General features: G+C 46.7%; 53 protein-coding genes (1 of these 53 running past the window's edge). 49 read left to right on the forward strand and 4 right to left on the reverse strand.

All coding sequences use genetic code 11. From position 1 onward, the window contains the following. Nucleotides 1-371: 371 nt before the first annotated feature. From ACFQ1X_RS10085 to ACFQ1X_RS10140, 12 genes are all read left to right on the forward strand, one after another. A complete protein-coding gene (locus ACFQ1X_RS10085; protein WP_379082400.1) occupies nucleotides 372-1,379 on the forward strand; it encodes an ABC transporter substrate-binding protein in 1,008 nt (335 codons plus the stop codon). Then, the gene (locus ACFQ1X_RS10090) at nucleotides 1,372-2,364 is read left to right on the forward strand and encodes a FecCD family ABC transporter permease (protein ID WP_144841222.1); all 993 of its coding nucleotides are present in this window, start codon (nucleotides 1,372-1,374) and stop codon (nucleotides 2,362-2,364) included. Before ACFQ1X_RS10085 ends, ACFQ1X_RS10090 begins: the two co-directional genes overlap by 8 nt. 1 nt (nucleotide 2,365) lies before the next feature. Then, nucleotides 2,366-3,832, forward strand: a complete 1,467-nt coding sequence (locus ACFQ1X_RS10095; RefSeq protein ID WP_379082404.1) for an adenosylcobinamide amidohydrolase — start codon at nucleotides 2,366-2,368, stop codon at nucleotides 3,830-3,832. 186 nt (nucleotides 3,833-4,018) lie between these two features. Continuing rightward, nucleotides 4,019-6,163, forward strand: a complete 2,145-nt coding sequence (locus ACFQ1X_RS10100; protein ID WP_144841220.1) for a (Fe-S)-binding protein — start codon at nucleotides 4,019-4,021, stop codon at nucleotides 6,161-6,163. Nucleotides 6,164-6,632: 469 nt separating this feature from the next. Continuing rightward, a complete protein-coding gene (locus tag ACFQ1X_RS10105) occupies nucleotides 6,633-7,826 on the forward strand; it encodes an acetyl-CoA C-acetyltransferase (RefSeq protein WP_144841219.1) in 1,194 nt (397 codons plus the stop codon). Nucleotides 7,827-7,828: 2 nt separating this feature from the next. Next, entirely contained in the window at nucleotides 7,829-8,680 is an 852-nt protein-coding gene (locus ACFQ1X_RS10110) for a 3-hydroxybutyryl-CoA dehydrogenase (RefSeq protein ID WP_144841218.1), read from the forward strand. Nucleotides 8,681-8,697: 17 nt separating this feature from the next. Continuing rightward, nucleotides 8,698-9,834 carry an acyl-CoA dehydrogenase gene (locus tag ACFQ1X_RS10115; protein WP_144841217.1) on the forward strand — a complete coding sequence of 379 codons (1,137 nt, stop codon included), beginning with the start codon at nucleotides 8,698-8,700 and terminating at the stop codon, nucleotides 9,832-9,834. A gap of 16 nt (nucleotides 9,835-9,850) precedes the next feature. Further along, nucleotides 9,851-10,990 (forward strand): acyl-CoA dehydrogenase, encoded by a 1,140-nt coding sequence (locus ACFQ1X_RS10120; RefSeq protein WP_144841216.1) that lies wholly within the window; start codon nucleotides 9,851-9,853, stop codon nucleotides 10,988-10,990. A 14-nt stretch (nucleotides 10,991-11,004) separates the two neighbouring features. Continuing rightward, on the forward strand, nucleotides 11,005-11,649 hold the full coding sequence (locus ACFQ1X_RS10125) for a TetR/AcrR family transcriptional regulator (protein ID WP_144841215.1): 645 nt from the start codon (nucleotides 11,005-11,007) through the stop codon (nucleotides 11,647-11,649). Nucleotides 11,650-11,652: 3 nt separating this feature from the next. Continuing rightward, nucleotides 11,653-14,904, forward strand: coding sequence for a fused isobutyryl-CoA mutase/GTPase IcmF (gene icmF / locus ACFQ1X_RS10130; RefSeq protein ID WP_144841214.1), 3,252 nt, complete (start codon nucleotides 11,653-11,655; stop codon nucleotides 14,902-14,904). A 506-nt stretch (nucleotides 14,905-15,410) separates the two neighbouring features. Beyond that, nucleotides 15,411-15,980 (forward strand): DNA-directed RNA polymerase subunit delta, encoded by a 570-nt coding sequence (gene rpoE / locus ACFQ1X_RS10135; RefSeq protein ID WP_144841213.1) that lies wholly within the window; start codon nucleotides 15,411-15,413, stop codon nucleotides 15,978-15,980. Between the two features lie 513 nt (nucleotides 15,981-16,493). Continuing rightward, nucleotides 16,494-18,092: a CTP synthase gene (locus ACFQ1X_RS10140; RefSeq protein ID WP_144841211.1), complete on the forward strand. Its 1,599-nt coding sequence runs from the start codon at nucleotides 16,494-16,496 to the stop codon at nucleotides 18,090-18,092. Nucleotides 18,093-18,139: 47 nt separating this feature from the next. Here ACFQ1X_RS10140 and ACFQ1X_RS10145 read toward each other — a convergent pair whose 3' ends face one another. After that, entirely contained in the window at nucleotides 18,140-18,631 is a 492-nt protein-coding gene (locus ACFQ1X_RS10145; protein WP_144841210.1) for a DUF2529 family protein, read from the reverse strand. Nucleotides 18,632-18,695: 64 nt separating this feature from the next. Here ACFQ1X_RS10145 and ACFQ1X_RS10150 point away from each other — a divergent pair, with 64 nt between their 5' ends. The 34 genes from ACFQ1X_RS10150 to ACFQ1X_RS10315 all read left to right on the forward strand — a co-directional run bounded on the left by ACFQ1X_RS10150 (nucleotide 18,696) and on the right by ACFQ1X_RS10315 (nucleotide 50,757). Then, entirely contained in the window at nucleotides 18,696-19,058 is a 363-nt protein-coding gene (locus ACFQ1X_RS10150; protein WP_379082511.1) for a response regulator, read from the forward strand. A gap of 86 nt (nucleotides 19,059-19,144) precedes the next feature. After that, a complete protein-coding gene (locus tag ACFQ1X_RS10155) occupies nucleotides 19,145-20,002 on the forward strand; it encodes a class II fructose-bisphosphate aldolase (RefSeq protein ID WP_379082412.1) in 858 nt (285 codons plus the stop codon). A 212-nt stretch (nucleotides 20,003-20,214) separates the two neighbouring features. Further along, the gene (gene fsa, locus ACFQ1X_RS10160; protein WP_144841207.1) at nucleotides 20,215-20,865 is read left to right on the forward strand and encodes a fructose-6-phosphate aldolase; all 651 of its coding nucleotides are present in this window, start codon (nucleotides 20,215-20,217) and stop codon (nucleotides 20,863-20,865) included. Nucleotides 20,866-20,996: 131 nt separating this feature from the next. After that, nucleotides 20,997-22,295, forward strand: a complete 1,299-nt coding sequence (locus tag ACFQ1X_RS10165; protein ID WP_144841206.1) for a UDP-N-acetylglucosamine 1-carboxyvinyltransferase — start codon at nucleotides 20,997-20,999, stop codon at nucleotides 22,293-22,295. A 79-nt stretch (nucleotides 22,296-22,374) separates the two neighbouring features. Beyond that, a complete protein-coding gene (glpX, locus tag ACFQ1X_RS10170) occupies nucleotides 22,375-23,340 on the forward strand; it encodes a class II fructose-bisphosphatase (RefSeq protein WP_144841205.1) in 966 nt (321 codons plus the stop codon). Between the two features lie 491 nt (nucleotides 23,341-23,831). Beyond that, a complete protein-coding gene (rho, locus tag ACFQ1X_RS10175) occupies nucleotides 23,832-25,115 on the forward strand; it encodes a transcription termination factor Rho (RefSeq protein ID WP_144841204.1) in 1,284 nt (427 codons plus the stop codon). A gap of 149 nt (nucleotides 25,116-25,264) precedes the next feature. Further along, a complete protein-coding gene (gene rpmE, locus ACFQ1X_RS10180) occupies nucleotides 25,265-25,489 on the forward strand; it encodes a 50S ribosomal protein L31 (protein ID WP_144841203.1) in 225 nt (74 codons plus the stop codon). 273 nt (nucleotides 25,490-25,762) lie between these two features. After that, entirely contained in the window at nucleotides 25,763-26,356 is a 594-nt protein-coding gene (locus ACFQ1X_RS10185) for a thymidine kinase (RefSeq protein WP_144841202.1), read from the forward strand. 413 nt (nucleotides 26,357-26,769) lie between these two features. Then, nucleotides 26,770-27,843 (forward strand): peptide chain release factor 1, encoded by a 1,074-nt coding sequence (gene prfA / locus ACFQ1X_RS10190; protein WP_144841201.1) that lies wholly within the window; start codon nucleotides 26,770-26,772, stop codon nucleotides 27,841-27,843. Then, nucleotides 27,836-28,693 carry a peptide chain release factor N(5)-glutamine methyltransferase gene (prmC, locus tag ACFQ1X_RS10195; protein WP_144841200.1) on the forward strand — a complete coding sequence of 286 codons (858 nt, stop codon included), beginning with the start codon at nucleotides 27,836-27,838 and terminating at the stop codon, nucleotides 28,691-28,693. The genes prfA and prmC overlap by 8 nt, the downstream gene beginning before the upstream one ends. A gap of 88 nt (nucleotides 28,694-28,781) precedes the next feature. After that, nucleotides 28,782-29,774 carry an L-threonylcarbamoyladenylate synthase gene (locus ACFQ1X_RS10200; RefSeq protein WP_144841199.1) on the forward strand — a complete coding sequence of 331 codons (993 nt, stop codon included), beginning with the start codon at nucleotides 28,782-28,784 and terminating at the stop codon, nucleotides 29,772-29,774. Between the two features lie 25 nt (nucleotides 29,775-29,799). After that, nucleotides 29,800-30,237 carry a low molecular weight protein arginine phosphatase gene (locus ACFQ1X_RS10205; protein WP_144841198.1) on the forward strand — a complete coding sequence of 146 codons (438 nt, stop codon included), beginning with the start codon at nucleotides 29,800-29,802 and terminating at the stop codon, nucleotides 30,235-30,237. 553 nt (nucleotides 30,238-30,790) lie between these two features. Next, nucleotides 30,791-31,228, forward strand: a complete 438-nt coding sequence (gene rpiB / locus ACFQ1X_RS10210; protein WP_144841197.1) for a ribose 5-phosphate isomerase B — start codon at nucleotides 30,791-30,793, stop codon at nucleotides 31,226-31,228. A gap of 12 nt (nucleotides 31,229-31,240) precedes the next feature. Beyond that, a complete protein-coding gene (locus ACFQ1X_RS10215) occupies nucleotides 31,241-31,825 on the forward strand; it encodes a TIGR01440 family protein (RefSeq protein ID WP_144841196.1) in 585 nt (194 codons plus the stop codon). Beyond that, nucleotides 31,812-33,047, forward strand: a complete 1,236-nt coding sequence (locus ACFQ1X_RS10220) for a serine hydroxymethyltransferase (protein ID WP_144841195.1) — start codon at nucleotides 31,812-31,814, stop codon at nucleotides 33,045-33,047. The genes ACFQ1X_RS10215 and ACFQ1X_RS10220 overlap by 14 nt, the downstream gene beginning before the upstream one ends. 76 nt (nucleotides 33,048-33,123) lie before the next feature. Continuing rightward, the gene (locus ACFQ1X_RS10225; RefSeq protein WP_144841194.1) at nucleotides 33,124-35,298 is read left to right on the forward strand and encodes a bifunctional diguanylate cyclase/phosphodiesterase; all 2,175 of its coding nucleotides are present in this window, start codon (nucleotides 33,124-33,126) and stop codon (nucleotides 35,296-35,298) included. 147 nt (nucleotides 35,299-35,445) lie between these two features. After that, nucleotides 35,446-36,075 carry a uracil phosphoribosyltransferase gene (gene upp / locus ACFQ1X_RS10230; protein WP_144841193.1) on the forward strand — a complete coding sequence of 210 codons (630 nt, stop codon included), beginning with the start codon at nucleotides 35,446-35,448 and terminating at the stop codon, nucleotides 36,073-36,075. A gap of 186 nt (nucleotides 36,076-36,261) precedes the next feature. Next, nucleotides 36,262-37,380 carry a non-hydrolyzing UDP-N-acetylglucosamine 2-epimerase gene (gene wecB, locus ACFQ1X_RS10235; protein ID WP_144841192.1) on the forward strand — a complete coding sequence of 373 codons (1,119 nt, stop codon included), beginning with the start codon at nucleotides 36,262-36,264 and terminating at the stop codon, nucleotides 37,378-37,380. A 455-nt stretch (nucleotides 37,381-37,835) separates the two neighbouring features. After that, entirely contained in the window at nucleotides 37,836-38,057 is a 222-nt protein-coding gene (locus tag ACFQ1X_RS10240) for an AtpZ/AtpI family protein (RefSeq protein ID WP_144841191.1), read from the forward strand. Nucleotides 38,058-38,060: 3 nt separating this feature from the next. Then, the gene (locus ACFQ1X_RS10245; protein ID WP_144841190.1) at nucleotides 38,061-38,432 is read left to right on the forward strand and encodes an ATP synthase subunit I; all 372 of its coding nucleotides are present in this window, start codon (nucleotides 38,061-38,063) and stop codon (nucleotides 38,430-38,432) included. A 27-nt stretch (nucleotides 38,433-38,459) separates the two neighbouring features. Beyond that, nucleotides 38,460-39,176 (forward strand): F0F1 ATP synthase subunit A, encoded by a 717-nt coding sequence (gene atpB, locus ACFQ1X_RS10250; RefSeq protein WP_144841189.1) that lies wholly within the window; start codon nucleotides 38,460-38,462, stop codon nucleotides 39,174-39,176. A gap of 65 nt (nucleotides 39,177-39,241) precedes the next feature. Further along, complete coding sequence (gene atpE / locus ACFQ1X_RS10255) at nucleotides 39,242-39,454, forward strand: F0F1 ATP synthase subunit C (protein ID WP_117300165.1); 213 nt, start codon at nucleotides 39,242-39,244, stop codon at nucleotides 39,452-39,454. A gap of 469 nt (nucleotides 39,455-39,923) precedes the next feature. Then, nucleotides 39,924-40,445, forward strand: coding sequence for a F0F1 ATP synthase subunit B (gene atpF / locus ACFQ1X_RS10260; RefSeq protein WP_144841188.1), 522 nt, complete (start codon nucleotides 39,924-39,926; stop codon nucleotides 40,443-40,445). Beyond that, on the forward strand, nucleotides 40,442-40,972 hold the full coding sequence (locus tag ACFQ1X_RS10265; protein ID WP_144841187.1) for a F0F1 ATP synthase subunit delta: 531 nt from the start codon (nucleotides 40,442-40,444) through the stop codon (nucleotides 40,970-40,972). The genes atpF and ACFQ1X_RS10265 overlap by 4 nt, the downstream gene beginning before the upstream one ends. Before the next feature lie 28 nt (nucleotides 40,973-41,000). Beyond that, on the forward strand, nucleotides 41,001-42,509 hold the full coding sequence (gene atpA / locus ACFQ1X_RS10270) for a F0F1 ATP synthase subunit alpha (protein WP_144841186.1): 1,509 nt from the start codon (nucleotides 41,001-41,003) through the stop codon (nucleotides 42,507-42,509). Between the two features lie 48 nt (nucleotides 42,510-42,557). Continuing rightward, complete coding sequence (gene atpG, locus ACFQ1X_RS10275; protein ID WP_144841185.1) at nucleotides 42,558-43,415, forward strand: ATP synthase F1 subunit gamma; 858 nt, start codon at nucleotides 42,558-42,560, stop codon at nucleotides 43,413-43,415. A 203-nt stretch (nucleotides 43,416-43,618) separates the two neighbouring features. After that, the gene (gene atpD / locus ACFQ1X_RS10280; RefSeq protein ID WP_144841184.1) at nucleotides 43,619-45,034 is read left to right on the forward strand and encodes a F0F1 ATP synthase subunit beta; all 1,416 of its coding nucleotides are present in this window, start codon (nucleotides 43,619-43,621) and stop codon (nucleotides 45,032-45,034) included. A gap of 24 nt (nucleotides 45,035-45,058) precedes the next feature. Then, entirely contained in the window at nucleotides 45,059-45,463 is a 405-nt protein-coding gene (locus tag ACFQ1X_RS10285) for a F0F1 ATP synthase subunit epsilon (RefSeq protein ID WP_144841183.1), read from the forward strand. Nucleotides 45,464-45,981: 518 nt separating this feature from the next. After that, entirely contained in the window at nucleotides 45,982-46,215 is a 234-nt protein-coding gene (locus ACFQ1X_RS10290) for a DUF1146 family protein (protein ID WP_144841182.1), read from the forward strand. 362 nt (nucleotides 46,216-46,577) lie between these two features. Next, complete coding sequence (gene murA, locus ACFQ1X_RS10295; protein ID WP_144841181.1) at nucleotides 46,578-47,876, forward strand: UDP-N-acetylglucosamine 1-carboxyvinyltransferase; 1,299 nt, start codon at nucleotides 46,578-46,580, stop codon at nucleotides 47,874-47,876. A 534-nt stretch (nucleotides 47,877-48,410) separates the two neighbouring features. Next, on the forward strand, nucleotides 48,411-49,403 hold the full coding sequence (gene mreB, locus ACFQ1X_RS10300) for a rod shape-determining protein (RefSeq protein WP_144841180.1): 993 nt from the start codon (nucleotides 48,411-48,413) through the stop codon (nucleotides 49,401-49,403). A gap of 162 nt (nucleotides 49,404-49,565) precedes the next feature. Further along, nucleotides 49,566-49,835 carry a DNA-directed RNA polymerase subunit beta gene (locus ACFQ1X_RS10305; protein WP_144841179.1) on the forward strand — a complete coding sequence of 90 codons (270 nt, stop codon included), beginning with the start codon at nucleotides 49,566-49,568 and terminating at the stop codon, nucleotides 49,833-49,835. A 44-nt stretch (nucleotides 49,836-49,879) separates the two neighbouring features. After that, complete coding sequence (fabZ, locus tag ACFQ1X_RS10310; RefSeq protein ID WP_144841178.1) at nucleotides 49,880-50,323, forward strand: 3-hydroxyacyl-ACP dehydratase FabZ; 444 nt, start codon at nucleotides 49,880-49,882, stop codon at nucleotides 50,321-50,323. Between the two features lie 53 nt (nucleotides 50,324-50,376). Further along, nucleotides 50,377-50,757 carry a hypothetical protein gene (locus tag ACFQ1X_RS10315; protein ID WP_144841177.1) on the forward strand — a complete coding sequence of 127 codons (381 nt, stop codon included), beginning with the start codon at nucleotides 50,377-50,379 and terminating at the stop codon, nucleotides 50,755-50,757. Between the two features lie 41 nt (nucleotides 50,758-50,798). Here the strand turns inward: ACFQ1X_RS10315 and ACFQ1X_RS10320 are convergent, their stop codons facing one another. Next, the gene (locus ACFQ1X_RS10320; protein ID WP_144841176.1) at nucleotides 50,799-51,236 is read right to left on the reverse strand and encodes a YwpF family protein; all 438 of its coding nucleotides are present in this window, start codon (nucleotides 51,234-51,236) and stop codon (nucleotides 50,799-50,801) included. A 282-nt stretch (nucleotides 51,237-51,518) separates the two neighbouring features. Between ACFQ1X_RS10320 and ACFQ1X_RS10325 the strand changes: the two genes are divergently transcribed. Next, on the forward strand, nucleotides 51,519-51,929 hold the full coding sequence (locus tag ACFQ1X_RS10325; RefSeq protein WP_144841175.1) for a single-stranded DNA-binding protein: 411 nt from the start codon (nucleotides 51,519-51,521) through the stop codon (nucleotides 51,927-51,929). Nucleotides 51,930-51,955: 26 nt separating this feature from the next. Continuing rightward, nucleotides 51,956-52,099, forward strand: a complete 144-nt coding sequence (locus ACFQ1X_RS10330; RefSeq protein WP_379082433.1) for a hypothetical protein — start codon at nucleotides 51,956-51,958, stop codon at nucleotides 52,097-52,099. Nucleotides 52,100-52,695: 596 nt separating this feature from the next. Here the strand turns inward: ACFQ1X_RS10330 and ACFQ1X_RS10335 are convergent. Beyond that, nucleotides 52,696-55,419, reverse strand: coding sequence for a DEAD/DEAH box helicase (locus ACFQ1X_RS10335; RefSeq protein WP_144841174.1), 2,724 nt, complete (start codon nucleotides 55,417-55,419; stop codon nucleotides 52,696-52,698). Continuing rightward, complete coding sequence (locus tag ACFQ1X_RS10340; RefSeq protein ID WP_144841173.1) at nucleotides 55,416-56,948, reverse strand: hypothetical protein; 1,533 nt, start codon at nucleotides 56,946-56,948, stop codon at nucleotides 55,416-55,418. The genes ACFQ1X_RS10335 and ACFQ1X_RS10340 overlap by 4 nt, the downstream gene beginning before the upstream one ends. Before the next feature lie 270 nt (nucleotides 56,949-57,218). On the opposite strand from ACFQ1X_RS10340, the gene ACFQ1X_RS10345 reads away from it, so the two are divergent. Next, on the forward strand, nucleotides 57,219-57,671 hold the 5' portion of the coding sequence (locus ACFQ1X_RS10345; protein WP_144841172.1) for a transcriptional regulator. 18 nt of this gene lie beyond the right edge of the window; only the first 453 of its 471 coding nucleotides appear in the window; it begins with the start codon at nucleotides 57,219-57,221; the stop codon falls past the right edge of the window.

A 57,671-nucleotide genomic window follows, 5' to 3' on the forward strand; every position in this document is an offset into this window, starting at 1 on the left:
CATAGAAAAGCGACCGCGCCCGTTAAGCTCTGAAAGGCATAAGACGATCTGGCGAAGCGGCGTCTTTCCAGCCGCACAGCCAGAATGGCTTATGACCCGAAGAGCGGGGCCGCGGGGGTCTGGACATAGAAAAGCGACCGCGCCCGTTAAGCTCTGAAAGGCATAAGACGATCTGGCGAAGTGGCGTCTTTCCAGCCGCACAGCCAGAATGGCTTATGACCCGAAGAGCTGGGCCGCGGGAGTCTGGACACCGGTTGCTTGGAGAAAGTGCATTACCTTTATAAAAGATAAGAGGTTCAACCCCGAATCAGCGGCCCCCCTCCGCTGATTCGGTGCTGAACCGCAAACAAAACATATTGGAGGAAAACAACATGAAGAAATTTTGGAAATTTGGTTTGAACGCTGGATTGGCAGCAGTATTGCTCGCAGGATGCGGCGGAGAAGACGCGGTAAATGAAGAACAGGAAACACCGGAAGAAACACCGGAAGAAACACCGGAAGAAACACCGGAAGAAACACCGGCAGAAGTTGCGGAAGCGGAATTTCCCGTGACTTTGACGGATGCTCTCGGTGATGAAGTCGTAATCGAAGAAGAGCCGCAATCAATCGTATCGATGGTTCCATCGACCACAGAGATTTCTTATGAATTGGGTCTTGGAGACAAAATGGTCGGTTTGTCCGATTTTGATAATTATCCGGAAGAAACGGCCGATGTGGAAAAGATCGGCGGCCAGGAATTTAACGTTGAAAAAGTCATCAGCCTTGAACCGGACCTCGTCATTTCCCATGAATCCGGCATCAGCACGTGGGAAGGCGGCTTGCAGCAATTGCGCGATGCCGGAATAACGGTCTACGTTGTTAATAATGAGACAAGTTTCGAAGAAGTCTATGATTCCATTACCGTAATCGGTCAGGCCACAGGTGCTGTCGAAGAAGCGGATGAACTGGTTGCTGAAATGCAGGCACAGGTGGATGAAATTGTCGAACAGGCTGAAGCTGTGGAAGATGAAAAGACGGTCTTTGTGGAAGTTGGCAGCGAGCCTGATATCTATACAACCGGCAGCGGAACTTTCATCGATGAGATGCTGTCGATGATCAATGCAGAAAATTTGGCCGGTGATCAGGAAGGATGGGTCATCATGGATCCGGAAGCAATCGTCAGCGGCAATCCGGAAGTAATCGTTACAACAGAAGGCGCTTATAACCCGGAAGCAGTCGATCAGATCAAACAACGCGGCGGTTTTGCGGAAGTCACTGCGGTGCAGGAAGACGCAGTCTTTAATTTGGACTCCGATGCTGTCACCCGTTCCGGCCCGCGCTTGACTGAAGGCTTACTGGAATTGGCACAGGCAGTTTATCCTGAGGTTTTCAGTGAGTAAAAACTGGTTGGCCTATACTGTTTCTTTCCTGTTACTGGGAGGGGCAATATTGCTGGGGCTGACAGTCGGCACGGTGTCCATATCACCAGTGGCTCTGTGGAATCCCTCTTCGGATGAAACAGCCGCCAACATCCTATGGAACATCCGCATGCCCCGCGTCGTTCTTGCAGGTCTGGTGGGGGCGGCGCTGGCGATTGCCGGCGCCGCTTTTCAGGGTCTATTGAAGAATCCGCTTGCAGACCCCTATACACTGGGTGTTTCTTCCGGGGCATCGGTGGGGGCGGTCATGACCTTGTTTTTCGGAATCTCCATACCGTTTTTAGGCAGTTTCACTTTGCCGGTCATGAGTATGCTCGGTGCATTGCTGACTATGCTTGCGGTTATCTCATTTGCCAAAATGGTGGACCGCTCGATGAAGATGGAAACAGTCATTTTAACAGGAATCATCTTCAGTTCATTTCTCGGCTCGATCATCTCCCTGATGATTGCGTTAACCGGGGAGGAGCTTCGCCAAATTATCGGCTGGCTGCTCGGCAGTGTATCAATGCGGGGCTGGCCATATGTGCAGATGTCTCTGCCTTTCATATTAATCGGTTCTTTCCTGTTATGGCTGAACCGGCGCGAGTTAAACGCAATGCTGTTCGGCGAAGAGCGGGCACGGCATTTGGGGGTTGACGTCAAAAGAAGAAAAATGGTTATTCTGATCGGTGGATCTGTTTTGACCGGAGCGGCCGTTGCCGTTTCCGGAACCATCGGCTTTGTCGGCTTGGTGGTGCCCCATATCACCCGTCTGCTGTGGGGTTCGGACCACCGGCATCTGCTGCCGCTGTCGTTCATTAACGGAGCAGCGTTATTGATCGTCTGCGACCTGGTGTCACGGACCATCATTTCCCCGACGGAATTGCCGATCGGAGTCATCACCGCATTTATCGGTGCACCGGTATTTGCCTACGTGTTTTTCCGCCAGCGAAAAGGAGTGGCTTGATATGCTGAAAGTGAATCATTTGAGCGGCGGCTACGGTGATAAGAAAATTGTGAACGACGCCACCTTTACGGTGAATGAAGGCAAGATCCTTGGAATTTTAGGCCCGAACGGCAGCGGCAAATCAACGCTGATGAAGTTGATGAGCGGAATCCTTGAACCCGTTTCCGGGTCGGTCGAGATTGATGGAAAAGATTTAAACGATTACGCAACGAAAGAGTTGGCCAAAAAAATGGCTGTTCTGCCACAGTTGCATGCTCATGCTTTTTCACATACGGTCAGGGAAACTGTCTCGCTCGGCAGGTATCCGCATCAGCGAGGCTGGTTTTCTTCCTGGTCAGCAGAAGATGAAAGAGCCGTGGTTGAAGCGATGGAATTGATGGATATCAGCCGCTACGAACATACGCCGATCGACCAGATGTCCGGTGGAGAGCAGCAACGCGTCTTTGTCGCACAGGCTTTGTCTCAGGATGCGTCGATCCTGCTATTGGATGAGCCGACGAATCACTTGGACATTAATCACCAAAAGGAATTGCTGGACACCATCAAACGGCAGGCGATTGAAAAAGAGCTCACCATCGTGTCGATTTTCCATGATATTAATTTGGCTTCAATGTATTGCGACAAATTACTGCTGCTCGATAGAGGCAGTATTGCCGCCATAGGTGAACCGCATGAAGTGGTTAAGGAAAAAGAAATCAAAGCCGTCTATGGAACAAGAGTCGCGACTCATCCACATCCCGAACTGCCGAAGCCCCAGATCACCCTGATGCCGGGGATCGACCGGCAGGCACTTGAACAACGCATCACCAAAGAAGATTTTTCCGTTTCTCCGGAAATGGTGTTATATCGCAGCGATGCGCCGTTAAAAACCGTTTCTTCCGCGGTCATTAATGCCGGCTCCGGCTGGTTCACAACATTCATGAACCGCCGGGTTGACGAAAACTACAGAGTGGATGATACGGTTGAAGAATTAACTTCTTTTATTGAAGCGAAAGGTTTTAAATCGACTGATACGGTCGCGATGATGACAGCAGTGGATGTCGGTCAGGTCGTTCTCGAAACCTGTGAATTTGATGGCGGCTCGATTGTCGTCGCTGTAACGGCAGGTGCCGGGAATGGAACCGACGTGTCGCTGACCCATTTAAAGGACCGGAAAAAAAGGGTTGGCACTGTCAACACCTGGATTTTTGTCAACGGAACATTGGCGGAAGAGGCATTTCTTCAGGCAATGATGACTGCGACAGAAGCGAAAACGAAAGCTTTTCAAGATGAGAATGTAATCGACCCATTCACCGGTACCGTTGCAACGGGTACGCCCACGGACAGTCTTCTTGTCGCCGCAACGCAGCAGGGCAGCAGTTTTCAATACGCCGGACCCATTTCGGAACTTGGCCGACATATCGGAAAAACTGTTTTTGAAGCAACCACTGAAGCAATTCGGAGGTATCGTAACCAGGCACCGCATTGAGCGGTGCTTATTTTTATGGCAAGAAAAATGAGTGTTCCAAATGAAATATATGAAAACCCTTTCAATAGAACTATTGACTGAATGCTCATTCATATTTTAATATAGAAGTAAGCATCGACAATCGATGGGAGTTCACGTAAACTTTGGATAAGGATTTTATGGAATATATTTTAAGGGGGAATCTCAATGGAGCCATTACTCATTGCAAACTGGATCTTATTCCTGGCTGTGACGATATACGCAGTTTATCTATTCGTTTATTTGTTGAAGTCACGTTACGATTACATCCAGCTTGGTAAAAAAGTGGAGTTTGAGGACAATTTCAATGAACGTGTCCGCAAAGTCATGGTCAACGTTTTTGGTCAGAAAAAATTATTGAAGGATAAGAAAAGTGGAACCATCCACGTCATGTTCTTCTACGGATTCCTATTAGTTCAGGCGAGTGCCATTGATTTCATTATCAAAGGCTTGTCGCCAGGTTCGCATTTACCGTTGGGACCGCTTTATCCCGCATTTGTGTTTTTCCAGGAAATTGTAACGTTAACAATTCTGGTGGCAGTAGTATGGGCATTCTACAGACGTTATATTGAAAAATTGGTTCGTTTGAAACGCGGCTGGAAATCTGGTCTTGTACTGATTTTCATCGGCGGTTTGATGGTGACAGTCCTTGTCGGCAATGGTGCCGGAATGGTTTGGCAGGATCACCCGACAGCCTGGACGGAGCCTGTAGCCTCTGTATTCGCTATGGTTTTCGCAGGCCTTTCTGAAACAGTTGCCGCAACGATCTTCTATATTATGTGGTGGGCACATCTATTGTTCCTGTTGACATTCCTTGTTTATGTACCACAATCAAAACACGCTCACCTGATCTTCGGACCGGTCAACACCTGGTTCCACCGTACCGATCACGTCGGCCGCTTGAAGCCGATCAATTTTGAAGAAATGGAAGAAGGCGATGATGATGACCCTGATGCCATGCCTTCATTCGGTGTCGGAAAAATCACCGACTTTAACCAGGGGCAAATGATTGACTTCTACGCTTGCGTGGAATGTGGACGATGCACGAATATGTGTCCTGCAACCGGTACAGGGAAAATGCTGTCACCGATGGACCTGATTACAAAACTTCGTGATAATTTGACGAACACGGGTGCAGTAATGACCCAGAAAAAACCGTGGGTGCCTGCAATGGCATTCGGCAACACGCAAGGAAACCAGCTGGCAGTGGCTGCCGGCGCTGAAGGCATCTCAATCGATGATCTTTACAGCCCGAGCCTGATCGGCGACGTCATCACAGAAGAAGAAATCTGGGCTTGTACGACTTGCCGTAACTGTGAAGACCAATGTCCGGTTATGAACGAGCACGTTGATAAAATTATCGACCTTCGCCGTTACCTGGTTATGACTGAAGGGAAAATGGACAAAGATGCTCAGCGCGCGATGACAAACATCGAAAAGCAGGGTAACCCTTGGGGCCTTAACCGCAAAGATAAAGAAAACTGGAGAGATGCACGTGAAGACGTTCATATCCCGACTGTCAAAGAAATGAACAAAGCCGGAGAAGAATTCGAATTCCTGTTCTGGGTCGGTTCAATGGGCTCATTCGACAGCCGCTCTCAAAAAATTGCTCTTTCATTCGCTCGTCTGATGAACGAAGCGGGAGTGAAATTCGCAATTCTCGGCAATAAAGAAAAGAACTCCGGAGATACACCGCGCCGTCTCGGTAACGAATTCCTGTTCCAGGAACTTGCGACAGCGAACATCAAAGAGTTCGAAAAAGCGGATATCAAGAAAATCGTTACAATTGATCCGCACGCATACAATATCTTCAAAAACGAATATCCTGATTTCGGCTTCCAGGCTGAAGTCTACCATCACACCGAAATGCTGTTTGAACTATTGCAGCAAGGCAAGCTGAAACCGCAATACGCGGTCAATGAAAAGATTACGTTCCATGATTCCTGCTACCTCGGCCGCTATAACGATGTTTACGACGCACCGCGTGAGATCCTGAAATCGATCGAAGGCGTTGAACTTGTTGAAATGGTCCGTAACCGCCAGGATGGAATGTGCTGTGGAGCCGGTGGTGGATTGATGTGGATGGAAGAAGATGCCGGACACCGCGTCAACGTGGCGCGCACCGAGCAGGCACTCGAAGTAAGTCCTACAATGATTTCTTCCGGTTGCCCGTACTGCCTGACAATGCTGTCAGACGGAACCAAAGCGAAGGAAGTTGAAGAAACTGTAGGCACATACGATGTTGCTGAACTTCTTGAAATGTCCATCTTCGGCAATGAAACACCGATGCCGGAAGAAACTGCGGTTCATTAATTATTGCTTATATCATGAAAATTCTATAAGATGAAAGATAAGAGGAGGGAGTGTAAAAGCTCCCTTTTTTCATGACTGCTTATCGAGCGAGCGTTCAGTCAACGTTATAGGCGAACGACATTCGCCTATAACGTTTGCCTCGAAGCTAGTGAGGCAAAGCCGAACGATGCAGAGGCAATGTTTTGCGACGAAGCTAGCGAAGCGATGCAGGAGCAAGTGTTACCAGTCTCAAACTCTAGAAGCAGTAATAAACTCGAAGCTAGTGAGGCAAGTTTGGTTAATACCTCTATACTCAATTTTTATCAGCGATTTTTAACCGTTTATCAGCGATTCCGCTTTTTATCGTCGATTTTAACCCTTTTATCGTCGATTTTTCGGAGTTTATCGTCGATTCTTAGGAATAAGGGGTCACAAACTATATTTTTTTAAATAAAATGCAAACGTTTACAAAATGGGAGGAGAATTTATTATGGCAAAAACAGTTATCATCGATGGCGCACGTACAGCATTCGGGAAATTCGGAGGCGGCTTGAGCTCATTGACGGCCAGTGACCTCGGCGCGGCCGCAATTAAAGAAGCGATGAACCGTGCTAAAGTTCAACCGGAAGATGTCCAGGAAGTCATCATGGGCAACGTGCTGCAGGCCGGTCAGGGCCAGATTCCTTCAAGACAGGCTGCCTACAAAGCTGGTATCCCTTACAACGTGAAATCGGAAACAATCAATAAAGTATGTGCATCCGGACTCCGTTCAGTGACGCTTGCAGATCAGATCATCCGACTTGGCGACGAAGATTTAATCGTTGCCGGTGGAATGGAATCGATGTCGAACGCGCCTTATTATATGCCAAAAGCCCGCTGGGGACTTCGCATGGGTGATGCGCAAATGATCGACGGAATGGTTCATGACGGTTTGTCGTGTTCATTCCACCCGGACAAAGTTCATATGGGGACTTACGGAAACTCTACAGCAGAAGAGCACGGCTTAACACGGGAAAAACAAGATGAATGGTCTGCCCGTTCACATGAACGCGCACTCAAAGCGAAAGACCATTTTGCTGAAGAAATCACACCGATTGAAGTGAAGCAGCGTAAAGGCGATCCGATCAAAGTTGAAGTGGACGAAGCGCCGCGCGAAGGAACAACTGCAGATTCACTCGCAAAACTGAAACCCGCATTCGGCAAGGACGGCACGATTACAGCAGGGAATGCACCAGGAATCAACGACGGGGCGGCAGCACTTATTCTGATGAGTGAAGAGCGCGCACAAAAAGAAGGTAAAACACCTTTGGCTTATGTGCTGTCTCACACAGAAGTTGCGGTTGAACCGCATCGTTTCCCGGAAACGCCAGGTCTTGTCATCAATGAATTATTGAAGAAGACTGGCAAATCATTGGAAGAAATCGACCTTTTCGAAATTAATGAAGCTTTTGCTGCAGTCGCATTGGCAAGTTCGAAAATCGCCGGCTTGGATGCTGAAAAAGTGAATGTCAACGGCGGATCCGTTGCACTTGGCCACCCGATTGGGGCAAGCGGCACACGGATTATCCTTACGCTCGCATATGAGTTGAAACGCCGCGGCGGCGGAATCGGCATCGCGGCTATCTGCTCGGGTGGCGGACAAGGCGACGCTATCATGATTGAAGTTCCGAAGGAGGCAAAATAAGAATGGCAATTCAAAACGTAATGGTGATCGGAGCCGGCCAAATGGGCTCCGGCATCGCGCAAGTCTGCGCACAGGCAGGATTTAATGTGAAATTGAATGATATGAAACAGGAAGCATATGAGCGGGGAATAGGCAATATTACGAAAAACCTTTCGCGCAGTGTCGAAAAAGGGCTTATGACCGAAGAAGAAAAAACAGCTGTCCTTGGCCGCATCACTTCCTCACTCGATTTGAAAGATGCACATGACAGGGACATCGTCATCGAAGCAGCAGTAGAAAACATGGAAGTCAAGCACACCATTTTCAAAACACTTGATGAAGTGGCACCGAAGCACGCAATTCTTGCGACCAACACGTCTTCATTGCCGATTACGGAAATTGCGGCAGCGACGAACCGTCCGGAGCAAGTGATTGGCATGCATTTCATGAACCCAGTACCGGTGATGAAGCTGGTTGAAATTATTCGCGGTCTTGCGACAACGGATGAAGTTTATAAAACAATTGAAGAAATGACATTGAAATTATCGAAGACTCCAGTGGAATGCAACGACTTTCCTGGCTTTGTTTCCAACCGGATCCTGATGCCGATGATCAATGAAGCGGTATTCACGCTGCAAGATGGCGTCGCGACAAAAGAGGCGATTGACAGCATCATGAAGATGGGGATGAATCATCCGATGGGCCCGCTTGAGCTCGCTGATTTTATTGGCTTGGATACATGTCTCTACATTATGGAAGTTCTGCACGAAGGTTTTGGCGACAGCAAATATCGCCCGAGCCCATTATTGCGCCAGTACGTGAAAGCCGGTTGGCTTGGCAAGAAAACAGGACGCGGATTCTACGAATACAATTAATCAAGGAGGAACCCGCTATGGATTTGCATTTTACAGATGAACAAATAATGATGCGCAATATGGTGCGCGATTTTGCAAGAGAAGAAATTACGCCTTTTGTCGAAAAGATGGAAGCAGGCGAATTTCCCCGGGAAATATTGAACAAAATGGCCGGACTTGGCCTGATGGGAATAACAGCCCCTGAAAAATACGGCGGCTCGGAAATGGATTTTACATCTTATATCACAGCAATCCATGAGTTATCGAAAGCGAGCGGCGTCATCGGCGTCATCCTGTCTGTCCATACTTCAGTCGGAACAAATCCGATTTTAAATTTCGGTACGGAACAGCAGATAGCAAAATATGTTCCGAAACTTGCGAGCGGTGAATACCTCGGCGCGTTCTGTTTGACAGAACCATCTGCCGGTTCAGATGCCGGAAGTTTAAAAACGAGAGCTGTGCGTGAAGATGACGAATATGTGTTGAATGGTTCAAAAGTTTACATCACGAACGGTGGAGAAGCTGATACGTACATCGTTTTCGCTTCGACAAAACCGGATGCAGGCTCAAGAGGCATTTCAGCTTTCATTGTAGAAAAGGATTATCCGGGCCTTATCATCGGAAAAGACGAAAGAAAGATGGGTCTTCACGGTTCAAGGACTGTACAGCTAACGTTCGACAATATGCGGGTGCCGGCAGAAAATCTGCTGGGCCAGGAAAATAAAGGATTCAGCATCGCCATGTCCAACTTGAATGTCGGCCGCATTGGCATTGCCGCGCAGGCACTCGGGATTGCTGAGGCCGCTTATGAATACTCGGTTGCCTACGCGAAAGAACGGGAACAATTTGGCAAGCCGATCGCGCAGCAGCAGGGCATCGCCTTTAAACTGGCCGATATGGCGACGCAGGTTGAAGCCGCGAAACTATTGGTCTATAACGCGGCCAGTCTTTATTCCGAAGGCAAGGATTGCAATAAAGAAGCGTCGATGGCGAAATTATTCGCGTCAAAAGCGGCGATGGACATTTCGATTGAAGCGATCCAGGTTTATGGCGGATACGGCTATACGAAAGATTATCCGGTGGAGCGGCTGTTCCGAGACGCGAAAGTGACGGAAATCTACGAAGGCACAAGTGAAATTCAACGAATCGTTATCAGCAAGCAATTATTAAAATAGCAGGGGGAAAATGACAATGAATTTTAAATTAAGCGAAGAACATGAAATGATCCGTAAAATGGTGCGCGATTTTGCAAACAAAGAAGTGGCACCGACTGCAGAAGAGCGTGACGAAGAAGAACGTTTTGACCGTGAGATTTTCGACCAGATGGCTGAACTTGGCCTGACTGGCATTCCGTGGCCGGAAGAGTACGGCGGAATCGGTTCCGATTATCTGGCCTACTGCATCGCTGTGGAAGAATTGTCACGGGTTTGTGCATCGACCGGCGTAACACTTTCAGCACATACGTCACTTGCCGGCTGGCCGGTATACACATTCGGAACAGAAGAACAGAAACAAAAATATCTTCGTCCGATGGCGGAAGGCAAGAAGATTGGCGCATACGGCTTGACTGAACCAGCTTCCGGCTCTGATGCTGGCGGCATGAAAACAAGTGCCAAAGAAGACGGCGACCACTACATCCTTAACGGTTCGAAAATTTTCATCACAAACGGGGGCATTGCGGACATCTATATCGTTTTCGCAGTAACTGATCCGAATTCAAAACAGAAAGGGACAACTGCTTTCATCGTAGAAAGTGATTTCGAAGGATTCTCGGTCGGCAAGAAAGAGAAGAAACTCGGCATCCGTTCAAGCCCTACAACTGAAATCATTTTTGATAACTGCCGCGTGCCAAAAGAAAACATGCTTGGCGAACTTGGTCAGGGCTTTAAAATCGCGATGCAGACGCTTGACGGCGGCCGCAACGGCATCGCTGCACAGGCAGTTGGAATTGCACAAGGTGCGATGGACGCTGCAATCGGCTATGCGAAAGAACGCGAACAATTCGGTAAGCCGATTGCCGCTAACCAGGGGATTTCATTTAAATTGGCGGATATGGCGACTTCGATCGAAGCTTCACGCCTGCTGACTTACCAGGCTGCATGGCTCGAATCGAATAAATACTCGTACAGCAAAGAATCCGCAATGGCGAAATTGATGGCCGGCGATACAGCGATGAACGTCACTGTTGAAGCGGTTCAAGTATTCGGTGGCTACGGCTATACGAAAGACTATCCAGTCGAACGCTTTATGCGCGACGCGAAAATTACGCAAATCTATGAAGGCACACAGGAAATCCAGCGTCTGGTCATTTCCCGTATGGTCACTAAATAATCGGAGGCAGGCCTATGAATGAAAAGCGTGCAATACAGTCTTCCGTTAAAGATGAAAGCCTGATCGAAAAGCGCCGGGCGCAAATGATCCGCGGTGCTGTCACGCTTTTTAAAGAAAAGGGCTTTCACCGGACAACGACAAGGGAAATCGCGAAAGCGGCCGGATTCAGCATCGGCACTTTATATGAGTACATCCGCACTAAAGAAGATGTCCTTTATCTGGTTTGTGACTCAATCTATGATGAAGTGCATTCGCGCCTCGCCACGATTGATATGGAAAATGGCTCTTGGGAAGTGCTGGTCACGGCGCTCGAGCATTATTACGGTTTAATCGATGAAATGCAGGACGAATTTGTCGTCATGTATCAGGAGTCGAAATCGTTGCCGAAAGATGCACTGGAGTATGTACTGGAAAAAGAAATGGAAATGGTTTCGCTGTTTCAGCGTCTGTTGACGGAATGCGCCGAGCGGGGACAGGTGAACCTGGCGCCGAAAGAAATTGTTTTGGCGTCCCATCATTTATTCGTCCAGGGCCAGATGTGGGCATTCCGCCGCTGGGCTCTGCGCGATTTCACCATTGAAGAATTCATCACGATGCAAACGAAGTTCCTTCTGCAGGGGATGGCAGGAGAAAAAATCTCGATAACAGGGGGCTACTAATAAATGGCTACAATCCAGGAAACAAAAACGTATCAGCCAATAAACCATATCCGTTTTGTAACGGCATCCGCGTTGTTTGACGGCCACGATGCGTCCATCAATATTATGAGAAGAATCTTGCAGGCGACCGGTGTGGAAGTGATCCATCTCGGACATAACCGTTCAGTGGAAGAAGTCGTCAATGCTGCAATCCAGGAAGACGTGCAGGGAATCGCGATTTCATCTTATCAGGGCGGCCACGTGGAATATTTCAAGTATATGCACGATTTACTGCAGGAAAAAGGTGCTCCCCATATCCGTATCTACGGCGGAGGCGGTGGGGTCATCCTGCCGCGCGAAATCAAAGAACTTCACGACTACGGCATTGCCCGAATTTTTTCTCCGGAAGACGGCCGTAAAAAAGGCCTGCAGGGAATGATCACCGAAATCGTCGAGGAATGTGATTTCTCGACTGTCAAAGATGAATTGACAGTAGAAAACCTGTCCCCTGAAAATCCGGTGACCGTGGCAAACTTGATTACTGCTGCTGAAGAAGCGCATACACGCGGGGGCGACACAGCTGATTTAATGGAAATGGTGAGACAAGGCTCGAAAAATACGCCAGTTCTTGGCATCACAGGAACAGGCGGAGCGGGAAAAAGCTCCTTGACGGATGAATTGATCCGCCGCTTCCTATCTGAACTGCCAGGCAAAAATATCGCTGTCTTGTCAATCGACCCAACCAAACAAAAAACGGGCGGGGCGCTGCTCGGCGACCGTATCCGCATGAATGCCATATTCAATAAACGAGTCTTCATGAGAAGTCTTGCAACGCGTGGCTCACGCACCGAACTGTCCGCAGCGCTCGGTGATGTACTTGACGTGGTCAAAGCTGCCGGTTTCGACCTGATTGTTGTGGAAACGAGCGGAATTGGACAAGGCGATGCTGAAATCGCCAACTTCTCGGACGTTTCAATGTACGTCATGACAAGCGAATTTGGGGCGCCTTCCCAGCTCGAAAAAATCGATATGATCGATTATGCAGATTTGATTGTCATCAATAAATTTGAACGCAAAGGTTCTGAAGATGCATTGCGCCAGGTGCAAAAGCAATTCCAGCGCAGCCATATGCGTTTTAATGACGATCTGGACAAAATGCCTGTCTATGGCACGATTGCAAGCCAGTTCAACGACAAAGGGACCAACTCCCTGTTCGCGGCATTGGTCACAGCCGTCAATGAAAAATGCGGCACTGACTGGGAAACGGATTATGAAAAATTCGCTAAAACCCAAAAAGAGAACTTGATCATCCCGAATGATCGCCGTTATTATTTGCGTGAACTGACGGATACTGTCCGCGGCTATCATGCGAAGTCGAAAGAGCAGTCCGATTTTGCACGCCGTCTCTTCCAGTTGGAAGGTGCCATCGACGAAGTGAAGAAAAATTCACCCGATGATGCATTGGTCAAATCGCTTGAATCACTTGCAGACGGCATTCGCGATCAATTGACGAACGAATCGAAACGCATTCTTGAAAACTGGGATGCGCTGAAAGAAGCCTATACAGGCGACGAATTCGTTACGACTGTCCGCGACAAGGAAATCCGCACGATTTTGCGTACAGAAAGTCTGGCTGGTATCAAAGTGCCGCGTGTTGTATTACCGAAATTCGTTGACTACGGTGAAATCCTCAGCTGGGTTTACGCAGAAAATGTACCGGGTTCATTCCCTTACACGGCAGGTGTATTTCCATTCAAACGGGCTGGAGAAGATCCTAAACGCCAGTTTGCGGGTGAAGGAACACCGGAACGCACGAACCGGAGATTCCATTATTTGTCAAAAGATGATGATGCAAAACGTCTGTCGACGGCATTTGATTCCGTAACGCTTTACGGTGAAGATCCTGATCACCGCCCCGATATTTACGGAAAAGTCGGCGAATCAGGGGTTTCCATCTGTACACTAGATGATATGAAAAAATTATATGACGGCTTTGACCTTTGTGCGCCGTCCACTTCCGTTTCCATGACAATTAATGGCCCAGCTCCGATCATCCTTGCGATGTTCATGAACACGGCAATCGATCAGCAAGTCAAAAAACGTGAAGAAGAACTTGGCCGCACATTGACGGTCGAAGAATTCACGGAAGTCCGTGAAGCAACGCTGCAGGTGGTCCGCGGAACGGTACAGGCCGATATCCTGAAAGAAGACCAGGGACAGAACACGTGCATCTTCTCTACAGAATTCGCGCTACGTATGATGGGCGATATCCAGCAATACTTTATCGACCATAAAGTACGCAATTATTATTCCGTGTCGATTTCGGGCTACCATATTGCCGAAGCCGGCGCGAACCCGATTTCGCAACTTGCTTTTACCCTGTCGAACGGCTTCACTTACGTGGAATATTATTTGAGCCGCGGCATGAACATCGATGACTTTGCACCGAACTTGTCGTTCTTCTTCTCGAACGGCCTGGATCCGGAATATACGGTTATCGGACGGGTGGCAAGACGCATCTGGGCAATCGTTATGCGCGATAAATACGGTGCCAATGAACGCAGCCAGAAACTGAAATACCATGTTCAGACATCCGGCCGCAGCCTGCACGCACAGGAAATCGACTTCAACGATATCCGTACCACGCTTCAGGCATTGATGGCGCTGCAGGATAACTGCAACTCGCTTCATACAAATGCATACGACGAAGCCATCACGACTCCGACTGAGGAATCCGTGCGCCGCGCAATGGCGATCCAGATGATCATCACGAAAGAGCATGGCTTGTCGAAAAACGAAAATCCTCTGCAGGGTGCATTCATCATTGAAGAGATGACGCAGCTTGTGGAAGAAGCGGTAATGCAGGAATTCGACCGCATCAACGACCGCGGTGGCGTTCTTGGCGCGATGGAAACACAATATCAGCGCGGCAAGATCCAGGAAGAATCGATGCATTATGAAATGAAAAAACACACGGGCGAATTGCCGATCATCGGAGTCAACACATATTTGAACCCGAATCCGCAATCGGACGATGACATCAACGCGATGGAAATCGCCCGTGCCACAAAAGAGGAGAAAGAAGCTCAGATCGATAAACTGCGTTCTTTCCAGGAACGCAATGACTCGGACGAAGCTCTTGAGCGCTTGAAACAGGCCGCTAAAACAGGCGGCAACATCTTTGAAGAATTGATGGAAACTGTCAAAGTCGCCAGCCTCGGCCAAATTACCACAGCATTATACGAAGTCGGCGGCCAATATCGCCGCAATATGTAAGTATTTAAATGAAAAACCCGTTTGCATTCCGTGCAAACGGGTTTTTCATGTGGGAATTGATATAGAATGGCTCGGAATTCATTGTTTGGGGCGGTTTTAATTAATTTGTGTGCGATTAGAAGAAATTTGTGTGCGGTCAGCCTTTTCGGCAGCCAAGTCGGAAAACTTTCCATCTTAAGCTTGAAATAGCTTGAAATTACCCGTAACGCTATTCGATAAATTCAGGAAACTCAGTTATAATAGAAGGAAACTGTCCGCGGGCTATAAAGGATGTTTTAAACCATGCCGAAATATGCAAATTACCTGATAATTATTATCTGTATCATATTGACCGTTTTCCTGTACAATAGAGCACTGGGTTCTATTCCTCTGATCATTCTGTCGCTCTACCTGTTCTATTATGGGTGGAAGGAATTGGGGAAAAGAAAAAACAAGTCACGGTAGCGGACTGCAGAGACTTTGTATATAATGAATTAAGTTAAGAGAGAAGAAGGGACGTGGGCTAATTGAAATTACGTGAATTATCCAAAGAAGAACTGATCGAAGAGTCGTTTGTCGACTTAACATATGCATTACTGGCTGAAACCCATGAAACAAAAACCTATCCGGAAATTGTCGAGGAAATCGAGAAATTGCTGGGTCTGTCAAAAGAAGATATGAAAGCGCGCCTTGTGCAATTTTATACGGACATGAACATTGACGGACGCTTCCTGATTCTTGGCGAAAACCGTTGGGGCCTTCGCGAATGGTATCCAGTGGAACAGATCGAAGAAGAATCTGCGCCAACTGTCAAAGCCCGCAAGAAGAAAGCAAAAGTTGCGGATGATGAAGAATTTGAGGACATGGACCTTGAAATGGAAGATGAACTTGATTTCGATGATTTCGACGAGGACGAAGAAGATGAGGACGTCACGCCTAAACTCGGCGAGGAAGTGGAAGTCATCGACTTTGATGCTGAAACGGACGAAGATGAGGATGACGAAGAAGATGTGGATGTACTGGTCGAGGACATTGATGGCAATATCATCGATGAAGAAGACGACGAAGATGAAGACGAAGAAGAAGAGTCCAAGTAATCAGAACATTTTTTTACCTTGACTTTAATCGCTGTACTGGATAAGATTTTATTGGGCTCCTTAAAACAGGAGAAATGATTCGTACAGTTAATGCGCTCCCTCTGCACGCAGCAGGAGGGGCGCTTTTTATTTTTTCCCAGGCTATAAAAATTGAACTAATATTTCATAGCAACCGATATTCCGCAAAACAGCTTCGAAGACATTAGCCGACGCTTGCGGGGCTAAGTCTTTGCGACGAAGCAGCGCAGCGATGCAGGAGCACGGTTTTCAACGACGAGTGGATCTTGCACTTCGTCGGCATCCGCCTGCTCCCCTGGGCGTCTTCGCTGTTTTGCTCCATATCTCTAGAGATTTCTCTAGCGCCGGCGCTCTCCAGGACTGAGCGGAGCAATAAGACGAGTGGTCTTCTCGGCTTATTGCGGGAGCTTTGTCCAAAGCGCCGAAGCGGTTTATAAATGCTAGCTCAATTAGTTGGATTCAAAATTCGCTTCAAAAATCGAGGAGGAAACAGGCATGACAAAGTATATATTCGTTACCGGCGGGGTAGTATCATCGCTCGGAAAAGGCATCGTAGCCGCATCACTTGGGCGTTTATTGAAAAACAGAGGGTTGAACGTCACAATCCAGAAATTCGATCCATACATCAATATTGACCCGGGCACGATGAGCCCTTATCAGCACGGGGAAGTTTACGTTACGGATGACGGCGCGGAAACGGATCTGGATCTTGGTCACTACGAACGTTTCATCGACATCAACCTGAACAAATACTCGAACGTGACTACGGGGAAAGTCTATTCGACAGTTATCCAAAAAGAGCGACGCGGCGATTATCTTGGCGGAACGGTTCAAGTCATTCCGCATATCACCAATGAAATCAAAGACCGCCTGCTGCGTGCAGCGAAAACGGCAAAAGCGGATGTGGTCATCACGGAAATCGGAGGAACGGTCGGCGATATCGAATCCCTGCCATTCCTGGAAGCGATCCGTCAAATGAAATCGGACCTTGGCCGCGACGAAGTCATGTACGTTCATTGTACACTGATTCCTTACCTCGGTGCCGCAAAGGAAATGAAGACAAAACCGACGCAGCATAGTGTCAAAGAATTGCGCAGCCTGGGTATCCAGCCGAACCTGATTGTCGTGCGTACGGAACATCCGGTGCCGCAGGACATGAAAGATAAGATTGCTCTTTTCTGCGATATCAAAGCGGAAGAAGTCATTGAATCCCGCGACGTCGATGTAATCTATGAAATACCCCTTCGTTTGAAGGAGCAGCATATGGACCAGATCGTGCTGGACCATTTCGGCATCGAAGCGCCGGAAGCGGACATGACCGAATGGACAGGGCTTGTGGAAAAAGTGAAATCCCTTAAGAAAACGGTGCGTATCGGACTCGTCGGTAAGTATGTCGAGCTGCAGGATGCCTATATTTCTGTTGTGGAATCATTGAAACATGCCGGTTTCGCTTTCGATTCGGAAATCGAGGTCGATTGGATTAATGCCGAACACATCAATGCCGATAATGTTGAAGAGAAACTGAAGGATTGTGACGGTATCCTTGTTCCTGGTGGATTCGGGGACCGCGGTGTGGAAGGCAAAATTGTCGCAACGAAATATGCGCGCGAAAACAAAGTGCCTTTCTTCGGGATTTGCCTTGGCATGCAGCTGGCGTCTGTTGAATTCGCCCGCAGCCTGATGGGAATGGATGATGCCCATTCATCAGAACTGAATCCGAAAACCTCTTATCCGGTCATCGACTTACTGCCGGAGCAAAAAGACATCGAAGACCTCGGCGGCACATTGCGTCTCGGGCTTTATCCTGCGAAATTGCAGGAAGGATCGAAAGCGCATGAAGCATACGGCGAATCGTTAGTGTATGAACGCCATCGCCACCGTTACGAGTTCAATAACGAATACCGTGAACAATTCGAAGCGGCCGGCTTCCTGTTTTCGGGAACCAGCCCGGATGGCCGTCTTGTCGAAATCATCGAACTTGCAGACCACCCTTGGTTCGTGGCTTGCCAATTCCACCCGGAATTCATTTCACGCCCGAACCGCCCGCAGCCGCTGTTCCGTGAATTCGTAAGAGCATCTATAGACAATCAATAAAACAAAAACCTTTCCGGGCAGCATCTGCCGGAAAGGTTTTTTTGTTACTAGGCATCTTCATCGATCATTTCATCAATCATCAACTTAATATTATGGTAGACATAAAGAGCCGCCATTGCGTGCGGTATGAAAGAATGGCCGCCGTTTTCAGTGCTCAAGTTGCCTTTATCGATGCCGAGTGACATGAATACCTCCGGCAGATCGCTTTCTTTTTGTTCAGCAGTGAGCATCGCGAACGGGATGGCAGCGTCGGATAATCTGCCTGCAAGTTCATCCCCTTCATCTTTCTTTGCTAAAATGAATACGCGATCTGCACTTGTAAGCACACTTTCGGGTTTCCATTCGCGAGCGGATGGCAGCGGTTCGGCACCATTAAGAGCGGCTGCAGTCACAGCTTTCATTTCACCGAAGACGGCAAGAAAAATTGTACCTTCACTGATTGCAGCTTGGGCAAGGAGACGCGCAATGTCTTCAATCTTATTTTCCTGCATTGCGATTTGCTCAAAAACATCGGATAATTGTGTGGACAGTATTTTCAAATCTCTCACCTCAAAGGAAGTATAGCAGAAGCTGAGGGAGAGCGATGCAGGATAGGGAGGTATCATCATGAAAACGATTTTGATAGTGGACGACCAGCCGGGAATCCGGATGTTGCTCGAGGAAGTATTTTCCAAGGAAGGGTACCGGACGCTGACGGCTGCCAATGGCCGGGATGCATTGACTGTTTTTGAAGCGGAACGGCCGGAAATGGTCCTGCTGGACATGAAAATTCCAGGGATGGACGGCATCGAAATATTGAAACGGCTGAAGCAGGAATGTGAAGGGGTCCAAGTAGTCATGATGACCGCCTATGGTGAACTCAACTTGATCGAAGAAGCCAAAAATTGGGGAGCCGTTCGTCATTTCACCAAACCGTTCGATGTTTTTGAATTGCGTGAGACTGTAAAGAATTTGTTAGAGGACTGAAACACTAGGATGTGGCGGTCAGGCACAGTTTTTGTTATGATAGGGAAGGTATTTGCTTTATTTAGTCACTGAGGAGGAAGTTTGTCATGGCATTGGTTTCAATGAAAGAAATGATGATAAAAGGTAAAGAAGAAGGATATGCAATCGGCCAGTTCAATTTGAACAACCTGGAGTTTACACAGGCGATCCTGCAGGCCGCACAAGAAGAGAATTCTCCAGTAATTTGTGGAGTTTCCGAAGGTGCAGCTCGTTACATGGGCGGATTTACGACTGTAGTAAATATGGTAAAAGGCTTAATGCATGATTATAAAATTACAGTGCCCGTGGCAATCCATTTGGATCATGGTTCAAGCTTCGAAAAGTGCAAAGAAGCGATTGATGCTGGATTCACTTCAGTAATGATCGATGCATCACACCATCCATTTGAAGAAAATATTGAAATTACGAAACAAGTTGTGGAATATGCACATAAAAATAATGTTTCTGTGGAAGCCGAACTCGGTACTGTCGGCGGACAGGAAGACGATATCATCGCTGAAGGCGTTATTTATGCCGACCCGCAGGAATGCAAACAATTGGTCGAAGCGACAGGGATTGATTGCCTGGCTCCGGCACTTGGCTCGGTTCATGGTCCTTATAAAGGCGAACCGAATCTTGGGTTCAATGAAATGGAAGAAATTTCGCAGCTTTGCGACGTGCCGCTTGTCCTTCACGGCGGTACAGGGATTCCGATCAAAGATATTCAGCGTTCGCTGGGACTTGGAACAGCGAAGATCAATGTTAATACGGAAAGCCAAATCGCTTCTGCACAAGCAGTCCGCGATGTATTGGACAACGACAAAGTTGTCTACGACCCGCGTAAATATATGGGCCCTGCACGCGAAGCGATCAAAAACACAGTAATGGGTAAAATGCGCGAATTCGGAAGTTCCGGCAAAGCGTGATAAAGAGAAACTTCATTCAGTGGGGATTTTTTCATCCCCACTGATTGTTAGTTGATCCAATCGGGTTTTTACGGTCAGTAAGATTCCCGCTTGCAGAAGCGGGAATCTTACTGACCGTTAATACGGGATAACGAAGAATGAAAATAGATGGAAGAGAGAAGAAGCGTAAAAAACGCCTTCTCTTTTTTCCGTACTACAGGAGGAAATTATTAATGAAATTTTTTATTGATACAGCAAACTTCGACGAAATTAAAGAAGCACATTCATGGGGCATCCTTTCAGGTGTCACAACAAATCCATCGTTGGTGGCAAAAGAGAAAAATGTTTCTTTCCATGACCGCCTGAAAGAAATCGCAGCTTTGGTCGACGGTTCAATCAGCGGTGAAGTCATCGCGTTGGATGCAGAAAACATGATCAAAGAAGGCCGTGAACTGGCTGAATTGGCACCGAACATCACAGTGAAGTTGCCGATGACTCCAGACGGTTTGAAAGCTTGTGCAGTTCTTGCAGGAGAAGGCAAAAAAGTTAACGTTACGTTGATCTTCAGCGCAAACCAGGCACTTCTTGCAGCACGTGCCGGAGCAGCATACGTATCACCATTCCTTGGCCGCCTGGATGATATCGGCCATAACGGCATGGATCTTATCGCAACGATTGCAGAAATTTTCGCAATCCATGACATCGATTCTGAAATTATCGCCGCATCGATCCGCCACCCGCAACACGTGACGGAAGCAGCATTGAACGGCGCACACATCGGCACAATGCCGATTAAAGTTATGGAGCAAATGTTTAAGCACCCGCTGACGGACAAGGGAATTGAAGCGTTTTTGGCTGACTGGGAAAAACGGACAGAAAAATAAAATTAATTGGGAAAACCGAGTCCGGAATGTAATTAAGGCAAACTGGGCCAATCGGACTTCTTCGGCAACAGGGAAAGATCGGCAAGCAGCCGTTTCCTCCCGCCGAACAAGTAGGATAAAGGAGAATTATGATGGACGTTTATAAAATTACAGGTGGCAATCGCCTGTCTGGGACGATAAAAGTCAATGGAGCAAAAAATAGCGCGGTGGCATTGATTCCCGCATCGATTTTGGCGAATTCACCTGTTCAGATTGAAGGTTTGCCTGGCATTTCTGATGTATGGACTTTAAAGAACATTCTTGAGGAAATCGGCGGCGAAGTGAGCTTTGAAGATGGTACGATGACTATCGATCCGACAAAAATGATCGATATGCCGCTGCCGAACGGCAATGTGAAAAAGCTTCGAGCTTCCTACTATATGATGGGAGCAATGCTTGGCCGCTTCAAACACGCAGCGATCGGCTTGCCTGGCGGCTGTTTCCTTGGGCCTCGCCCAATCGACCAGCATATCAAAGGCTTCGAAGCATTGGGTGCAAAAGTTACAAATGAGCATGGTGCCATTTACCTTCGTGCGGATGAACTGCGCGGGGCGAAAATCTACCTCGACGTCGTATCGGTGGGCGCCACGATCAATATCATGCTGGCGGCTGTCTTGGCAAAAGGCCAGACAACGATCGAAAACGCGGCAAAAGAGCCGGAAATTATCGATGTCGCGACCTTATTGACCAATATGGGTGCAAAAATCAAAGGTGCCGGAACGAACATCATCCGCATCGACGGTGTGGAAGAATTGCACGGCACCAACCACACAATTATTCCTGACCGCATTGAAGCAGGGACATTCATGATCCTTGCTGCTGCAGCGGGAGACGGCATTACGATTGATAATGTCATCCCTTTCCATATGGAAGCCCTGACTGCGAAATTGCGTGAAATGGGTGTTGATGTACAGGAAGGCGAAGAATCGATCTATATTCCGAAACCGGAAAAACTGCAGGCGATCGATGTGAAAACTTTGGTGTACCCTGGATTTGCCACTGATCTTCAGCAACCATTCTCCGTTTTGATGACTCAGGCAGAAGGCTCATCCATGATAACGGATACGATTTATTCGGCACGATTCAAGCATGTCGATGAATTGCGCCGGATGAACGCGAGCGGCCGTGTTGAAGGAAGAGCGGCAATTATTACCGGTCCGACTCCGTTGACTTCCGCGACAGTGGTTGCTTCGGATCTTCGTGCAGGAGCGGCATTGGTAATTGCCGGTCTTCTGGCTGAAGGAGAAACCGAAATCCGTGAAATTTATCATATTGAACGGGGATATTCGGAGATCATTGATAAATTGCGCGGTTTGGGTGCTGATATCCGGAGAGAGACGATCGATCCGGTGGCAAGTTCGATGTCAGACCTCAATACTGACGCCAATTAACCCGTTTTTGCCTTAACAATATATGCTATAATAATAGGGACATATGTTTATATAAAGCTGAACGGGAGGCACGTATATTATGGAACGTAGTTTATCGATGGAATTAGTGCGTGTTACTGAAGCGGCAGCAATCGCTTCCGCAAAATGGATGGGTCGCGGCCTGAAGATTGAAGCGGACGATGCGGCAACGTCAGCCATGAGAACAGTGTTCGACACGATCCCGATGAAAGGTGTCGTCGTCATCGGCGAAGGGGAAATGGACGAAGCTCCGATGCTTTATATCGGCGAAGAGCTTGGTACTGGAAATGGACCTGAAGTGGATGTAGCGGTAGACCCTCTTGAAGGCACGAATATTGTGGCTGCCGGGGGCTGGAATGCACTGGCAGTTTTGGCTATTGCTGACCGTGGCAATTTGCTGAATGCACCCGACATGTATATGGATAAAATTGCAGTCGGTCCTGAGTCGGTAGGAAAAATCGACATCAATGCACCTGTTATTGATAATCTGCGTGCTGTGGCAAAAGCCAAGAACAAGGATATCGAGGATGTGGTGGCTACAGTGTTATTCCGTGATCGTCACGCAGATATCATCCAGCAGATTCGTGACGCCGGCGCGCGCATCAAACTCATCAATGATGGGGATGTAGCGGGAGCCATCAATACGGCGTTTGATGAAACTGGCGTGGACATTCTTTTCGGTTCAGGTGGAGCACCCGAAGGAGTCATTGCGGCTGTAGGTTTAAAATGCCTTGGCGGTGAGCTCCAAGGAAAGCTTATGCCACAAAATGAAGAAGAAAAGCAGCGCTGCATCGATATGGGCATAGATGTCGATAAAGTACTGATGATGGACGACCTCGTTAAAGGCGATGATGCAATTTTTGCAGCGACAGGTGTCACTGATGGCGAATTGTTGCGCGGTGTTCAGCTGAAAGGCGGCTTTGCGGAAAGTCATACACTTGTAATGCGTGCTAAATCAGGCACTGTCCGCTTTATAGAAGGGCGCCATAGCCTGAAGAAGAAACCGAACCTCGTTATGAACGATTAACAACGATCTTCAAACTGAGTCCGGCAAAGTAGCCGGACTCCTTCTTTACAATCTTCCGAATCTCTATCTATATAAGTTGATTTAAAGGATTAGCATTTCTATATCGCTTCGGCGCTTTGGACAAGGCAAAGATTATGCTCCTGCGCCCTGCTCGTCGCAAAGGAGGTGCCATCTACGTATGGCACACCTTGGCTCCCGCAATAAGCCGAGAAGAACACTCGTCTTATTGCTCCGTCGGCATTCGCCTGCTCCTGAGCCGCGCCGGCGCTGGAAGAATTGCTTAGATATGGAGCAAAACAGCTGCGACTCCTGCGGACAAGCGAGACTACCGAGACCCCGCAGGAAGCAGAGCGACCGAGGAGGCTTGGGAGCGAGCCCGCGGAAAGCGCTGCTGTTTTGCGGAATATCGGATCCTATAAATTATTATTTCAACTTATCTAAACCCCGAATTTCATTTCCAAAAAATATAAATAAGAGTGGTGTGCTGATACATGTCAACGATTACAATTTCCGCTTTAGAGAATATGACTTTGAAAGACCTTTATGATTTAGCAAAAGAATACAAACTGATCAATTACAGCAAACTGACTAAAAAAGAATTGATTTTCGCGATTCTAAAAACACGTGCCGAACAGGAAGGTTTCTTCTTTATGGAAGGTGTTCTTGAAATCATCCAGTCGGAAGGCTTCGGTTTCCTGCGTCCGATCAACTATTCTCCGAGCTCACAGGATATTTATATTTCCGCTTCCCAAATCCGCCGTTTCGATCTTCGGAATGGGGATAAAGTATCCGGTAAAGTCCGACCGCCAAAAGAGAACGAACGTTATTTTGGATTGCTCCAAGTAGAAGCGGTGAATGGGGAGGATCCGGAAGTTGCCAAAGAACGCGTGCATTTTCCGGGCCTTACACCTTTGTATCCGGACCGCCATATCCGTCTTGAAACTTCCCATCACCATTTATCCACACGCATCATGGATTTGGTGTCGCCGGTCGGATTCGGCCAGCGCGGTTTGATTGTGGCTCCGCCAAAAGCAGGGAAAACAATGCTGCTGAAAGAAATTGCCAATTCAATAACAACCAATCATCCTGAAACGGAATTGATTGTTCTTCTGATTGACGAGCGTCCGGAAGAAGTGACAGACATTGAACGTTCAGTGGATGCTGATGTGGTTTCATCAACATTTGATGAAATTCCTGAAAATCACGTAAAAGTTGCAGAACTGGTGCTGGAACGCGCAATGCGTCTGGTAGAACACAAACGCGATGTCGTGATCCTGATGGATTCGATTACACGTTTGGCACGGGCATACAACCTTGTGATTCCTCCAAGCGGCCGTACACTTTCCGGAGGGATCGACCCTGCAGCCTTCCACCGCCCGAAACGATTCTTCGGCGCGGCACGCAATATTGAAGAAGGCGGCAGCCTGACAATCCTGGCAACGGCACTCGTAGAAACCGGGTCCCGCATGGACGAAGTGATTTACGAAGAGTTTAAAGGTACAGGAAATATGGAGCTTCATCTTGACAGAAGCCTGGCTGAACGCCGTATATTCCCGGCGATGGACATTCGCCGTTCGGGTACGCGGAAAGAGGAGTTGCTGATCGGCAAACAGGAGCTTGATAAGCTATGGACGATTCGCAAAACCTTCTCGGATACGCATGACTTTGCGGAACGTTTCCTGAAAAAATTAAATCAGACAGAGACGAACGAAGAATTTTTCGAACAGCTGACAACAGAAATGAAAGTCCATCGCTCTTCGAAAAAGATGATTTAATTTCTTGCAAAAAGAGTTCAATCTTGTTATTATAGTAGCAGTGAGTCAAACCAAAGCTCTTGCATATACGGTCTAAAGAGCCGTGTAAGGCATTAGTAAAATAGATTAAACTCTGTTCCGGATGGTTCAGGGCGAGAGGAGAAAAAACCATGAAAACAGGAATTCACCCAGAATACAAACAAGCAACAGTAACTTGCTCTTGCGGAAACTCTTTCACTACAGGATCTGTAAAAGAAGATATCCACGTTGAGCTTTGCTCGGAATGCCACCCGTTCTACACTGGCCGCCAGAAATTCGCAGCTGCTGATGGACGCGTTGACCGTTTCAACAAAAAATACGGTCTTAAAGAAGAAATCAACAACGAAGAAGAGTAAAGAAGAAAAGCGACAGCGAGAGATAGCCCGAACTTGTTCGGGGCTGTCTCTTGCGACGAAGCAGCGCAGCGATGCAGGAGCAGTATTAGTCCCGAAGAGCTGGCTCGCTGGAATCTCTACTCAAAAAATACCTGCCTTGCGCGAAATCGCCGGGCAGGATTTTTTTTTGCCAATTTCCCGTCAACTCTCGTACATATATGAAATAAATGCGGTATTTACTGATGAAATTAGGTATTATTAATAGTAACCAAGTGTTTGAAAGGGGTCCCTAAAATGTATGTAATGAAACAGACAGGTTGGGTGGAATTGATTTGCGGCAGCATGTTTTCCGGCAAGTCGGAAGAACTGATTCGACGTGTCCGCCGATCACAATTCGCAAAACAGAAAATCGCAGTATTCAAGCCGAAAATCGATGATCGCTACAGTGAAGAAGCGGTTGTCTCACATAATGGAACAACAGTTATCGCACTGCCGATTTCCCATTCAGAAGAAATGTGGACTTATATCACAGATGAATTTGACGTGATTGCAATCGATGAAGCACAATTTTTCGATGATGGCCTTATCGACAATGTTCAAAAACTTGCCAATCATGGATTCCATGTAATTGTAGCCGGTTTGGACCAGGACTTCAGAGGACTGCCTTTCGGACCGATGCCTTCGTTGCTCGCGATTGCTGAACAAGTGACCAAATTGCAGGCTGTCTGCACCGTTTGTGGATCACCCGCGAGCCGTACGCAAAGACTGATCGACGGCAAACCTGCCGGGTCGGACGATCCGACAATCCTGGTAGGCGCATCGGAAGCATACGAGCCAAGGTGCCGCCACCACCACGAAGTCCCAACAGGCGTTACCGTTTCCGAATAAAATCGGAATCGTATATAATGAATATAAGTTGAATTTTAGAATTTTCATATGGCACACCTTTGGTTCCAAAATAAGCCGAAAAGAGCACTCGTCTTATTGCTCCGCTCAGTCCATAGGCGCACCGGCGCTAGTGTAATCTTTAGAGATATGGAGCAAAACAGCGAAGACGCCCAGGGGGCCAAGCGAAGTGCTGAGATCCACTTGGGCGAAGTGAAACGAGACCGAGTTAGCTCAGCGCGAGCCAAGAGTTGGCCGAAGGTAGTTCGGCCGACGCTTTGCGACGAAGCTAGCGCAGCGATGCAGGAGCACGGGTTTTGGCAAGCGAAGCTGTTTTGCGGAATATCGGTTATTAAATCTGCTTATTATAATATAGAAGAAACCCAAAATAGTAAAAGGAAATTGAGGTGACGGCGATGTTTGATCGCTTGCAAGCTGTTGAAGATCGATACGACCGTTTAAATGAATTATTAAGTGACCCAGAGATTGTCAGTGACACCAATAAACTGCGCGAATACTCAAAAGAGCAATCCGACCTTCAGGAAACGGTTGAAGCATATCGCGAATACAAAGATCTGTCAGCCCAATTGGCTGAAGTAAAAGCAATGTTTGATGACAAAATGGATGCGGACACACGTGAAATGGTCAAAGAAGAAGTCGGTGAACTCGAAGAAAAAGTGGAAGCCGTTGAAGAGCGTCTCCATGTTTTATTGATACCGAAAGATCCGAACGACGACAAAAACGTAATCATGGAAGTCCGCGGGGCAGCGGGAGGAGACGAGGCAGCTTTGTTTGCCGGAGATCTTTACCGCATGTACACCCGTTACGCAGAATCGCAAGGCTGGAAAGTGACCGTTATGGATTCTTCACCAACAGGACTTGGCGGCTTTAAGGAGATTGTTTTCATGATTTCAGGAAAAGGCGCTTATTCGAAGATGAAATTTGAAAACGGCGCACACCGGGTTCAGCGTGTTCCGGAAACGGAATCAGGCGGACGCATCCATACGTCAACCGCAACAGTGGCTTGTTTGCCGGAAGTCGAAGAAGTGGAAGTTGAAATCCATGACAACGATATTCGTGTGGATACGTACGCTTCATCAGGCGCCGGCGGGCAATCGGTCAACACGACGATGTCAGCTGTACGTTTGACGCATCTTCCGACGAATACGGTTGTAACCTGCCAGGACGAAAAATCACAGATCAAGAACAAAGCGAGTGCCATGAAAGTTCTTCGTGCACGCGTCTACGATAAATTCCAACAGGAAGCACAAGCGGAATACGACGCTGTCCGCAAATCTGCTGTTGGAACAGGTGACCGCTCGGAACGGATCCGGACTTACAATTATCCGCAGAACCGGGTAACTGATCACCGCATCGGTTTGACGATCCAGAAACTGGACCAGATTCTGCAAGGGAAAATGGATGAAGTAATCGATGCGTTGACAATCGAAGAACAATCTGCACGAATGGAAAGCCTGAACAATGCCTGAAACCGATAAAATTTTTGAGGCCCTTAACCGGGCTTCTTCTTATTTACTGGACAATGGCCGTGAGGAAGCAGCTGCCAGAATTTTGTTGCAGCACGTTCTGGGGGTTACACATGCCGGCCTATTGGCGTCTCTCCGTGACGAACTGGATGACAACCATAAAGAAAAGTTTTGGAAACTGATCGAACAGCACGCCAAAGGTATGCCTGTCCAGCACTTAACAGGCTGCGAAGAGTTTTACGGCAGAAAATTCATGGTGAATGCTGATGTATTGATTCCTCGGCCGGAAACAGAGGAATTGATCGAAGAAGCGCTGGACTTGGTTCGCCGGCACATTGCAAATTCATCTCCAGCAGTTGCCGACATCGGCACCGGGAGCGGCATCATTGCCATTACGATGAAAAGTGAAATTCCTGCAGCTGAAGTTACAGCAACCGACATTTCGCAAGCGGCATTGGCAACTGCTGCAAAGAATGCCGAGCTGTTGGATGCCGACATCGACTTCAAACTTGGCGATTTATTGGAACCGCTAAAGGGCCGGAAATGGGATGTCATCTTGTCCAATCCGCCATATATTGCCCATGCAGAAGCGGAATCCATGTCGGACAGTGTGAAGGACTTTGAACCCTATTTTGCTTTGTTCGCCGACCGGGAAGGGCTCGCGCTGTATGAACGTATGACGGACGATCTTCCGGATTTGCTCAATAAACCCGGCATTATCGGCTTTGAAATTGGGCATAGTCAGGGAGAAGCTGTGGAAAAGTTGCTGAAAAATGCTTTTCCGGATGCAAAAACGTATATTAAAAAAGATATCAACAAAAATGACCGAATGGTTTTCTGTATCATTACCTGACTTGTGCACAATTTGGGTATAATAAGCATAGAGTTATGCACAATTGTGGACAAAGAGTCAGAAACCCGAGGAAATGGGAGTTGCTAAAATGAATACCGAAGTAATTCTTGTGGACAAAAATGTGAATAAAGAAGAAACTTACACACATGCTGTGGATATCATTCGCAGAGGCGGGATTGTGGCGTTTCCTACCGAAACAGTTTACGGCTTGGGCGCGGATGCCACAAACGCTGAAGCGGTCAGCAAAATATTCGAAGCGAAAGGACGTCCTGCAGACAATCCGCTGATTGTTCATGTCGATTCGAAAAGAGCTGCTATTGATTGTGTGGAAAACGTTTCTGAAAAAGCCGAAAAATTGATGGACGCGTTCTGGCCAGGGGCACTGACCTTGATCATGAAATCGAAACCGCATTTATTTGCGCAGAATGTGACAGCAGATCTCGATACTGTCGGTATCCGTGTCCCGAACCATCCGGTGGCGCTCAATTTGTTGAAACGGCTCCAATTGCCGATTGCAGCGCCGAGCGCCAATACCAGTGGCAAGCCGAGCCCTACGCTGGCGGAACATGTCTATCACGATATGGAAGACAAAGTTCCGTTGATCCTTGATGGCGGGCAGACAAAAATCGGCATCGAATCCACTGTGCTCGACATGACAAGCGAACCACCGGTCATACTGCGGCCGGGAAATGTAACAAAAGAACAATTGGAAAACGTTATCGGCACCGTTAGGTTATCTGCGGAAGTTTACGGCAATGCGCCAAAATCTCCCGGTATGAAATATACACATTATGCACCGGAAGCACCGGTTTACCTTATAGAAGATGACGGCAAGCTGATCAAAAAAGCAATTGAGCATGTGCAGGGCAAGGGCAAAAAGATTGCCGTACTGAGCAGTACAGAATATCCGGAAGCGGATTACTATTTCCCGTTGAGTGCGGAAACTTTATATAACAGCCTGCGCAAATGCGATCAAACGGATGCTGACCTTATCTTGGCTGGTGTCTCTACCGAGCGGGACGATAATGACTTCATTATGAACAGACTGGAAAAAGCGGCGGACCATAAATGGTTCAGCTGATAAATTATACAAAGCAGGTGAGACGATGAGAGTTGTGTTTGTGTGTACAGGTAATACGTGCAGAAGCCCGATGGCTGAAGCGATATTAGCCTCGAAGAAGTTGCCGGGAATTGAAGTGCGCTCAGCTGGTGTATTTGCAGGCAGTTCCCCGATTTCCAAAAATGCTGGAGCGGTGCTTGAAAAGAATGGAATGGAAATTGATCATATCTCCAAGAAGCTGTTGCAGGAAGATCTTGAATGGGCAGATATCGTGCTGACAATGACCCTCTCTCACAAACAACTTCTTGTGCAGCAGCATCCGCAGTTGTCCGACCGCTTATTTACACTGAAGGAATATGTGTCAGGGCATGCAGCGGATGTCAGCGATCCTTACGGCGGTTCCTATTCGATCTATCAGCAAACTTTTGAAGAATTGCGTGAGCTGATTCAAATTCTTGAAGAAAAACTTATGCAGAATAAATAAAATGGGCTGTCCACCAATCAGGTGGGCGGCTATTTTTTATTCCCTTATATAAAAGTTGAACTCATAATTTTTAATAGGCGATATTCCGCAAAACAGCTTGCTAAGACTTTGACCGAAGCTCTTGCGAGGTCAAGTCTTTGCGACGAAGCAGCGAAGCGATGCAGGAGCATGCTTATTTAACCATATGCTCCTGGGCGTCTGCGCTGTTTTGCTCCATATCTAGCGTCATATCTCAGCGCCGGCGCGGCTCAGGAGCAGGCGAATGCCGACGGAGCAAAAGACGAGCGGTCTTCTCGGCTTATGGCGGGAGGCAAGGTTCGCCATACGAAGATGGCGCCTCCTTTGCGACGAGCAGTGCGCAGGAGCATAATCTTTGCACTGTCCAAAGCGCCGAAGCGTGTATAAAAGCTAATTCTTTTGTTCAACTTATATAACCCAAACCGCTAATCCCCCATTTATAGGCTTTTTAATGGAAAGATGTTAAAATGGAAACAAAGTGAAAAAGTGAATGATGGCTTTTTGCGCTAACTGAAAAAGAAAAGAGGGCTATTTAATGAAAATCGCTATTTCTTCAGATCATGGCGGCAATAATCTCCGCAAGGAAATTGTCCACCTTTTAAACGACATGGGAATGGATTATAAAGATTATGGTCCACATACAGATGACTCAGTCGATTATCCTGATTACGCCACACCTGTAGCGGATGCTGTCATAAAAGGTGAAGCCGATCGCGGGATTCTGATTTGCGGAACCGGTATCGGAATGTCGATTGCGGCCAATAAAGTAAAAGGTATTCGCTGTGCACTTGTGCATGACGTTTTCAGCGCAAAAGCGACAAGAGGCCATAACGATTCAAATGTGCTCGCAATGGGCGAACGTGTTGTCGGACCTGGGCTTGCACGTGAAATTGCAAGAACCTGGCTGACCGAGGAATTTGAAGGCGGACGACATGACAAGCGTATTCAGAAAATCACAAACTTAGAAAAATAAGGAGTGGTCGGCATGCAGACTTTATGGCAATTGCAACTGGAGGAAACTTTGGAAGAACTGGAGCAGGCAATCCAATTCAGAAAAGGCCAAGTTTTTGTAGTCGGCTGTTCCACGTCGGAAGTTGTCGGTCAGCATATCGGCACAGGCGGTGGTTTGGATATTGCCGAAAGTTTGTATGAACCATTACAGAAATTCGCGGAACGCCATAAGATTTTTCTGGCTTTCCAGGGTTGTGAACATATAAACCGCGCACTGACAATCGAACGCCATGCGGCTGAAAAGTATGGATGGGACCCGGTTTCGGTCATTCCTGTTCCGAAAGCCGGCGGATCGATGAGTGCTTATGCATTCAGTAATATGATTGACCCTGTTGTGGTCGAAGAGATAAAGGCGCATGCGGGGATTGATATCGGCCAGACAATGATCGGAATGCATTTAAAAAGAGTGGCCGTTCCGGTGCGTACATCTGTTAAACTAATAGGAGATGCGATTGTTTCTGCGGCAACGACCCGTCCGAAATTGATTGGTGGTGAACGTGCCAGCTACAGTCGTGAGTTTGTTCAACTACAGGAGGGAAATCAGGATGGAATTGATTAAAGCGCAAGACCAGGCAGTATATGAAGCGATGAATGCGGAAAAAGAACGCCAGGAAGCGAATATCGAACTGATTGCATCAGAAAACTTTGTGTCGCAGGCCGTTATGGATGCCCAAGGCTCGGTGTTGACGAATAAATACGCAGAAGGATATCCGGGTAAACGCTATTACGGCGGCTGTGAATTCGTTGATGTAGTGGAAAATATTGCCAGAGACCGCCTGAAGGAAATTTTCGAGGCAGATCATGCCAATGTTCAACCGCATTCCGGTTCACAGGCCAATATGGCTGTTTATACAGCAGTTCTTGAAAAAGGCGACACAGTTCTGGGGATGAACCTGAATCACGGGGGTCATTTAACGCACGGCAGCAAAGTGAATTTCAGTGGTATGCAATATGATTTCCAGGAATATGGTGTTGATGAGGAAACACATTTGGTCGATTACGATAAAGTCCGTGAAGCAGCTTTGCAACATAAGCCGAAAATGATAGTTGCGGGAGCAAGTGCTTATTCACGCACTCTTGATTTCGAGAAATTCCGTGAAATCGCTGATGAAGTCGGTGCCTATCTGATGGTTGATATGGCACATATTGCCGGTCTTGTTGCGACGGGCGCACATCCAAACCCGGTGCCGCACGCGCATTTTGTAACTTCGACAACACATAAGACACTTCGCGGCCCCCGCGGTGGCTTGATTCTCTGCAAAGAGGAATTTGCCAAGAAAATCGATAAAACGATCTTTCCGGGAATTCAGGGCGGCCCGCTTATGCACGTCATCGCTTCAAAAGCAGTGGCTTTCGGTGAAGCGCAGCAACCTGAATATAAAGAATATATTGACCAGGTCGTCAAGAATGCGAACGCATTGGCCGAAGCTTTGATGGAAGAAGGCGTCGACATCGTTTCGAAAGGAACTGATAATCACCTGATGCTGATTGACCTCCGCTCATTGAACCTGACTGGCAAAGTAGCTGAAAAAGCTCTTGATGAAGTTGGTATTACGACTAATAAAAACACGATCCCGTTTGATCCTGAAAGCCCATTTGTGACTTCAGGTATCCGTCTGGGAACGCCAGCGGTTACTTCGCGCGGTTTTAAAGAAGCGGAAATGAAGGAAATCGCTTCAATCATGGCGATGCTCCTCAAAAATCCTGAAGATGAGACAGTGAAGAAAGAAGCGGCCCTTCGCACAGCGAAATTGACAGCCAGCTTTCCATTATATAAATAAGGGAATGCAGCTGCAGTCGGATTAGACATGCAGCTGCATTTTTCCCCCCGTAGCTAAAAGAAAGAAGGGGTGGCGCATGCAAAACAGTAAACTGGAGAAAGAAAAATACATAATCATTGAATGGCTCAGCCGTCTTGGGGTCGAATTCCAAACCGGCTTTGTAATCGTCAATTCACAGATTGAAGAACAGCCAATACTTTATGCCAATCAGGCATTCTATGATATGACCGGCTATTCCGAAATCGATGTACTCGGGAAAAACGGAAGATTTTTGCATGGAGAAAAAACGGACAGGCGGATCAGTGCGAAAATCCGGGAATGTTCCATCTCAGATAAGGCGGATACTTTCGAAATCGTTAATTATCATAAAAACAAAAATCCTTTCTGGAATGAAATCACCATCCAGCCGATCAGTGTCGATGGCGGAAAACATAGATATACTTTAATGCTGATGAAAAATGTCAATAACAGAAAAAGAGAAGAAGCGTTGATACAGCTTCAGCAGGAAGCGTATACCGGCATTGAAAAAGGCTATATGCTCAGTTCGCTTTTGGAAAATATTTGCCGGATCATTGAATCTTTCTTTAAGGACGGTACGACCTGTACCATCCTTTTCATTGATGATAAGAATAGGTTCCGTGATGTTGCAGGAAAATCCATGCCGAAAGGCTTCCGCGATTTTATCGATGGCAAAGTAGCGACACCGCAATCAGGTTCCTGCGGAGCGGCTTTTCACCTTGGACAATCAGTAATAGTGGAAAATATGCGGGAAGATGAACTATGGCGTGAATACCGGGATTTTGTAATAGAATATGGTTTTCAATCCAGTTGGTCGGTGCCTTTCCTCGATAAAAACGGAAACGTTATAGGAACCCTGGGCATTTATTTCCCCACGACATCCGTACCTGATGAAAAAGATTATTATTTCCTGGAAAGAATTGCACCGACAATTTCTCTGACAGTCAAATATTCAAGGCAGCAGGAGGAAATGCTGCAACTTGCCTATACGGATCGCGCGACAGGGTTACGCAACCGAAATTATTTCATGATTGAACTGGCCTCTTTGCTTGAAGGAAATAAAGAAGGCTTGGTTGCTTTCCTGTCTGTTGACGAGTACGTCAAAGTTGTTGATCAATATGGGCACCGTGCTGGAGACCAGCTGATACAGGAAATCGGGAAGCGCTTTGGAGTGGCAAATTTGTCAGGGGACGCATTGATTGCCCGATTTTCTGATTCGACTTTGGCCCTTGTGAGTCTGATGCCGCTGGACAAAATTTCAGAATATCTGGAAGAACTTGCGAAACTGCTTGCAGAGCCAATTACCGTAAGGGATATGGAGTTATTTCTGTCTCTGAAAACAGGCGTATCGATCATCACTGCTATGCAGACGGATGTGGAAGAACTGATCCGTTATGCGGACAGCGCTTTGTCAAAAGCGAAATTGCGTGCAGGCGAATCTATCTGCTATTACGAAAATGAGCATGATGAATACATGATGAAAAACCTTCGCATCGCCAATGAATTGACTGCTGCGCTGCGCCGGGAAGAAATTAAAGTGCACCTTCAGCCAAAAGTGGATATGCGAACTGGGGAAGTATTGAGTTTCGAAGCTTTGGCACGTTGGAATTCGCCGGACCTGGGCAATATTACACCGGATGTTTTTATATCGGCTGCAGAAAAAAACGGGAAAATTCGGATTCTTGAACAAAGTGTATTGAAGCAGGTATTGGTATGGCTTCAAAAGCGACAGGAACAGAAGCAGGTGCTTCGGCAAGTTGCCATCAATATTTCAGCGGACCATTTCTTTCATCATTCCTTCGTTCCGAACCTTGTGGACATGACTTTGGAATATGGTATCGATCCGGCATTCATCCAGCTTGAAATCACTGAACGCATCGGCTTTGTCGATATCGAAGCAGCACGTAAAATTTTCAAGCAATTGGTGAAATACGGTTTTACAAGTTCCGTCGATGACTTTGGGACCGGTTATTCCTCTCTGAGTTATTTGCAGAAACTGCCGGTCAGCGAAGTGAAGATCGACCGGTCGTTCATCTCTAAGATGCATGAAGCCGATACGCTGGCGATTGTCAGGACAATTACTCAATTGGCTGAAAATCTGGGACTCACAGCTGTCGCAGAAGGTGTTGAAACTGAGGAGCAGAAACAGCAGTTACTTAATTTGGGATGCCATGTAGGCCAGGGATATTATTTTTACCGGCCGATGCCGCTCGAAGATGCCAATATTTTGTAAACCGGAGCAAGTGCTCCGGTTTTTTTATTTGCAATAAATTCATGAAGAAGTTAATGTCAGAAAAATTACAATGCTATCAGACAGCCTCAGAGCTGATTAATTTCTGTTATACTATTGAAGATAATGTGAAAAAAGGAGAGATACGCCGTGGGAAAAGTATTCGTATTCGAACACCCGCTGATTCAGCATAAACTGACGTACATCCGTGATAAATCGACAGGAACGAAAGAGTTCCGCGAATTAGTGGATGAAATATCAACATTGATGGCTTTTGAGATCACCCGTGATCTTCCGCTCCAGGAAATTGAAGTGGAAACACCTGTACAACTTGCAAAAACGAATGTGCTGGCCGGTAAGAAAATGGCCATCGTTCCAATTTTGCGCGCAGGCATCGGAATGGTTGACGGAATTCTGAAACTGATTCCGGCAGCGAAAGTCGGCCACATCGGTCTTTACCGTGACCCCGAAACCTTGCAGCCGGTGGAGTATTATTTTAAAATGCCATCTGATGTCCAGGAGCGCGAGCTGATTGTAGTCGATCCGATGCTGGCAACAGGAGGATCAGCAATTGAAGCTGTGAATTCCCTGAAGAAACGCGGAGCCGTGAAGATCCGTTTCATGTGCATCATCGCGGCACCTGAAGGCGTGGAAGCTCTACAGAAAGCGCATCCGGATGTGGATATTTACATCGCAGCGCTTGATGAGAAATTGAACGAAAAAGGCTATATCGTTCCAGGTCTCGGCGATGCTGGAGATCGGCTGTTCGGAACTAAATAAAGAAAAGCGAAGGCAAGAGATGGCCCATGGTTTTTAGGCCCATCCCTTTGCGACGAAGCAGCGTAGCGATGCAACGGTTTTTCATGTCTCGAAGCTAGCGTAGCGATGCAGAGACATGAGCAGCCTTTAGCCCTGCAGCAGCTGGGCCGCCGGAGTCTAGACAGAAAAAAAGCGAGGTTGATCTTTTTGACTAAGAAATTGAAAGTCATGACTATATTCGGTACCCGTCCGGAAGCCATAAAAATGGCGCCGCTTGTACTGGAACTCAAGAAACATCCGGAAACGATTGAACCGCTTGTAACGGTAACAGCACAGCACCGTGAAATGCTCGATCAGGTTCTGGAAACGTTTAAGATTACGCCGGATTTCGATTTGAATATCATGAAGGACCGTCAAACGCTTGTAGAAGTGACAACACGGGCGTTGGAAGGCTTGGATCGGGTGATGAAAGAGGCAAAACCGGATATCGTTCTCGTTCATGGCGATACTTCGACAACTTTTGTCGCAAGCCTGGCCGCTTTCTATAACCAGATTGCAGTGGGCCACGTGGAAGCCGGACTGCGGACACACAATAAATTCTCGCCGTATCCGGAAGAGATGAACCGTCAATTGACAGGCGTCATTGCGGATCTGCATTTTGCGCCGACTGAGAAATCGGCACAGAACCTTTTGGGGGAGAATAAGAAAGAAGAAACAATTTATATCACAGGCAACACAGCGATTGATGCGTTGAAGACGACTGTGAAAGAACAGTATTCGCACCCGATACTTGAAAAAATCGGTAGGGACCGCATGATTCTGTTAACGGCACATCGCCGGGAAAATCTTGGGCAGCCGATGCGCAATATGTTCCGTGCCATTAAACGCCTGATTGAAGAACACGATGACGTCCAGGTTGTTTATCCTGTCCATATGAATCCGGCAGTCCGTGAAGTTGCGGATGAAGTACTTGGGCGCGATCCGCGAATCCACTTGATCGAACCGCTGGAAGTATTGGATTTCCATAACTTCGCTGCACGTTCCTTCATTATACTGACGGATTCAGGCGGTATTCAGGAAGAAGCGCCGTCACTCGGCAAACCGGTTCTGGTGCTTCGCGATACAACGGAACGTCCGGAAGGCGTTGACGCCGGCACATTGAAGCTCGCAGGAACAGATGAGGAAACGATTTACGGGCTGGCGAAAGAGTTATTGACAGACGAAACAGCTTACAAAGCGATGTCCCGTGCTTCGAACCCTTATGGCGACGGCAAGGCCTCGGCTCGTATTGTGGAAGCATTGCTTCATCATTACAGTACGAAATAAATTATATTAGTAGTACTAATAATCTGAAGTAACCGATATTCCGCAAAACAGCAAAGAGTTGCTCTCGCAAGCTTCAATCAACTCTTCGCTGTTTTGCTCCATATCTGGAAATGGACCCCAGCGAAGGAGCGCGGCCGGACGGAGCGGAGCAATAAGACGAGTGTTCTTCTCGGCTTATTGCGGGAGCCTAGTCCAAAGCGACGAAGCGGCATATTTATGTGGATTTTTTAAACTCGATTCATTTAGTTCTGAATTTTTGTCCACAATATGTCGAGCCGATTTTGCTTGTGATGTTTTTCACTTCTAGCAATTGACATGATTTTACCCCTATTGTATGCTTACAAAGGGTATGCATGAGAAGGTTTTTTTACATAATTTTTTATGGCAAAAGCCTGATGCGACTGCTCTTTTTTAAGGGTAAAATGTCAAATCACACGAATTTCGAGGGGATTATCATGCGCCCGAAAAAAAGTCCCTTACAAGCGATGGCACTTTACAGCGCCATCCTCGCACAACTTGTCGGGTCCGTGCTTATCGGTGCGTTCACAGGTATGTGGATTGATGATCAGTCCGGAACCGCCCCGCTTTTTCTGGTCATCTGCCTTTTCGCAGGCATAGCAACCGGCGTCTGGGCAATGCTTCAGACTGTCCGAAAATTCGAATCAGGAGACAGGTAAAACATGGATGGACTCAGGGAGATTTTCACAAGACTCAAAAGGATAATCTTTTTTATCCTTGCACTATTTATTCTGGGATGGGGTTTCACTCCGTATCAGGATATCTTTACGGGTCTGATTATCGGAACTTTGTTCGGCATTTACAACATGTGGATACTGGTTCGGCGAATGGACAAATTTGACCGGGCGGTGGCGGAAGGCTCGAAAGTTCGTTCCCTTGGAACGGCATTACGGTTTGCATCAGGTGTTGCAGCTGTAGCGTTAGCGATTTTATTCGCGGAGCACATTCACTTGGTCAGTACGGTAATAGGATTGATGATTCCTTATATCCTGCTTTTGGCGGATCGGATCATCCATCACGTGAAACACCATTAAGAACATGGAAAGAGAGGTGAAACTATCGTGGATCATGGAGCTCCAATGTGGCAAGATCCGCTGTTCGGTCTCTGGTTTAACTTATCCAACGTCATGATGCTTCTTGTAGCCGCTCTTGTCGTGTTCCTTATCGCATTCATTTCGACACGGAACCTGAATTTGAAACCTACCGGAATGCAAAACTTCATGGAATGGATCATGGACTTCGTGAAGGGTATCATTAAAAGCAATATGGACTGGAAAGATGGCGGTCGATTCCATGTTCTTGGAATTACGCTGATCATGTTCATTTTCGTTTCGAACATGCTGGGTCTTCCGTTTGCAATTGTTGTTCAGGGAGATCTTTGGTGGAAGTCACCAACGGCAGATGCAACAGTAACCATGACGCTAGCGGCAACAGTCATCATATTAAGTCATTATTATGGACTGAAGCTCAAAGGTGTCAAAGGCTACACAGCGGGATATTTACAACCGATGCCATTTTTAGCCCCGCTTAAAGTGATCGAAGAATTCGCAAATACGCTGACACTTGGTCTGCGTCTTTACGGAAATATCTATGCGGGTGAAATTTTGATCTCTCTATTGGCAGGAGTCGCAGTAACTGGTTTCTTGGGATATTTCGCAGCATTCTTGCCATTTATGGCATGGCTCGGGTTCTCAATCTTTATCGGAACAATTCAAGCGTTTATCTTTGTTATGTTAACGATGGTTTATATATCGCATAAAGTCAGCGACGACCATTGAGTATAAAAACGCCCGTATCGGGCAAAGAAGGCAAAAAACAATTATCCTGAGGAGGACATTTTAAAATGGGTTTATTAGCAGCAGCAATAGCAGTAGGTTTAGCAGCACTAGGTGCAGGTATTGGTAACGGTCTTATCGTTTCAAAAACAGTTGAAGGTATCGCTCGTCAGCCAGAAGCACGCGGCGTTCTTCAAACAACAATGTTCATCGGTGTAGCTTTGGTCGAGGCAGTTCCAATCATTGCCGTAGTTATCGCGTTCATCGTTATGAATCAGTAGTATTATAGAAAAGCGACGGCACCCGTTAAGCTCTGAAAGGCATAAGACAGAACAGCGAAGTGGCCTTGGCCGCACAGCTGGGCTGGGTTATGACCCGAAGAGCTGGGTCGCCGGAGTCTTGACAGAGAAAAGCGACAACGCCCGTTCAGCTCCGACAGGCAAAAGATGGACCAAATGTAATTTGGGACATCTCTTTGCGACGAAGCTAGCGCAGCGATGCAGGAGCAATAAGGTTTTAGACAGACCAGCGTAGTGGCGAAAGCCGCGCAGCTGGGCTGGCTTATGACCCGAAGAGCTGGGCCGCCGGAGTCTGGACAAAGAAAAGCTAAATGGCGAGAATGCTTCGGCATGTTTTTCGCCATTTACGCTTGTATGAACCACTTTCCAATTGAAAAATCATCTTACAGCAAATATAGATCTTACTATAGAAGAAACGTACATTTAGGCTCTTGAAGGGAGTGAAACAATCGTGTTTTTTGATCACCTCGCACTCGGCGCAACCGGGGAATTCTTAAATACAGGGGATATTTTCGCAACATTATCTGTCTTCCTCGTACTTATGTTTTTGCTGAAGAAATTCGCATGGGGACCTTTGATGGGCATAATGCAGCAGCGTGAAGACTTGATCGCAAGTGAAATCGAAACTGCAGAAAACAGCCGTCTGGAATCCAAAAAAATGCTTGATGAACAGCGCAGCCTTCTGAAAGATGCGCGTACACAAGCGCAAGAAATCGTTGAAAATGCCAAAAAGCAAGGCGAAGTTTCCCGTGAGGAAATTATCACGACGGCACGCGCTGAATCTGGACGCATGAAAGATGCAGCAGTTCTTGAAATTGCCAACGAAAGAGACAAAGCGATTTCTGCAGTTCGTGAAGAAGTTGTGGCATTGTCATTGCTTGCAGCTACGAAAGTGCTTGAAAAAGAAATCTCTGAGGAAGACAACCGCCAGTTGATTAACGAAACGATTGCGAAGGCAGGCGAAGTGCAATGAGTCAAGCTGCAGAACGCTATGCCTTAGCATTGTTCCAAACGGCGCAAAAACATCAGGTTACTGCTGAAGTTGAAGAGGATCTGCGCGAAGTGAAAAAAGTCTTCGCTACGACTCCTGAACTCTATCAGCTGATGATTTCTCCGAAACTATCATCTGAAAAACGAATCAATCTTATCAACGAATTGTTTAAACAAGGCAATCAATACGTAATCAATACGATTCAGTTGATTGCTGAACGTAAACGTTTGGATGAAATAGGGGAATTGGTGGATGCTTACATCGCCCTTTCTAATGAGGCACAAGGAATCCAGGATGCGAAAGTTTACTCGACCCGTCCATTGACGGAAGAGGAACGCGCTTCGATTTCCACTGTATTTTCACAAAAAGTAGGAAAACAGGCATTGCGAATTGAAAACATCATCGATCCATCGTTACTCGGCGGATTGCGTCTTCAAATCGGAAACCGAATCTACGACAGCAGTGTCAGCACGAAACTGGCTCGCCTGCAGCGTCAATTGATCGGTTAATAAATGAAATTATGAGAGGGTGACATACATGAGCATCAAAGCTGAAGAAATCAGCGGTCTGATTAAAGCGCAGATTGAAAATTACCAATCAGAGATGAAAGTTGACGACGTCGGTACCGTAATCACAGTTGGTGATGGTATCGCTCGCGCTCATGGCCTCGACAACGTCATGGCTGGAGAACTTGTTGAGTTCTCTACTGGTGTATTGGGTATGGCACAAAACTTGGAAGCCAATAATGTTGGTATCATTATCCTTGGGCCATTCACTGACATCAAAGAAGGCGATGAAGTGCGTCGTACGGGCCGCATTATGGAAGTACCGGTAGGACATGAACTTATCGGACGTGTAGTAAATCCGCTTGGACAGCCTGTTGACGGCTTAGGCCCGATCAACACAACGAAATCCCGTCCAATCGAGAGCCCTGCACAAGGGGTTATGGCACGTAAATCAGTTCACGAACCTCTTCAAACTGGTATCAAAGCGATTGACGCCTTAGTGCCAATCGGCCGCGGCCAGCGCGAATTGATCATCGGTGACCGCCAGACTGGTAAAACAGCTGTCGCAATCGATACAATTTTGAACCAGGCTGACCAGGACATGATCTGTATCTATGTTGCAATCGGACAAAAAGAATCGACTGTACGTAACGTAGTTGAAACTTTCCGTAAAAATGGCGCTTTGGACTACACAATCGTCGTGACGGCATCAGCTTCACAGCCATCACCATTATTGTACCTTGCTCCTTACGCTGGTATCACAATGGCCGAAGAATTCATGTTCGAAGGCAAACACGTTCTTATCGTCTATGATGATTTGACTAAGCAGGCATCAGCATATCGCGAACTTTCACTATTGCTTCGTCGTCCACCAGGCCGTGAAGCTTATCCGGGTGACGTTTTCTACTTGCACTCACGCCTTCTTGAGCGTGCTGCGAAATTGAACGATTCACTTGGCGGAGGTTCAATCACAGCGTTGCCGTTCGTTGAAACGCAAGCTGGCGATATTTCTTCATATATTCCAACAAACGTAATCTCGATCACTGATGGACAGATTTTCCTTCAGTCAGATCTATTCTTCGCCGGTGTACGCCCAGCGATCAACGCCGGTCTTTCTGTATCACGTGTTGGTGGTTCAGCTCAGATCAAAGCGATGAAAAAAGTTGCCGGTACATTGCGCCTTGACTTGGCTGCTTTCCGTGAATTGGAGTCATTCTCTCAATTCGGTTCTGACCTTGACGCTGCTACAGCCGCTAAGCTTGAGCGCGGTAAACGCACAGTCGAAGTTCTGAAACAGGACTTGAACAGCCCGATCAAAGTTGAGAAACAGGTTGTAATCTTCTACGCATTGACTAAAGGTTTCCTTGATGACATTGCGCTTCAGGACATTTCCCGTTTCGAAGCTGAATTGACCAGCTGGTTGGATACAAACCACACAGAAGTTTTGGAAACTATCCGCACTACGAAAGGTTTGCCTTCTGACGAAGCATTTGGCGCGGCAATCAACGATTTCAAACGCACATTCGCAAAATCAGAGTAAACGTTTCAGCTGGATCAGAAGAAAAAATATTAAGGTGGTGAAATACCAGTGGCATCTTTACGCGACATAAAAAACCGAATTACGTCAACAAAGAAAACAAGCCAGATTACAAGAGCCATGCAGATGGTTTCCGCTTCCAAATTGAACCGTGCCGAGGTGAACGCGCGAGCGTTCGTACCGTACATGACGAAAATTCAGGACGTCGTAGCTTCCATAGCTGCCGGATCGAATGACGCAAGCCATCCGATGATGACAACGCGCCCTGTGAAGAAAACCGCATACCTTGTAATCACATCTGACCGTGGGTTGGTTGGCGGATACAACAGTAACATCTTGCGTACTGTGAGCAATAAAATCCGTGAACGCCATACTTCAAATGATGAATTTGTTATCCTGAGCATTGGCCGTAAAGGTCGGGATTTCTTTGCCAAACAGGGAATGACGATTCTGGAGAGCACGATCGCGCTTCCGGACCATCCAACATTCGCTGATATCAAAGAAATTACGCGCAAAGCTGTTGGTATGTTCTCAGAAGGTGCATATGACGAAGTTTATATGTACTATAATCACTTTGTCTCAGCTATTCAGCAGGAAGTCACTGAAACAAAGGTTCTGCCATTGACGGATATCAAGCCGACCGGAGCGACTTCGTCTTACGAATTCGATCCATCTGCTGAAGCCATCCTGGAAGTTCTTCTTCCACAATACGCAGAAAGCCTGATTTTCGGTGCTGTTCTTGACGGCAAAGCAAGTGAACATGCGGCTTCAATGACAGCAATGAAGAGCGCGACCGACAATGCGTCTGATTTGATCGACGGATTGACACTTTCATACAACCGTGCCCGCCAGGCGGCAATCACTCAGGAAATCTCTGAAATCGTCGGTGGAGCAGCGGCTCAGGAATAACGAAAAGCGACAGCGCCCGTTAAGCTCTGAAAGGCATAAGACGATTTGGCGAAGCGGCGTGTTTTCAGCCGCACAGCCAAAGTGGCTTATGACCCGAAGAGTTGGGCCGCTGGAGTCTGGACAATAAGAAAAGCAATGGCGTCCTTTTAGGGTGTCTGAGCTTCTGAATTTGTTTCAATAAAAGTAAGACAGGAGGGAATAGCATGAACACAGGACACGTTCTTCAAGTTATGGGTCCGGTTGTAGACATCAAGTTTGCCGATGGCCAGCTTCCAGAAATCTACAACGCCCTAACTGTAAATATTGATCGTCCCGGTCAGGCACAAGTTACTTTGACTTTGGAAGTAGCATTGCACCTTGGCGACGATACTGTTCGCACGATTGCAATGGAATCCACTGATGGATTGCAGCGTGGATCGGTTGTAACCAATTTGGGCAGCGCTATTACTGTTCCAGTTGGAGAAGTAACATTGGGCCGCGTATTTAACGTGCTCGGTGAAGTAATCGACTTGGGGGAAGAAATTCCGGCTACACAGGCACGTAACCCGATTCACCGTGAAGCGCCGACATTTGAACATCTTTCAACAGAAGTTCAAATTCTTGAAACAGGTATCAAAGTTGTTGACTTGCTTGCCCCTTACATCAAAGGTGGTAAAATCGGTCTCTTCGGTGGTGCCGGTGTAGGTAAAACAGTTCTTATCCAGGAACTGATCAACAACATCGCTCAAGAGCACGGCGGTCTTTCTGTATTCGCCGGTGTTGGTGAGCGTACACGTGAAGGAAACGACTTATTCCACGAGATGAGCGAATCCGGTGTTATCAAGAAAACTGCAATGGTCTTCGGACAGATGAACGAGCCGCCTGGTGCACGTATGCGTGTTGCTTTGTCCGCTTTGACAATGGCTGAATATTTCCGTGACGAACAAGGCGCGGATGTACTTCTGTTCATCGATAATATCTATCGTTACACGCAAGCAGGTTCTGAGGTATCAGCACTTCTGGGCCGCATGCCATCTGCCGTTGGTTACCAGCCGACACTTGCTACAGAAATGGGCCAATTGCAGGAACGTATTACGACGACAAGCACAGGTTCTGTTACTTCAATTCAAGCGATTTACGTTCCAGCCGATGACTATACGGATCCGGCTCCGGCAACAACTTTCGCCCACTTGGATGCAACAACCAACCTTGAGCGTAAACTTTCTGAAATGGGTATCTACCCAGCGGTGGATCCGCTTGCTTCAACTTCACGCGCATTGTCGCCTGAAATCGTTGGAGAAGAGCATTACGGAGTTTCCCGTCAGGTTCAGGAAACGCTTCAGCGTTACCGCGAACTTCAGGATATCATTGCAATCCTTGGTATGGATGAGTTGAGTGACGAGGACAAGCTTACGGTTAACCGTGCGCGCCGCATTCAGAACTTCCTATCCCAAAACTTCCACGTGGCAGAGCAGTTCACAGGACAAAAAGGTTCTTACGTGCCGGTTCAAGAAACGATCAAAGGGTTCCAGGAAATCCTTGCCGGTAAATATGATCACTTGCCTGAGGATGCTTTCCGTTTGGTTGGTCGCATTGAAGATGTAATCGCCAAAGCCAAAGGCATGGGCGTAGAAGTCTAAAATCAGGGACCAGGAGGGAAAAAAATGAAGACCATTATAGTCAATATTGTCACTCCCGACGGCCCGGTATACGATTCAGAAGTCTCCATGGTAATAGCGGTTACAGCATCCGGTGAAATGGGCGTTCTGCCCGGACACATCCCGACAGTAGCACCTCTTGGAATCGGCGCAGTCCGATTGAAGAAAGAAAACTCGACGGAATTGGTTGCTGTAAGCGGCGGATTCCTTGAAATTCGTCCTGAAAAAGTAACAATTCTTGCTCAATCAGCTGAACTTGCGACTGAGATTGATCTTGCTCGCGCTCAAGAATCAGCAAGACGTGCAGAAGCGTTGCTCCAGGCGAAAAAAGATGAAGTCGACTTCAAGCGGGCTGAGCTTGCCTTGAAGCGTGCGATGAATCGTATCAATGTTCATGAGGGTAATATATAAAAGAAAAGCGGAAGTGCCTGTTCAGCTCTGAAAGGCATAAGACGGGACAGCGGCGCGGCGTTCTTTGCCGCATAGCTGAACCGGCTTATGACCCGAAGAGCTAGGTACTGAAGTCTGGACAGTAGAAAAGTGACAGCGCCCGTTAAGCTCTGAAAGGCGTAAGACGATCTGGCGAAGTGGCGTCTTTTCAGCCGCACAGTCTCGAAAAGCGGAAGTGCCTGTTCAGCTCTGACAGGCATAAGACAGACCAGCGAAGTGGCGCTCTTTGCCACATAGCTGGGTTGACTTATGTCCCGAAGAGCTAGGCACTGGAGACTAGACACCAGAGTGGCTTATGACCCGAAGAGCTGGGCCGCTGGAGTCTGGACAAAGAAAAGTGACAGCACTTATCACAGCTGAGCTCTCTAGTCTGGAAATAATAATATGAAGAGCGGGCAAAAGGGATTTACTTTTGCCCGCTCTTTTCTATAGAAATTAATTATCAGTAATTTAAATTTATTTTTGAATGAGGTGATCTTATGGAAATGGTAATCGGGCAACAAGCTTTAATATCCATCTTCAGTCACATCTTTTTTACAGGCGTGTCTTTTTATGCGCTTCGGGCTGTGATTTTTGAAAACTGGATCAGAAAACACCATGTGCTGCAGGCACAGATTCTATATATTTTTCTCAGCATTGCTTTAGGTACAATGGTTTCAACCTTTTTCCTGAACATTTCTTCATGGTCCCGCCAATTGCCATATCTCTTTTGACAGTTGGCATTTTGTCGTGTTTCCACTTGGTGGGAACAGGCCAATTTGCCAAACCTTAGTTATTTCCCGGGAAATAAATTTAGAAACTATGTTTATTTTCCTATACATGGGGAAAATATTCACTGTAATCAAATTGTAATATTAAGTGTGAATCGACGGACGTAAATCAAACTGTTGTTACGAATGATATAAAAAAGAAGATTTCATTGCAGAAAAATAATCTGCAGGATACTTGTTATTTTAATAAATTGCGGGTATCATAGTAAAGGTTTTGTTTCTAAATTATGACATTGGACTTTTAAACGATTTATATACATTTTGCAGATTTTTTACATATCATTTTTTATATGGAGGGCGTTTCAGTGGAACAAATCATTGTAAGAGGCGGAAATAAATTAAAAGGTAAAGTAAGAGTGGAAGGTGCTAAGAATGCAGTACTTCCAGTCCTTGCCGGAGCATTGCTTGCGGGTACGGGAAAAAGCATCATTAAGGAAGTACCAAATTTAGCAGATGTGTACACAATTCAGGAGGTGCTGAAGAGCTTGAACGTAAGCATGGAGTACTTCCCCGAAAAGAACGAAATGCACATCGATTCATCGGCAACTTTATCAAGTGAAGCTCAATTTGAGTATGTTAGAAAAATGAGAGCATCCATTTTAGTTATGGGTCCGCTTCTTGCACGCAATGGTTTTGCACGTGTTGCACTTCCTGGTGGCTGTGCTATCGGATCACGTCCAATCGAACTTCATCTGAAAGGTTTTGAAGCGATGGGTGCGAAAATAACAATCGGCAACGGTTTTGTCGAAGCGGATGTTAACGGAAGGTTGCGCGGCGCTAAAATTTATCTGGATTTCCCAAGTGTCGGTGCTACTGAGAACATCATGTCAGCGGCAGCATTGGCTGAAGGAGTTACCGTCATCGAGAACGCAGCTAAAGAACCGGAAATCGTCGACTTGGCTACGTACATCAATGAAATGGGCGGCAAAGTGATTGGTGCAGGAACCGATACGATTCGTATTGAAGGCGTTGAAGAACTTAATGGCGCTGAGCATTATATCATTCCTGACCGCGTTGAAGCAGGAACATTCATGGTAGCAGCCGCTATCACTGAAGGCGATGTAATCATTGAAAATGCTGTTCCAGAACATATGGCGGCATTAATTTCCAAACTTGGGGAAATGGGTGTAAGAATTGAAGAGACGGAAGAAGGGCTTCGCGTCCAGGCAAGCCGTCCGCTTCGTTCGATTGACATTAAGACAATGCCTCATCCAGGATTCCCGACGGATATGCAGTCTCAGATGATGTCATTGATGCTGACGGCAAAAGGCAATGGCATATTGACTGAAACAGTTTTTGAAAACCGGTTCATGCATGTCGAGGAATTCCGCAGAATGAATGCTTCAGTAAAAATTGAAGGACGTTCTGTCATTATGGAAGGCCCATCGAAATTGCAGGGAGCTGAAGTAGCAGCTACAGATTTACGCGCAGCCGCTGCATTGATCCTGGCTGGACTTGCCGCAGAAGGAATCACACGGGTAAACGAATTGCAACACCTGGATCGTGGCTATGTGAATTTCCATAAGAAACTATCATCTCTTGGCGCAGATATCGAACGCGTCGTTACTGAAGAAACACCGGTGATGGAAGAACAGACGGTCTAATACTTTATTTATATTATAGGTCGGAAGCATTTTGCTTCTGGCCTTTTTAATTTTCATTTTTATGAGACATTCCAGATCTGTTGAATCAAATCCCCTTCTTAAATTTAATTTTCTCAAAATAACATATATTCTTTTAAAAAAGGATGTAGGGAATAAGGTCTTTGTGATAAAATTATTTGTTAGGAGCGTCTTTACAGAAATATACATAACATATAAGTTGAAGTAAATAATTAGCTTTTATATACCGCTTCGGCGCTTTGGACAAAGCTCCCGCAATAAGCCGAGAAGAACACTCGTCTTATCGCTCCGCTCAGTCCGGGAACGCGCCGGCGCTAGGTGATGCTTAGAGATATGGAGCAAAACAGCGAAGACGCCTAGGGGACCAAGCGAAGTGCTGAAATCCACTCGGGCGAAGAGCCCGAGTTAGTTTAGCGCGAGCCCCCAGGCAAGCGAAGCTGTTTTGCGGAATATCGATTATAACAAATTATTAGTTCAACTTATATAGATGTACAATTACCGGAAGGGGAAACGGGAATGTTCTTTTCAAGAGATATAGGAATCGACTTAGGGACAGCGAATGTTCTGATTTACGTGAAAGGCAAAGGGGTCATTCTAAATGAACCATCGGTCGTGGCTATGGACCGAAAAACGAATCAGGTGATCGCAGTAGGAGAAGAAGCGCGAAAAATGATCGGGCGTACACCGGATAATATTATCGCCATCAGACCTTTAAAAGAAGGCGTAATTGCCGATTTTGACGTAACTGAGATTATGTTGAAATATTTTATCGACAGATTAAAAGTCAGAGGATTTATGAATAAACCCCGAATTCTTATTTGCTGCCCGACAAATGTAACCAGTGTCGAACAGAAAGCGATCCGCGAAGCTGCTGAAAAATCAGGCGGCAAGAAAGTTTATCTTGAGGAAGAGCCGAAAGTGGCTGCTATCGGGACCGGAATGGATATTTATCAACCGACCGGCAATATGGTCGTCGATATTGGCGGGGGAACAACTGACGTGGCTGTCCTTTCGATGGGCGATATCGTTACCAGTGAGTCGATTAAAGTGGCTGGTGATGTTTTTGATAATGATATTCTGCAATATGTAAAAAAACAGTATAAATTGCTGATTGGTGAGCGTACAGCTGAGAATATTAAAATTGAAATCGGTACAGTGTTCAAAGGCGGCCGCAAAGAAGAAATGGAAATCCGCGGTCGGGATATGGTGTCTGGACTCCCCCGTGTCATTACGGTTCATTCAGATGAGATTGAGCTGGCATTGCGGGAATCGGTGAATTTGATAATCGCCTCAGCCAAGAATGTATTGGAGAAAACGCCTCCTGAACTGTCAGCGGATATAATCGACAGAGGTGTAATACTTACGGGTGGCGGGGCTATGCTGCACGGTATTGAACAATTGCTGGCAGATGAGCTGAAGGTACCTGTCTTCATTGCAGAAGATCCGATGAACAGTGTAGCTCATGGCACTGGAATGATGCTGGACAGCCTTTCGAAAAAATCACGCTGATAATAAGTCGGCAACTTTTTATGTGTACACCAATAGCAGTTTTTTAGTATAATAGCTACAAGTGCTGTGCAAAAACGCAGCCAAGACAGAAGAACTGTGGATGTGCAATGCTTCGGAAGGGATTTTCAGGGGTATGCATCATTGGAAAGGTTGACGACTTAAATGGCTGAGCCAACAAAAAAAGTATCAAAAAGAAAAGAACATAAAAATGAAGAAGTTGCTGAAGAAAAACAGCAGAAAAAGACCTGGTGGGTACAAATCCGCCTTTTTCCGATCTGGCTTCGGATTATCCTTGTCCTTGGCTTAATTGTTCTGGCAGCGGCATTGGGAGCCATGGTGGGCTACGGGATTATCGGAGACGGTGAACCCAAGGATGCCCTGAAATGGGAAACCTGGCAGCATATAATCGATATAATGAGCGGCAGAAAATAACAGATGCTGCATTTTTCTTTCGCTTAGAAAAAGGGGTTGGACTCATGTTGACGACTGAACAGATTAAAGCGATCTTACCACACCGGTATCCATTTTTGATGGTGGACCGGATGTTGGAAATAGAACCAGGCAAAAGAGCCGTTGGCATGAAGAACGTATCGGCCAATGAAGAATTCTTTAATGGACATTTTCCAGGATACCCGGTAATGCCGGGTGTTCTGATCGTTGAAGCGCTGGCGCAGGTGGGAGCAACGGCAGTATTGAAGATTGAAGGCAATGAAGGCCGTCTCGCTTTCTTTACCGGCATCGACAATTGCCGCTTTAAGCGCCAGGTAGTCCCAGGTGACCAGTTGCGCCTGGAAGTGGAGTTGACAAAGCTTAGAGGGCCAATGGGCAAGGGCCACGGCATTGCAACAGTAGACGGGGAAATCGCTTGCGAATGCGACATCCTGTTTGCATTGGGACCGGTTGCTTCAACTGATGAATAAAAATAAAGTCTTAAGTTTAACGACTTTATTCTTTCTAAAACAGGGGGGATTTAATGTATAAGACTTTACCGACATCAGTTAAAAGCAATATCACACGCTCAATCACCAAAGTTTTTGAGCAGTATATGGCTGAAATTAATTGGGAAGAGAAGTTATATAATATCAATGATTTCTTGATAATTTGGAGAAACTATATCATACATGATTCAAAATGGTATAAAGAACTCTCAGATGAAGTCAAAACCAGCAGCGAATTTCATGAAGAACTGGCTTTGAAGATGAACCAAACAATCACCAGGATTCTTAACGAGCCGCCAACAAAAGAACAAATAGAACGAATAGAAGTATTGCAGAAAAACAAAACTCCGGAGTTTAATTATTCTTGCAAAGCGGAAGCAGCGTTTGTTGAAATTAAACTGGAGCAATTGAATTAGAAAAGACTTGATGGTGGAAGTTCTCCTCATCAAGTCTTTTTTTATTTTGTTTCTTCATCTTTTTTCAGCACCGGACGCGACCGCATATCACTTTCGAAGCGTCCGAGCAATTGTTCACCTTCCAATCCTTCATCCAGCAGTTCGGATAGAAGGGTTTCCGCATATTTGCGGCGGGCACGTTTTAAAATCCCTTTCATTAAGACAGATATATGATCACCCATTTTTTTAACGCCGTAAATTCCGACTTCAAAAGTCGCCGGCTCATTTTCCGGGTAGGAAATGACTACTTTCACATCATAAATTTTGCCGGACTCCATCATATTTTTGAATTTTTCCTCATGCTCCAAAGCCATCAGCATTTCAAGCACCCAGGACCGGTGGCTATTTTCCTGGTTGATGATGATACCGTCTTCAAGAGGGAAATTATGTATCTCTTCATCTTCGACAAGCCCCAACGACAACATTTTAAAGGTTTTCATCAATATACCTCCCAAATCAATCTTTTTTCCAGTATAGCATAGCCAGGAATTTTCAGTCGAACGAAGAAAAGATCCAAAAAGCTTCCAAAAATCTTTTTTGGATTGTACTTCTCATGGGCGTAAAAGCCGGTGGACTAAAGGAATGAGAAGAATAATAATTTTTATTGGAAAATGAAAAATGAATTATGGACTGCCAAAACCTTGGCAAATTCCACTTTTCATCTTTTGCATAAAATTCAGTTTATTTAGTAAGCTGATTTTACAGGAAGGAGGTGAAAAAATATGAATCAGGTAGGGCTGGTAGGAAGGCTGACGAAAGATCCATCGTCTTGGACATTAAGCGAAGGGCGTGTACATACAACGTTCATCGTGGCCGTTTCCCGCAATTTCAAAAACCAGAAAGGGGAAATTGAAAGTGATTTCGTGCTCTGCTCCACTTGGGGGAGGCATGCAGTAAATGTTGCCAAATACTGTGTAAAAGGCTCTCTTGTAGCAATTTCGGGTAGATTGCAATCCCGGCATTACGATAAGGAAGACGGGTCGAGAATCTACGTAACGGAAATTGCGGCTGATCAGGTTCGGTTCCTGGACAGAAGAAAAGCGCAAGAAGAAACCGCTCCCATACAGAAGGAACCAGAATCTGAAGCAGATTTTGATTTCCCAGTGCCCGAAGCGGAACCAGCTAACGCATAATATAGGAAGATGGGAGGCACTTAGTTATGCCTAAGGACATACAAGAGCAATTGGAAGTGCATATGGAGCAGTTGATCCGCCTGACAGCTTCGCTTCATAGACGTTTGGCAGAGGCGGAGCGGGAACTAAGTGAACTGAAAGAACATTTCCGTTCCGCTGCAAAGGGTTGATAAAGTTTCACTCATTAGATCTGAGTAGGGGAGCATGGCCGGGTGGGGACCCGGCCATGCTCATTTTATATTTATATTGAGTGAATTAAAGAATCCTATAAATATGTCGCTTCGGTGCTTTGGAAAGAGCCAAGATTATGCTCCTGCGCAAGCTCGTCGCAAAGGAGGTGCCATCTTCGTATGGCACACCTTGGCTCCCGCAATAAGCCGAGAAGAGCACTCGTCTTATGCTTCGTCGGCATTCGCCTGCTCCTGGAGCGCACCTGCGTTAGGAAATTAACTTTGATTGAAAGAGTGTATCTGAGATATGGAGCAAAACAGCGCAGACGCCCAGGGGGCCAAGCGAAGTGCTGAGATCCACTCGGTCGAAGTGCAACGAGCCCGAGTTAGCTAAGAGTTGGCCGTAGCTTGCAAGGCCAGCTCTTTGCGACGAAGCTAGCGTAGCGATGCAGGAGCACGGGTTTTTGCGAGCCCCCAGGCAAGCAAGCTGTTTTGCGTAATATCGGCTGCCAAGGATTATTATTCTTACTTAAGATATTACTTCTATTAAAGAAAACATTTTCAAACCAACAATCGCTATCCAGACCCTGCTTCTCTTATAGTGAGTAGGTAAACAGCTCTTTGAGTTCATTATCGGAAAGCTCGGTCATCCACTGGCTCGACTGGATGAATTGTTCTGACATCGCCTGTTTCTGGGTCAGAAGTGAATCGATTTTTTCTTCGATGGTGCCGATCGTCACAAATTTATGGACATGCACAAATTGTGTTTGGCCGATGCGGTAGGCACGGTCAGTCGCCTGATTTTCGACGGCTGGATTCCACCATCTGTCGGCGTGCAAAACGTGAGTTGCCGCAGTAAGGTTTAAGCCTGTTCCACCGGCTTTCAGAGAAAGTATGAAAATTGGGAATTTCCCTTGCTGGAATGCATTGACCAACGAATCGCGCTGATTTTTCGGCATGCTGCCGGTAAGGAACGGCACTTCGTGGCCATAAAGTTCATTGATGGCCTGCTGCAGTAAATGCCCCATGCCGATGTATTGAGTGAAAATCAGGCATTGTTCACCGCGCTCGGCAATTTCACCGGCAAGCGTTACAATGCGTTCAAGTTTCTGCGATCTTGGCAAAATCTCATCTGCTGATGTATAAGGTTCTTTCAGGTAAAGCGCTGGATGGTTGCATAATTGCTTCAGTTTGCTGAGCATTTTCAGGACCAGCCCTTTTTTCTCGAAACCGGTCAGCGTTTCCATTTTTTCAACGGTGTCCTGTACGAGGCCTTCGTAAAGTGCGGCCTGTTCCGGAGTTAATGGGCAATATTCAAGCTGCTCCTGTTTTTCAGGCAGATTCAGCTGGAGATCCGGATCCTTCTTTGTGCGGCGCAACAGGAATGGCTGGATGCGCTGCCGCAATTTTTCCTTCGCTTCTTCAGAGTCATCCCGTTCGATCGGAATCATGAACGTTTCCTGGAATTGCTTGATGCGGTAGAGATAGCCTTTATTGATGAAATCGAAAATCGACCAAAGTTCGGAAAGCCGGTTTTCGATCGGCGTACCTGTCAGCGCGATATGGTGCTGCCCTTTGAAACGGCGGATTGTGCGCGATTGCTTCGTATACATATTCTTAATGTTCTGTGCCTCATCCAATGTGATGCTGCTCCAGTGAAGATCCTGCATTTCTTCGGCATCTGAAGCTGCGATGCCGTAGGTGGATAACACGACGTCAGGCTGTTCTTCAGCCAGAAAGCGGGTGAAATCCTCGGATTTCGGACGAACAGGGCCATAATGCATATAGACCTTCAAATCCGGTGCAAAACGTTCGAGTTCTTTTTGCCAGTTGCCAAGAACCGATGTCGGGCAGATGATCAATGAAGGCTGCTCCTGTTTCTTGGAATGGACATGCAATAAATAGGAAATAAGCTGTACCGTCTTGCCAAGACCCATGTCGTCAGCGAGGCACAGGCCGAATCCTTCCTCTCTCATAAACACCAGATAGTCAAAGCCGATTTTTTGATAGGGGCGAAGTTCCGTGAGCAGGTTTTCAGGAATTGCGGTCGGCGGCAGATCCCGTTTATCGAGCAATTTATCCAACAGGACTTTCAATGATTTATTCAAATTGAATTCGACAAGCGGATCGTCTTCTTCTGAGGATTCTTCAAGCATGATTTCCGGTACATTCTGGAACAGCATATCCTTGATCGTCCAATCGGCATCATCCGCTTCTTCGATCATTTTGCGCAATTGCATGAGCAGATTTGAATCGACCCGCACCCATTCGTTCCCGATGCGAATAAACTCTTTATTGTCGGAAACAAGCCTTTCGAAATCCTGCATGCTAAGTTCATGGCCGTTCAATGAAAACTGCCAGTCAAAACGGATAATTTGATCCAATCCGACAACTGAAGCTTTTTTGGCAGGGGAATGGACGTTGGCTTTTACGCGTATTTTCGATTCCTGCACGGCCTGCAGCCAGGAAGGTATCGACACTTCAATGCCGAAAGCCTGTAAAATTTCCGTGTCGCTGCGCAGAAACTGGAGGACCTCGGCGTCGGTCCATTCTGCGTGATGGAGACGGGTTTCATCGAAACTTTCAATAGACGGGCAAAGGCTCAGGATAAGCGCCTGCTTCTCTGCAATTTCGGCGTGTCGGCTGCGCCATTTCTCCGGCAGCACTTTTTCGAGCGGTTCATCCATCCGCCGTTTGGAAGGCGTCCAGTAAACACTGCCGCGTTTCGATCGCAGTACGACTTTAAACGACCATTCCGGCGTTTCATCGGGTTCGCTCAGTTGAACAGCGATTACATAATCGTCTGCCGGTTCCAATCCATCCCATCCGGCATGTTGGATGAAATGCCGGATATAAGGCAATTGGGCAGTCGACAGCCCTTTTTGGCGAAGCTGCTGGCCAATGGTATCACTGAGGAAAGCCTGAATATCCATATCGCCATATTTACTGTCGATAATAATTTCTTCGCCTTCCACAGAAACGTTTTCCCATAAACGGGGATCATTCAACGAATCCGAAACTTTTTCGGCAAGTTCAAGCCAGGCGATATCGTCATCGGTCTGTCCTTTGAAGGTGACATAGTGATGATCGTCGCCATTAAAGAGCCGAACAAAGTCAGCGGGGGACAGGACCAGGTCCAGTCCATCCATTTCCGATTTCAGACCAAAAAAACTGGCCTTATCCATAAAATACAAATAAGGAGTCCAGATCTCGGGAGGAATCCGATTTCCGGTTTCATTGATTGCCTGAACGCGGAAACTGTCTCCCTTGGTGATTTTCAAATAGTAGATGCGGCTTCCTTCTGTTTGGAATTGAGTCATACCAAGTTTCCTTTCTCAATCTCTTCCTGCAGTGCCCGTAGCCGTTTATTCTGCGTCCGGATTTCTTTCATATATGATTTCCAAAATTCCATTTGATCACTTTTTTTGCAAGCGGATTTCATCTTTTTCCATATGCGGACGGCTTGTTTATAGCTTGCCCGGCTGCGTTCATCCAAATGGGACATTGCGTAGCGGTGGTAAAGTGGCAGCACAAAATCAGGTGCAGCTTCCTGGACTTCCTTCAAACCGCATTCTTCAGCGAAATAAAGAGGGGAAGAATGCATATGATGAAGTTCCGCCCATTGTTTGAATAAGCCTTTTTCAATCAGGTACGTCGAATAGGCAGGCAATCCGTAATGGCCGAACTGGCGGAACAGATCTTCCCAATCCTTTTCATCCAAGTGGATAAGGGAGAACAGGCGGCTCAGCGTGCGTACGTATTGCTGACGATATTGCGTATACAAACCTTCGAACAGAAAGGTTTTCACATGCGGTTTGACTGCCATTAAAATAACTTCCAGAGCCTGGTTGTGCTTTTCCTGTTCTGCCAGAATGGCCAATTGGATCCAATCATGTGTTTCGTTCGGTGCAATTTTTTTGAGTGCAATCGTGTCTTTCAGCAAAATTGCAAAAAAAGCAGTAATCCGTTCGTCCGGTCGCGGGAATAAAGTGAGTTCACTTTTTCGCAGCTGGTCACTGGTGAAAAGATGTGTCCAGAACAATTGATAGACGGTCAGGCGCTGTGATGAAGATCCATCCTTTATGGCCGCAAACGACCGGACCATTTCACGGAGATGATTGAAGAAGGCATCGGATTCGAATGTCCGGTGCTGTCCATGCAATTGGCCGAGCAGATCCCGCAAATCGTGGAGCTCATCTTCGAACCATGTCTTGAAAAAAGAGTGGTGGACATCATTGGTGCCGGATATATAAGTCGGCCAAACTTCAGCCAATGAAATGAAATGGGCATAGGCGCGGAACAATGTTTTCCATTCGCGCTCAAGCGGAACGAAAGACAAAGCGTTTTTCAGGCGCCCTTCATACATCTGTTCAAAGTAAAAATAATTCCTCGATGTATAATCCGGAATCGGATCTCGCCAGACACTTCGAATAACTTTTGTCCATTGCTCCGGTGACCGTTGTTTACCAATAGTTGAAAGTTGTTCTTTTTCCTGGGCGCGCCAATCGGCCACCCATCCGGCCAGCGAACCGACTTTCTGATACAACGCGAAAATCACAGCAAGCCGGTGCCGGCACATCTCTTCCTGCGGACAGGCGCAGACAGCCGTCTCATTTTCAAAACTCAAGACAACTCTTACAGAATGAGCGTCTTTGACACTCGCCTCAAGCAGCAGGCGTTCTTCATTGAATGACTGGATTTGAACTCCGTCATGGCGAACTAAAAAGACCGCTTTTCGAACCATTTCCTCGTCCAGCGCACGCGCGGGAGAGAGGGATTTCTCGATAGCAGCCATATAATTGCGGATCGTATCTTCATATTGTTGTGCCAGGGATTGAACCGTAGCCATTTGCATCGCCCCAAAATAAAACTTTCCTTCTATTATACTTGTTTCCGGGGGGCGCGTAAACGGGGAAGGGGAGTTCGCTGCTGGTCAGATTTTTAATGCCGCTTTTTCCGTCAGTATTCACTGTGTTCAATTTATGGCAATTTATAAAAAACCCGGAAAAAAAGGTGGAATATAAGTGGATAAATCTAAGGTTTTTTAGTTACGAAACGAGGAATCTGTGGTATGATTAATTAAACAGAATATTCTAAAATAAGAGAGGGGGGAGCTATGATGTTGCATGTAAAAATGATGAAACCATTCTATACAAAGAAAGAAGACCATCTTGTAAAGTTCGTCTTTGCCTACCAGTACCTCTCAATCATGAAAGATGATGAGCTGTTTCATTTCATCCCGGTTGAAGGCAAGGAAATTGTAGTCAATACGAATACTTTCCAGGTGGAAAATTTATCTGAAGTATTCGTTTTCCAGAAAGGGAACAGGTTTATCCGTCTGCCACTCTATCAGTTATTGCTGGTGTCCGATATCCATATGCATCTCCAGTCAATTCTGCAAGGGGAGAATGCGGGTATCGCCGAGATTCCGGATCAGGCAAAATCTGAAGCGATGGAAGCGATTGAATTCCTGGAGCAAGAAAATTTCAATCGTATGATAGACCACGCACTTGAGTTAAGGGATGAAGTGATGTTCAATGATTTAATGGATCAACAACAGCTTAATGGAGGT

This window comes from Metaplanococcus flavidus, assembly GCF_042675885.1.
GTDB classification, from domain to species: domain Bacteria; phylum Bacillota; class Bacilli; order Bacillales_A; family Planococcaceae; genus Planococcus; species Planococcus flavidus.

Coding starts and splice junctions, on each gene's coding strand:
- atpA (WP_144841186.1), top strand. CDS start 41,001: ATGAGCATCAAAGCTGAAGAAATCAGCGGTCTGATTAAAGCGCAGATT.
- glpX (WP_144841205.1), top strand. CDS start 22,375: ATGGAACGTAGTTTATCGATGGAATTAGTGCGTGTTACTGAAGCGGCA.
- ACFQ1X_RS10120 (WP_144841216.1), top strand. CDS start 9,851: ATGAATTTTAAATTAAGCGAAGAACATGAAATGATCCGTAAAATGGTG.
- atpD (WP_144841184.1), top strand. CDS start 43,619: ATGAACACAGGACACGTTCTTCAAGTTATGGGTCCGGTTGTAGACATC.
- rpmE (WP_144841203.1), top strand. CDS start 25,265: ATGAAAACAGGAATTCACCCAGAATACAAACAAGCAACAGTAACTTGC.
- prmC (WP_144841200.1), top strand. CDS start 27,836: ATGCCTGAAACCGATAAAATTTTTGAGGCCCTTAACCGGGCTTCTTCT.
- ACFQ1X_RS10215 (WP_144841196.1), top strand. CDS start 31,241: ATGCAGACTTTATGGCAATTGCAACTGGAGGAAACTTTGGAAGAACTG.
- ACFQ1X_RS10220 (WP_144841195.1), top strand. CDS start 31,812: ATGGAATTGATTAAAGCGCAAGACCAGGCAGTATATGAAGCGATGAAT.
- ACFQ1X_RS10155 (WP_379082412.1), top strand. CDS start 19,145: ATGGCATTGGTTTCAATGAAAGAAATGATGATAAAAGGTAAAGAAGAA.
- ACFQ1X_RS10330 (WP_379082433.1), top strand. CDS start 51,956: ATGCCTAAGGACATACAAGAGCAATTGGAAGTGCATATGGAGCAGTTG.
- ACFQ1X_RS10205 (WP_144841198.1), top strand. CDS start 29,800: ATGAGAGTTGTGTTTGTGTGTACAGGTAATACGTGCAGAAGCCCGATG.
- ACFQ1X_RS10085 (WP_379082400.1), top strand. CDS start 372: ATGAAGAAATTTTGGAAATTTGGTTTGAACGCTGGATTGGCAGCAGTA.
- ACFQ1X_RS10185 (WP_144841202.1), top strand. CDS start 25,763: ATGTATGTAATGAAACAGACAGGTTGGGTGGAATTGATTTGCGGCAGC.
- ACFQ1X_RS10340 (WP_144841173.1), bottom strand. CDS start 56,948: ATGGCTACGGTTCAATCCCTGGCACAACAATATGAAGATACGATCCGC.
- ACFQ1X_RS10100 (WP_144841220.1), top strand. CDS start 4,019: ATGGAGCCATTACTCATTGCAAACTGGATCTTATTCCTGGCTGTGACG.
- ACFQ1X_RS10225 (WP_144841194.1), top strand. CDS start 33,124: ATGCAAAACAGTAAACTGGAGAAAGAAAAATACATAATCATTGAATGG.
- ACFQ1X_RS10125 (WP_144841215.1), top strand. CDS start 11,005: ATGAATGAAAAGCGTGCAATACAGTCTTCCGTTAAAGATGAAAGCCTG.
- ACFQ1X_RS10335 (WP_144841174.1), bottom strand. CDS start 55,419: ATGACTCAATTCCAAACAGAAGGAAGCCGCATCTACTATTTGAAAATC.
- ACFQ1X_RS10265 (WP_144841187.1), top strand. CDS start 40,442: ATGAGTCAAGCTGCAGAACGCTATGCCTTAGCATTGTTCCAAACGGCG.
- ACFQ1X_RS10305 (WP_144841179.1), top strand. CDS start 49,566: ATGGCTGAGCCAACAAAAAAAGTATCAAAAAGAAAAGAACATAAAAAT.
- rho (WP_144841204.1), top strand. CDS start 23,832: ATGTCAACGATTACAATTTCCGCTTTAGAGAATATGACTTTGAAAGAC.
- fsa (WP_144841207.1), top strand. CDS start 20,215: ATGAAATTTTTTATTGATACAGCAAACTTCGACGAAATTAAAGAAGCA.
- rpiB (WP_144841197.1), top strand. CDS start 30,791: ATGAAAATCGCTATTTCTTCAGATCATGGCGGCAATAATCTCCGCAAG.
- ACFQ1X_RS10140 (WP_144841211.1), top strand. CDS start 16,494: ATGACAAAGTATATATTCGTTACCGGCGGGGTAGTATCATCGCTCGGA.
- fabZ (WP_144841178.1), top strand. CDS start 49,880: ATGTTGACGACTGAACAGATTAAAGCGATCTTACCACACCGGTATCCA.
- atpE (WP_117300165.1), top strand. CDS start 39,242: ATGGGTTTATTAGCAGCAGCAATAGCAGTAGGTTTAGCAGCACTAGGT.
- icmF (WP_144841214.1), top strand. CDS start 11,653: ATGGCTACAATCCAGGAAACAAAAACGTATCAGCCAATAAACCATATC.
- mreB (WP_144841180.1), top strand. CDS start 48,411: ATGTTCTTTTCAAGAGATATAGGAATCGACTTAGGGACAGCGAATGTT.
- ACFQ1X_RS10115 (WP_144841217.1), top strand. CDS start 8,698: ATGGATTTGCATTTTACAGATGAACAAATAATGATGCGCAATATGGTG.
- ACFQ1X_RS10105 (WP_144841219.1), top strand. CDS start 6,633: ATGGCAAAAACAGTTATCATCGATGGCGCACGTACAGCATTCGGGAAA.
- ACFQ1X_RS10110 (WP_144841218.1), top strand. CDS start 7,829: ATGGCAATTCAAAACGTAATGGTGATCGGAGCCGGCCAAATGGGCTCC.
- ACFQ1X_RS10290 (WP_144841182.1), top strand. CDS start 45,982: ATGGAAATGGTAATCGGGCAACAAGCTTTAATATCCATCTTCAGTCAC.
- ACFQ1X_RS10325 (WP_144841175.1), top strand. CDS start 51,519: ATGAATCAGGTAGGGCTGGTAGGAAGGCTGACGAAAGATCCATCGTCT.
- ACFQ1X_RS10095 (WP_379082404.1), top strand. CDS start 2,366: ATGCTGAAAGTGAATCATTTGAGCGGCGGCTACGGTGATAAGAAAATT.
- ACFQ1X_RS10240 (WP_144841191.1), top strand. CDS start 37,836: ATGCGCCCGAAAAAAAGTCCCTTACAAGCGATGGCACTTTACAGCGCC.
- ACFQ1X_RS10315 (WP_144841177.1), top strand. CDS start 50,377: ATGTATAAGACTTTACCGACATCAGTTAAAAGCAATATCACACGCTCA.
- ACFQ1X_RS10165 (WP_144841206.1), top strand. CDS start 20,997: ATGGACGTTTATAAAATTACAGGTGGCAATCGCCTGTCTGGGACGATA.
- ACFQ1X_RS10285 (WP_144841183.1), top strand. CDS start 45,059: ATGAAGACCATTATAGTCAATATTGTCACTCCCGACGGCCCGGTATAC.
- ACFQ1X_RS10245 (WP_144841190.1), top strand. CDS start 38,061: ATGGATGGACTCAGGGAGATTTTCACAAGACTCAAAAGGATAATCTTT.
- prfA (WP_144841201.1), top strand. CDS start 26,770: ATGTTTGATCGCTTGCAAGCTGTTGAAGATCGATACGACCGTTTAAAT.
- ACFQ1X_RS10320 (WP_144841176.1), bottom strand. CDS start 51,236: ATGAAAACCTTTAAAATGTTGTCGTTGGGGCTTGTCGAAGATGAAGAG.
- ACFQ1X_RS10200 (WP_144841199.1), top strand. CDS start 28,782: ATGAATACCGAAGTAATTCTTGTGGACAAAAATGTGAATAAAGAAGAA.